Raw genomic sequence first — 57441 nt, 5'->3', positions numbered from 1 at the left:
GAGTAACCGGCATATCGAAGGTTTAAAAGCGATTCACGCGCAGTTTGGCGAGCAGGTGCGTATCGAGGTCCCTTTGGGCTATCCGCCAGGTAATGAGGCTTATATCAGCCAGATTCAGGCCGCTGCCGATGCGCTGTTCCCGAACGGTCAGGTGAATCTGATGCGTGAAAACCTGGCGTTTGATGATTACTTAGCCCTGCTGGCGCGCTGCCATGTCGGCTATTTTATGTTTGAACGTCAGCAAGGGGTGGGAACACTCTGCCTGCTGATTCAGGCCAACGTGCCGTTTGTCCTGACCCGCAAAAATCCATTCTGGCGTGATGTGGCAGAGCAGCAGCTTCCGGTATTGTTCAGCGAAGATACGCTGTCGCCTGCGGTGATCGCCGAGGCACGTCGTCAGCTGATGAGCTGTGATAAACAGGCTATCGCCTTTTTTTCGCCGGGTTATCTGGCGGGCTGGCGAGCCGCGTTACAGCTCAGCGAAGGGGAGTTGTCATGAGTCTTATGCAGTTTGGCGGCCTGCTGGTGGTCTATCTGCTGTCGCTGGTTTTTATTCTGACCCTGACCTGGCGGGAGTTTAAGCGCGTCCGTTTTAACTTTCATCTGTTCTTCACGCTGCTGTTCTTACTGACCTTTTACTTCGGCTTCCCGCTGACCTCCGTGCTGGTGTTTCGCTTTAATGTTGAAGTGGTGCCGGTTGAGAACCTGCTGGAGGCGCTGCTGTCGGCCACGGCGTTTTACGCCATTTATTACGTCAGCTATAAAGTGCGGCTGAAACCCGCCAGCGCGTCTCCTGCGAAGCCCTGGCTGCAGATGAATCGCGTCGAAACCCATCTGACCTGCGTGATCCTGGCGCTGGTGGCGCTGGGTACCGTGACGGTGTTCTTCATTCATAACGGTTTTCTGCTGTTCCGCCTGACCGCCTATAACCAGATTTTCTCCAGTGAAGTGTCGGGTGTAGCGCTTAAGCGCTTCTTCTATTTCTTTATTCCGGCGATGCTGATCCCCTACTTTTTGAGCCCGACACGCCGCAACTGGCTGCTGTTCCTGGTGGTGACCGTTGCCTTTGGTTTACTGACCTACGCGCTGGTGGGCGGTACCCGAGCCAATATCATTATTGCGTTTGCCCTGTTCCTGTTTATCGGGATTACCCGTGGCTGGATCACTTTGTGGATGCTGGCGACGGCAGGCGTGCTGGCGATTGCAGGAATGTTCTGGCTGGCACTGCGCCGCTATAACCTCGACGTTATGGGCGATGAAGCGTTCTATACCTTTCTGTATCTGACGCGTGATACCTTCTCGCCGTGGGAGAATCTCGCCTTGCTGCTGGATAACTACGCCAGAATTGAGTTTCAGGGGCTGGCACCGCTGTGGCGTGATTTCTACGTTTTCATTCCGACCTGGCTCTGGCCGGATCGGCCGCTGGCAGTGTTAAACAGTGCTAACTACTTCACCTGGGAAGTGCTGAACAATCATTCTGGCCTGGCGATTTCACCCACGCTGATAGGGTCGCTGGTGGTGATGGGCGGCGTCTGGGCGATTCCGATCGGTGCGGTCGCGGTAGGGATGATTATAAAAGCCTTTGATGCAATCTATCAGCGTGGCTGTCTTGAGACCAACCGTTACACCGGCGCCATCCTGCAAAGCTTCTGTTTTGGCGCGGTCTTTAACATGATCGTGCTGGCACGCGAAGGCCTTGATGCGTTCGGTTCACGCGTGGTGTTTTTCTGCATCATTTTTGCTGCCTGTCTGGGCATGGCTAAATTACTTTTCTGGTTACTGGATCGCGCAGGTTTGATTCGCGACCGCAGCAGGCGGGTGTTGCACAGCCCGCTCTGAGTAGCCTCTGGGATTGACGGAAGATATGACAAAGTTAACTGAGACGCCGCAGTACCGGATCCGCGGCGTTGAGTTGTATGGCTTCGAAAACATGCCGTCGGCGGTGAATTTTCTGATGCCGCCGCAGAGCGTACGCAGCGGTATTTTAGTGGCGATTAATGCGGAGAAGATCCTGACCGCTGAGCGGGATGAGGGATTACGTACGCTGTTAGCGCAGGCGGAATATGCATACGCCGATGGCATCAGCATTGTGCGCTCGATTCGTAAAAAGTATCCACACGCGTCGGTGCAGCGCATTGCGGGTGCTGATTTATGGGAAGCGCTGATGGAACGCGCCGGGCGGGAAGGGACGCCTGTGTTTCTTATCGGCGGTCGTCAGCAGGTGCTGGATGAAACCTGCGATAAGCTACGTCGTCAGTGGAATGTGAATATTGTCGGGGCGCAGGACGGCTATTTTGCGCCAGCCGATCAGGATGCGCTTTTTGCCCGGATTGCGGCCAGCGGCGCGAAGCTGGTGACTGTAGCGCTGGGGTCGCCCCGTCAGGAGCTGTTGATGCTGGCGTGCCGTGCGCACTGGCCTGATGCGCTCTATATGGGCGTGGGTGGAACGTACGATGTTTTCACCGGCCATGTGAAGCGAGCGCCTGAGATCTGGCAGCGGTTGGGGCTGGAGTGGCTCTATCGTCTGATTCGGCAGCCTGGCCGCCTGCGCCGGCAATTAAAACTGCTTAAATATTTGCGCTATCACTGGCGTGGCGATCTCTGATATTGCTGATAAATGCCGTATTTTTACGCGTTGTGAGAGAGGAAATGCACTATTTGTCGACAAAATGCACAAAGCGTAATCAAACGCGTCTTTTTATTTAAAAAGCACTAGACACGATGGGCGCTTATCTCTAGTATGCACATCCGCAACGGCGCTACGCGCCCGTAGCTCAGCTGGATAGAGCGCTGCCCTCCGGAGGCAGAGGTCTCAGGTTCGAATCCTGTCGGGCGCGCCATATCGTTTGTGCGCATGAGCTTCGGTGGTTGATTTACCGCGGTTGGCAGTAGAGATTTAAATGCTGCAGGTTTTTAACTTGTGACATTAAGTATTGTGGTGGCTATAGCTCAGTTGGTAGAGCCCTGGATTGTGATTCCAGTTGTCGTGGGTTCGAGTCCCATTAGCCACCCCAGATTTTGCTGGGAAACGCGAAGGTGGCGGAATTGGTAGACGCGCTAGCTTCAGGTGTTAGTGTCTTAACGGACGTGAGGGTTCAAGTCCCTCTCTTCGCACCAGGCAAAACAGTTAAAAAAATCGGCGAGTAGCGCAGCTTGGTAGCGCAACTGGTTTGGGACCAGTGGGTCGGAGGTTCGAATCCTCTCTCGCCGACCATTTTAGAAACCTGTCTGAAAAGACAGGTTTTTTTTCGTCTGCAGAAAAGAGGATGAGGACCTCCGAAGGAGGTTTGAGCCGAGCGTAGCGAGACAACGTTGCTTCAGCAACGGCCCGAAGGGCGCTGCTCGCAGAGCAGAGTAATCCTCTCTCGCCGACCATTTTAGAAACCTGTCTGAAAAGACAGGTTTTTTTTCGTCTGCAGAAAAGAGGATGAGGACCTCCGAAGGAGGTTTAGGTGGGTACAGCTAAATAAGTTTGCTGTAAATCCGAGCCTGCGAAGGGAACATGGTCAGATCGGAAAGTCGCTTAAGCCATCCATGGCCGCTCGGCCCACACGATTACGCACCTCATCCCTGAGGTGCGCCCGTAAACGGGCCAACGCTTTGCGTTGTTCAAAAACGCTCCCGGCGTTTTTGTCCCTGGCGTGGGACGCTTTCCTCTTCTGACCATGCTCCCTGCGCGTTGAGCTTATGCGCTGTCGTCAGATGCATCCGGGTTTAGATCTGTCATTTGTCTGAAGCGTCCTTGTAAGTATCAGATGCGTCTGCCATACGTGAAGCGAAGGGAGCATACGCCTGTAGCAAAGCATCGCGCCGCCCGGATAAAAACGCCAGGAGCGTTTTTGAACAACGCAAAGCGTTGGCCCGGCTACGGGCGCACCTCAGGGATGAGGTGCGTAATCGCCCGCGCTGAGCCCGCCAGGGATGGCGTCTTTTGCGTCTTTGCGAAAGGCGTATGCTCCCTGAAGCCCGCACAGCAGTGAGAGCGGGCTGCTTGTTAGCTAATCCTTTGATGCCAGCTCACCCTTGATTTCGTCAGTTGTCAGATAAAGTTGCTTAAACAGTAGCAACAGCGTCGTGAATTGCCGACAAATAAGTCATTGTTATTGTTGAGTTCACAGAGAGATTTGCCTTGCTGTCTCCATTCAGAGACAGAGAAAATGCCAGCTGTCGCTGGATACCGACATTTCCCGACAGGCCTGTTGAATGAAGCTTTGAGCTAATTCTTTAACCTGCTGATTTATTGTGATTTTAAAAATAATCATAAACCTGGCATGGCTTGTGCAATACTTCTGCTGTAGATGCTCATTCCACCTCTTATGTCTGCTGATGCTACATAAACCTGGGAATGATGCAGAGCCAATTTTAGGTACCTGTTGTCTGCCTGCCTGTATCGCGAAAGCCTTACAGGGTTAACAGACACCACGTTGAGTCAGGTACCTCCCGGTTGTCTTACCGACCTGATCTTACACCTGCCACTGGCAGGTGTTTTTTTTGCCTGCGAAAGCGTGCTGGCAGATTGCGGGCACAAAAAAGCCGGGCAAGCCCGGCTTTATCAGGTATGAAAAGAGGATCAGGCGTTGGGATTGTTCTTCAAGGTGAGCAACAACCCTTCACGACGCATCTTCGCCGCTTCTTCCGGGCGACGCAGACGATCATAAACATCCGCCAGCCATGCATAATCAAACGCGTCAGGACGCTGTGCCAGCGCCTGCTGCAGTGCCTCAGCAGCCTGCTGCCATTCACCATGACGCATCAGCAACTGCCCCAGCGTACTGTGCAGCAGCGGTGTTGCGCCGTGTTGTTTGATTTGCTGGCGCAATACTTTCTCCAGCGCTTCCGGATTACCGCTTTTGATACAAGGCATCAACAGTACCAGACGATCGTCATAATGACGCTTGAGGCCCTCCAGCACGATCGATTGCGCGGTGTCGTGATCGTTGCATTCAATCAGATGATCCGCCATGGCCACCTGCAGCGTCGTTTCCTGACGGGTTTTGCGGCTCAGATCGTTCCACCAGCGCTTCAGCCCATCGCTGCCCTGGTCAGCCATCGCCTGATTCATCAGACCCAGCCAGGCTTGCTGCTGTAACGCATCACGATGCAGCTCATCGCCGACCTGCGCCTTCTGCATGGCGGGCAGAATATCCAGCAATGCACTCCAGGCACCAGTACGGACATACGCCTGTTCGGCCAGGCGCAGCACTTCAGGATGACGCGGTGCCACTTCCAGCAGACGGTCAATGCTATGACGCGCAGCATGATCTTCGTTACGTGCCAGCTGAATACGTGCGCGGGCAATTTCTACCGGAATGGTGTTGCTCTCCGACAGCTCTGCAGCACGTTCAAGATGCTGATTGGCACGGATTTCATCACCACGCTGTTGCGCAGCTTCTGCTGCCAGCAGGTAGTTCGCCACCGGCACATCAGCGTGATCGGCATCTTTAGAAAGCAGTTTTTCCACCTGACGATGATCGCCTTCTGCCAGCTTCATCAGCGCCGACTGAGTATGACGCTGGGCGCGACGGCGTTTACGTCCGGTAAACCAGCCACGGGTACGCGCGCCGGTGTGCAGCACGCGGCGCAGCAGCCATTCCACGGCCAGAATCACCAGCAGGCTGAGGATGAGGATAATGACCAGGCCGGTGACGCTGGTTTCGATATTCCAGTTATCGGTCTGAATCAGCACGTAACCCTGATGACCGGCAATCATCGGTCCCAGCACTACGCCAGCAATCAGCAGGATAAAGAGGATAAATACCTTAAGCATGCTTAGCCTCCCTGCTGATTAGCAGCGGCAGAAGGTTGCGCTAACAGGTTCCGGACGCGGGTCTGCATCAGCTGTTCCAGCAACGGCTGACTTTCCAGGTTATCCGGCAGGTCCATATTGATGTTCTGCTGGCTCAGCTCATCCAGCTGGGCAAGGAAGGCTTTGGTAGCGGCATCATTGGTGTCGTACCAGGCGCGAACCCATGCGGACACGGTGTCGATAGATTGTTTATAAATCTCATCCTGATGACGCGGTACCGCCTGAGCAGCAATCAGCAGACGCGAGCGGATATTCTCACGCAGGTAAACATCCTGATTAGGTGCCAGCAGCGGCTGGGCGGTGTTATCGCGGCGGCGGATGGTAATAAAATCATCCATAAAGTTATGCCAGCTTTTCACCAGATTCTGACGCCATTCGCGCACGGAACCTGACAGTTCACCGCCATCGCTGTCCATCGGCGCATCATCGCTGTCATTATCGGCCAGACGCAGATTATCAACGTTGTTCGACAACTGGTTCAGTTTGAGGATCACGCCGTCATAATCGACCTGCGTAACCGAAGAGAGGTTACTGATATCCTGGGTCAGCGCACGACGCACATTCATGACGCTGGGATCGTTCATGTCGGCCAGGCTGGCATCGGCGCTTTTCAGCAGAGCAGCGGCGGTGGTGACATCCTGGTCGCTCCAGAGTTTGCGGCCAGCCAGTTTCACCAGATAGTCCGCCTGTGCCAGCAACCAGCTGCGCACGTCGTTGCCAGAAATCACGGCCACTTTTTCACGCAGGGTTTCCAGCTCTTTTGCTGACGCGTTCTGCTGTGTCTGGGCTGTCTGCAACGCGGTTTCAGCGCCGCTCAGTTGCTGAGTCAGCTGCTGTTTGTCGCTGCTGGCCTGCTGTTGCAACGCGCTTAATTGTTCGCTCAGCTTCTGATTGGTTTGTGCCTGTAAATCAGCCTGATGTTTCCCGTTAAGGTATAAACCCGCACCAATCGCCAGCGCAATCACAATCGCAACTGCACCCAGCACCATGCCACCATTTTTCGCATTACGCGGTGGTGTGCTGTTGCTGGAAGGAGAGCGGTCGACCGCTGGGGTGGTTTCTTCAACCATGGCGGAGGAGTCTTTTTGTTCCGTCATATGTGGCACATCCCATTGTTAAAGTTCAGCGTAACGCGCGCAGCAGCGCATCGTTATCGGCACCATCGGCTACCTGAATATCCTGCCAACCCAATCCTGCGGCCAGGGTAGCCAAACGTTCACTGACGACAACCAGTCGGCAGTTGAGCAGCCATTCCTCGCGATCAACTGCGGGGAACAGCGAAAAAAGCTGTTGTAACATTTCACCGCTGGTCACCACCAGCACGGAGACACCGCGATCGCGCCAGCGGCGTCCTTCAACGGGTCCATCATAATACTTCTGGCAGCGCTGATAACAGGCTGCAAACGACACCTCAGCACCTCGCCGGGTTAGCGTCTGAGCCAGCAACTCGCGTCCGGGATCGCCACGCAGGATCAGCGCACGTTTACCCGCAACCTGCTGAAGGGTATTCAGCCGGATCAATTCTTCACTGGTTTCATGCGCATGAGGCCAGGTCACCTGCTGTCCGCTGGCGGTATGAAACGCCAGTGCGGTGCTGCGACCAATTGCATAATAGTCCAGCTCAGCGGGCCATGCTGTGACGGTGTGTTGTGCGTAATGTATAACCTGCTGAGAAAGGATAAAAACCAGGTCGCCAGGGCGAAGTGCGGCGAGCTTTTGTGGCAGAGAGGTGAGATCAGCGCCCGGCGCAAATTCGATCAGCGGCAGGCTCCACGCCTGTTTGCCAAGGGCATGCAGGCGTGACACCAGCTCTGCCGCTGCGGGTTCCGGGCGCGTCACCAGAATGGTCATGCCGGCGGCTGCCCCTGGTAAACTTCTTTCAGGATTTCACGCGCGCCGCCATTCAGCAGTTCATCGGCCAGTGAAATACCCATCTGTTCAGCCTGAGCGCGGGGACCACGGCGTTCGCCGCTGACCATGACCCGGCCATCCGGTGCGCCGACCATGCCGCGCAGCCAGAGGTCATCGCCTTCCAGCACCGCGAAACTGCCGATTGGCACCTGGCAGCCACCCTCTAAACGGGTATTCATGGCGCGCTCCGCTCTGACACAGACTTCGGTATCATCGTGATTCAGCGCCTGCAACAGGCCAATTAAGGTGGTGTCGTCCAGACGGCATTCAATGCCGACCGCACCCTGACCCACGGCGGGCAGGGAAACTTCGGCAGGCATCGCCTGACGAATGCGATCTTCCAGTCCCAGGCGTTTCAGCCCGGCGACAGCAAGAATAATCGCGTCATACTCTCCGGCATCAAGCTTGCCGAGGCGGGTGCCGACATTGCCCCGCAGCGAGCGGATAACCAGGTCCGGACGGCGCGCACTAATCTGGCACTGACGGCGCAGGCTGGACGTGCCGACAATGGCACCCTGTGGCAGCGCGTCGATGGAGTCATAATGATGAGAAACGAACGCATCGCGCGGATCGTCGCGCTCGCAGATGGTTACCAGGCCCAGACCTTCCGGGAAATTGACCGGCACATCCTTCATCGAGTGCACCGCCATATCGGCACGGCCATCCTGCATCGCCAGCTCAAGCTCTTTGACAAACAGCCCTTTGCCACCCACTTTTGCCAGCGGCGTATCAAGGATGATGTCACCTTTCGTGACCATAGGCACCAGCTCAACGCGCAGTCCCGGATGGGCACTCATGAGTCGTTGCTGTACATAATGTGCCTGCCATAATGCGAGCGGGCTTTGTCTTGTAGCAATTCTGAAAATTTTGTCTAACATGCTGTTAACCATTTTTATCGTTCACTGAATATCCTATCATCTCTGGGTGAAGACTGTCAGTTTCAACGGATTGAAAACGGCCTGCGTGCGGTTTCAGGCCGGTTTATTAAGCCATAACGTGGGAACCAGAGCTGAAAAGGCGGGAAGCTGGTAAGAACGTGCTAAACTGTCAGGTAGCGCAACTTTCTTTACGGTCAATCTGCAGGGTGTTAGATTGATCACGTTTCCAGCAATTATCTGCCCACTTTTTTACTTTATAAGCGACAGAGTGTGGAAACAGGGTGCTTAAACACTGGGACAATCAGGCGAAACGTCTTGTACCTCTACATTGAGACACTGAAACAGAGACTGGATGCAATCAACCAGCTGCGCGTTGATCGTGCGCTGGCTGCTATGGGACCCGCTTTTCAGCGCGTCTACAGTCTGCTGCCAACCTTATTACATTATCAACATCCGCAGATGCCGGGTTACCTTGAAGGTAGCGTTCCACATGGCATCAGCTTCTTCACGCCTGATGAAAATCAGCGTCAGCTGCTGGCCGATCTCACCGGCGACAGCGATCTGCGTCATGCCGATGCGCCGAAAGGCGAAATGCCGATTACGGCGATCTATTCTATGGGCAGCACCTCATCTGTCGGCCAGAACAGCGTCTCGGATCTCGATATCTGGGTCTGCCATCAATCCTGGCTTGATAATGAAGAGCGTCTGAATCTGCAGCGCAAATGTACGCTGCTGCAGAAGTGGTGCGTTTCAATGGGCGTAGAGGTGAGTTTCTTTCTGATTGATGAAAACCGCTTCCGCCACAACGAAAGCGGCAGTCTGGGCGGTGAAGATTGCGGTTCAACACAACACATTTTACTGCTGGATGAGTTCTACCGTACGGCAGTTCGTATGGCGGGCAAACGCATCCTGTGGAATATGGTGCCGGGCGAAGAAGAGCACAATTACGACGACTATGTAATGTCGCTCTACGCCAAAGGCGTGCTGACCCCTAATGAGTGGCTCGATCTTGGCGGCCTCGGCACGCTGTCGGCGGAAGAGTATTTCGGCGCCAGCCTGTGGCAGCTCTATAAAAGCATCGACTCCCCGTATAAAGCCGTACTGAAAACGCTGCTGCTGGAAGCCTACAGCTGGGAATACCCCAATACGCAGCTACTGGCGATGGATATCAAACAGCGCCTGCATGACGGTGAAATCATCTGCTTCGGGCTTGATCCTTACTGCATGATGCTGGAGCGCGTTACGCACTATCTGACCAGCGTTGACGATCAGCCGCGTCTTGACCTGGTGCGTCGCTGTTTCTACCTCAAAGTGTGTGAAAAGCTCAGCACCGAAGATCATCAGCACCGCACCGGCTGGCGTCGCGAAATTTTATCGCAGCTGGTCAAAGAGTGGGGCTGGAACGAAGAGAAGATTGCCATTCTGGACAACCGTGCTGAGTGGAAAATCGAGCGGGTGCGCGAAGCCCACAATGAATTGCTGGATGCGATGATGCAGAGTTATCGCAACCTGATCCGCTTTGCCCGCCGCAATAACTTAAGCGTCAGCGCCAGCCCGCAGGATATCGGTGTGTTGACCCGTAAACTGTATGCCGCGTTTGAAGCGCTGCCGGGCAAAGTGACGCTGGTGAATCCGCAGATTTCGCCCGATCTCTCCGAACCCAATCTGACCTTTATTCATGTGCCGCCTGGCCGCGCCAACCGTTCCGGCTGGTATCTCTATAACCAGGCGCCGGACATGGATTCAATTATCAGCCATCAGCCGCTGGAATATAACCGCTACCTGAACAAGCTGGTGGCGTGGGCGTGGTTCAACGGACTGCTGACCCGTAAAACCCGGCTGCATATTAAAGGCAATGAGGTTTGCGATCTGGCGCGTCTGCAGGAGCTGGTTAACGATGTTTCCAGCCACTTCCCGCTGCGTCTGCCCTCGCCAACGCCAAAAGCGCTCTACAGTCCGTGCGAAATCCGGCACCTTGCGATTATTGTTAACCTTGAACACGATCCGACGGCGGCCTTCCGCAATCAGGTGGTGCACTTCGACTTCCGTAAGCTGGATGTCTTTAGTTTTGGTCAGCAGCAGCAGTGCCTGATTGGCAGCATCGATCTGCTTTATCGCAACTCCTGGAATGAGGTGCGTACGCTGCACTTCAGCGGCGAACAGGCGATGATCGAAGGGCTGAAAACCATTCTCGGCAAGATGCATCAGGATGCTGCACCGCCCGATACGGTGGAAGTGTTCTGCTACAGCCAGCATCTGCGCGGTCTGATTCGGACGCGGGTACAGCAACTGGTCTCAGAATGCATTGAGTTGCGCCTCTCCAGCACACGTCAGGAGCCGGGTCGCTTTAAAGCGCTGCGTATGGCGGGCGAGACCTGGGGCCTGTTCTTTGAACGCATGAGCGTTTCGGTGCAGAAGCTGGAAAACGCGGTTGAGTTTTATGGCGCGATCTCCAACAACAAGCTGCACGGACTGTCGATCAAAGTCGAAACGAATCAGACGCCGCTGCCACCCGTGGTCAACGGTTATGCCAGCGAAGGCATTATTCAGTTCTTCTTTGAAAACACCACTGATGAGCGCGGCTTCAATATCTACATCCTCGATGAGACTAATCGGGTTGAGGTCTATCATCACTGTGAAGGCAGTAAAGAGGAGCTGGTGCGCGATGTCAGCCGGTTCTACTCCTCATCGCACGATCGCTTTACCTATGGTTCAAGCTTTATCAACTTCAACCTGCCGCAGTTCTACCAGATTGTGAACACCGGTGAGCGATTCCAGGTGATTCCGTTCCGTAGCCAGACGCTGACGCAGCTGTGTACCTCGCAGCCTGACAACGACAACAGCGACTATCAGCCACGCTATCAGGTGCACTGATGCTGACGGGCTGCCTGCGCTCTGCAGGTGGCCGCTATCTTCCCGGCTTGTCACCCGCTTCACGCTATTTGCGGGCATTTCCTGTTGCTTTTCCACCTTCAACTGCGATGATAAGCATCCAGGTAAAGGACATGAAGAGCATAAAGAATGAAGAAAGTAATAAGCCTGTTGGCCATGACACTGGCAGTAATCAGCCTTGCAGGTTGTGGTCTGAAAGGACCGCTCTACTTCCCGCCGAAGGATCAGCCGAAGAAACAACAAGCCCCAACCGACCGCCAGAAAGCGGATGCCTCTAAAGCCGATGTCGGCGGGCTGGTTACCGGCAATTCAGGCGTAAAAGCGAACTAATCTGATGGCTTATCCGGCGGAGCAAAAAATGCAGTTCTCCAAAATGCACGGTCTCGGCAACGATTTTATGGTTGTGGATGCGGTGACACAAAACGTCTTCTTTTCGCCGGAATTGATCCGCCGGCTGGCCGATCGTCATCTGGGGATCGGTTTTGATCAACTGCTGATTGTTGAACCGCCTTACGATCCCGATCTCGATTTCCACTATCGCATTTTCAACGCCGATGGCAGTGAAGTTGCACAGTGTGGCAACGGTGCGCGCTGCTTTGCCCGCTTTGTTCAGCTGAAAGGGCTGACCAACAAAAGTGACATCCGGGTCAGTACGCAGAATGGCCGCATGGTGTTGACCGTCACGCCTGACGACCAGGTGCGCGTGAACATGGGCGAGCCAAACTTTGAGCCTCAGCAGGTGCCGTTCCGCGCCAACAAAGCTGAAAATCTCTATCTGCTGCGCGTGGCCGAACAGACGGTGATGCTGGGTGCGGTGTCGATGGGCAACCCGCACTGCGTTATCCAGGTTGAAAGTGTCAAAACCGCGCAGGTTGAACTGCTGGGTCCGATTCTGGAGAGTCATGAACGCTTCCCGGATCGCGTCAATGTCGGTTTTATGGAGATCATCAATCCCGAGCATATCCGCCTGCGCGTCTACGAACGCGGAGCGGGTGAAACGCAGGCGTGCGGTAGCGGCGCCTGTGCTGCCGTTGCATGTGGCATTCAGCAGGGCATTCTGGCACCCAAAGTGCGTGTCGACCTGCCTGGCGGAACGCTGCACATCACCTGGAAAGGCGCCGGTCAGCCGCTCTATATGACCGGGCCTGCGACACACGTCTACGATGGGTTTATTCATCTATGAAAAATATCGAAGAGCAGGCTGACAGTTCGGTTCTGCTGGACGATCAGGCCGTCAGTGATTATCTGCGGCAGAATCCCGATTTCTTTATCCGCAATGCCCGTGCAGTTGAACAGATGGCCGTGCCGCATCCGGTGCGTGGCAGCGTCTCTCTGGTCGAATGGCATATGGCGCGGCAACGCAACCATATTCAGCGGCTGGAAGAAGAGATCACGCTGCTGATGGAGCAGGCCAGCGCTAACCACGAACTGTTTGACCGTCTGCTGTCGCTGGAGAGCCATCTGGCCGCGGCTGACTCGCTGCAGGATATGCTCAACCGTCTGCATCGCTGGGCGCGTGAGCTGGGCCTGGCGGGTGCCAATGTGCGGCTGTTCAGTGATAAATGGCTGCTGGGCGCGCCCTCCGATTTCTTTCAGCTGAGCCTCTCGCGTCAGGCGTTTGAACCGCTGCGTATTCAGCGCTTCGGTAACCAGCATCACTATCTTGGCAACATTAATGGGCCGGAACTGCTGCTGCTGTTGCCGCAGGCCAAAGCGATCGGGTCGGTTGCCATGTCGCTAATGGGTGAGGAGGGCGATCTCGGCGTGCTGGTGTTCAGCAGTCGTGACAGCCAGCACTATCAATCGGGCATGGGGACACTGCTGTTGCAGCATCTGTCGCAGATGATGCCTGATCTGCTCTCCCGCTGGGTTGAGCGCGCATGAGCAGCGCGCTGCAGGAGGCCGTCGACGGATTTCTGCGCTACCTGAAAGTGGAGCGCCAGCTCAGTCCGTTAACCCAGAGCAGCTATGCGCGACAGCTTGCCGCGCTGGTGGCGATTGCTGATGAGATGAAGCTCAGCAGCTGGGCAGAGCTGGAACCGGCGCAGGTGCGCAGCATGGCGGCGCGCAGCCGTCGCGCCGGACTGGCCGCCAGCAGCCTCGCGCTGCGGCTCTCCGCCCTGCGCAGTTTTCTCGACTGGCAGGTGAGCCAGGGTTTGCTTTCTGCCAACCCGGCCAAAGGGGTGATGACGCCGCGTAAAGCGCGCCATCTGCCTAAAAACATTGATGTTGATGAAGTAAATCAGCTGCTGGAGATCGACCTTAACGATCCGCTGGCGGTGCGCGACCGGGCGATGCTTGAAGTGATGTATGGCGGCGGTTTGCGTCTCTCTGAACTGGTGAATATGGATTGTCGCCACGTCGATCTCGATTCAGGCGAAGTGTGGGTAGTCGGTAAGGGCAGCAAAGAGCGCCGGATACCGATTGGTCGCACGGCGGTCGCCTGGATCCAGCACTGGCTGCCGCTGCGTGAAACCTTTGGCGGCCGGGATGATGCGCTGTTTCTTTCCACGCGCGGCAACCGCATCTCGCCACGCAACGTGCAGAAACGCTTTGCCGAATGGGGCATCAGACAGGGCGTGGCCAGCCATATCCATCCGCATAAGCTACGACACTCATTTGCCACGCATCTGCTGGAATCCAGCGGTGACCTGCGCGCCGTGCAGGAGTTGCTGGGTCACGCAAACCTGTCGACGACCCAGATCTATACCCATCTCGACTTCCAGCATCTGGCTTCGGTGTATGACGCTGCGCATCCCCGCGCCAAACGAGGAAAGAACGAATGAAGTTTTATCGTCCGCTGTCGGCCATAAAAGCCATGACCTTCGACCTTGATGACACACTCTACGATAACTACCCGGTCATCCGTCGTACCACGCTGGAGTCCCATGCCGCGTTGCAGGCTTTTCATCCGGCGCTGCGTGACTTCACGCCGCAGGATTATCAGCAGTTGCGCGATGAGCTGCTGCAGCGCGAACCTGATATCTATCATGATGTTTCGGAGTGGCGACGCCGTTCGGTTGAGCTGGCGATGCTGAATATCGGCCTCACTGCTGCTGAAGCCACCGCGGGCGCGGCAGAAGTGATGGCGGTCTTTCATCAGTGGCGGAGTCAGGTCGAGATGCCGGATGAGACGCACCAGACGCTGAAAGCCCTGGCGGAGAAAATCCCGCTGGTGGCGGTCACCAACGGCAACGCCTGCCCGGAGAAAATGGGCATTGCAGAATACTTCCGCTTCACGCTGCGGGCCGGGCCAGACGGGCGCGCCAAGCCGTGGCAGGATATGTATCAGCTTGCCGCGCAACGCCTTGATATCGCGCCACACCATATTCTGCACGTGGGTGATGACCTGACCACCGACGTGGCGGGCTCGCTGCGCTGCGGGCTGCAGGCCTGCTGGATTAACCTGCGGCAGGGTAACCTGATGCATATCCCGGATGCGCGCCTGTTGCCGCATGTCGAAATTTCGCGGTTGGCATCACTCACCTCACTGCTATAATGGCTGTAAATTTATCCAGTCGTCTCCTCTTTTCTGTTTTGCCGCCGTCCCTTATCCGGCGTCTGTGGCGCCGCCTGACTGGCAGCGATAATGCCTTACGGCAGGCGGAATAATCAGTGTGACGACGGCGTTTTTTTCTTTGGTAATCGGTGCTTATGGACGTTTCTGAACTGCTCGATGGTTTGAATGACAATCAGCGCGCTGCCGTTGCGGCACCGCGCAGTAACCTGCTGGTGCTGGCAGGCGCGGGCAGTGGTAAAACGCGGGTGCTGGTGCATCGCATTGCCTGGCTGATGTCGGTGGAGAACTGCTCGCCCTATTCGATTATGGCGGTGACCTTTACCAACAAAGCGGCAGCGGAGATGCGTCACCGTATCGAGCATCTGATCGGCACCAGTCAGGGCGGAATGTGGATCGGAACCTTCCACGGTCTGGCGCACCGCTTACTGCGCGCCCACCATCTTGACGCCGGTCTGCCACAGGATTTTCAGATCCTCGACAGCGAAGATCAGTTACGTCTGCTCAAGCGCCTGATCAAATCAATGAACCTTGATGACAAACAGTGGCCTGCGCGTCAGGGCATGTGGTACATCAATGGCAAAAAAGATGAAGGCCTGCGGCCAAAGCATATTGAAAGCTACGGTAATCCGATTGAGCAGACCTGGCTGCGCATCTATCAGGCCTATCAGGAAGCCTGTGATCGCGCCGGTTTAGTCGACTTTGCCGAGCTGTTGCTGCGCGCCCATGAATTATGGCTCAACAAGCCACACATTCTTAATCACTACCGCGAACGCTTTACCAACGTGCTGGTGGATGAGTTCCAGGATACCAACAACATTCAGTATGCCTGGATTCGGATGCTGGCGGGCGACAGCGGCCGGGTGATCATCGTGGGCGATGATGACCAGTCGATCTACGGCTGGCGCGGCGCACAGGTCGAGAATATTCAGCGCTTTCTGCAGGATTTCCCCGGCGCGGAAACGATCCGTCTGGAGCAGAACTATCGCTCAACCAATAACATCCTGAAAGCCGCCAACGCCCTGATCGCTAACAACAATGGTCGCCTGGGGAAAGAGCTCTGGACCGAAGGCAGCGATGGCGAACCGATCTCGATCTACTGCGCCTTTAATGAGCTGGATGAAGCACGCTTCGTGGTCAACCGCATCAAAGTCTGGATGGAGAACGGCGGCGCGCTTAACGACTGCGCCATTCTCTATCGCAGCAACGCCCAGTCGCGTGTGCTGGAAGAGGCATTGCTGCAGAGCAGCATGCCGTACCGTATTTATGGCGGCATGCGCTTCTTCGAACGTCAGGAGATCAAAGATGCGCTCTCCTATCTGCGTCTGATGGCGAACCGCAATGACGACGCGGCATTTGAACGCGTGGTGAATACCCCGACGCGCGGCGTGGGCGATCGCACGCTCGACGTGGTGCGTCAGACGGCCCGTGAACGTCAGATGACGCTGTGGCAGGCAACGCGTGAACTGCTGCAAAGCCGTGCGCTGGCTGGCCGGGCCGCGTCTGCGCTGCAACGCTTCTGTGAACTGGTTGATTCACTGGCAACCGAAACCGCCGAGTTACCGCTGCATGTTCAGACTGACCGGGTCATCAAAGACTCTGGCCTGTGGCTGATGTATGAGCAGGAAAAAGGTGAGAAGGGTCAGGCGCGTATCGAAAACCTTGAGGAGCTGGTGACCGCTACGCGGCAGTTCAGCTATCAGGATGAAGATGAAGATCTGATGCCACTGCAGGCCTTTTTATCCCACGCCGCGCTGGAAGCGGGCGAAGGCCAGGCAGACAAATGGCAGGATGCGGTTCAGCTGATGACGCTCCACTCGGCAAAAGGGCTGGAGTTCAGCCAGGTGTTTATCGTCGGCATGGAAGAGGGCATGTTCCCGAGCCAGATGTCACTGGATGAAGGTGGCCGGCTGGAGGAGGAACGTCGTCTGGCTTATGTCGGCGTGACCCGTGCGATGCTCAAGCTGACGCTGACCTACGCCGAAACCCGCCGACTCTATGGTAAGGAAGTGTATCACCGGCCGTCCCGTTTTATCGGCGAACTGCCCGAAGCGTGCATAGAAGAAGTGCGTCTGCGCGCCAGCGTCAGCCGTCCGGTAAACCATCAGCGGATGGGTGCCCCGGTGACCAAAAATGACAGTGGATTCGCGCTGGGTCAGCGTGTTCATCACGCAAAATTTGGCGAAGGCACCATCATTAATCTGGAAGGCAGCGGCGAGCATAGCCGTCTTCAGGTGGCGTTTCAGGGGCAGGGAATCAAGTGGCTGGTGGCGGCTTACGCGAAGCTTGAAACGCTTTAGCGTGCGGTTGACGGCTTTTTCGTCTCAGCGTAACATGCGCCCACTATTATCATGAGAGGACAATGCCTTGGACACGCCCAGTCGATGCTGGCTCAATGACCTGGATTCCAGGAATAACATCTAAGGCTACCTCTTTACGCGGGTAGCCTTAGCGGTTATCAGCGACCTCCCTTTTTGATTCCGTCGCGAGTCAGCACTGATTTATCTCTGAAACTCTGTTTCCGTGTTCAGGCTGCCCGTTCCATGTTGAGGAACGGCGGACTGCCTTGTCCCATTTAGTCTGCAATGGGGAGTATTGCTATGCTGAGCGCATTTAAACTGGATCACAGCCGCCTGACGCGACTGGAGCTGGAAGACGAAAACGACAAACTGACGACCTCTGTCTGGGTCGATCTGATCGAGCCGGAAGAGGGCGAACGTGATCGCGTGCAATCTGAGCTGGGCCAGAGTCTGGCAACACGGCCTGAGCTGGAAGATATCGAGGCCTCGGCGCGCTTCTTCGAAGATGAAGATGGTCTGCATATCCACTCCTTCTTCTTCTATGAAGATGCTGACGATCACGCCGGTAACTCCACCGTGGCGTTCACCATCCGTGAAGGCCGTCTCTACACGCTGCGCGAACGTGAGCTGCCTGCGTTCCGTCTCTATCGCATGCGCGCCCGTAATCAGACCCTGATCGACGGCAATGCCTTTGAGCTGCTGCTCGACCTGTTTGAAACCAAAATCGAGCAGCTGGCGGACGAAATCGAGAACATCTACAGCGCACTGGAGAAACTCAGCCGGGTGATCATGGAAGGTCAGCAGGGCGAAGAGTACGATCAGGCGCTGTCGCGACTAGCGGAACTGGAAGATATCGGCTGGAAGGTGCGCCTCTGTCTGATGGATACCCAGCGCGCCCTGAACTTCCTGGTACGCAAAGCACGTTTGCCGGGCAATCAGCTGGAGCAGGCGCGTGAAATTCTGCGCGATATCGAATCGCTGCTGCCGCATAACGAATCACTGTTTCAGAAGGTCAACTTCCTGATGCAGGCGGCGATGGGTTTCATCAACATCGAGCAGAACCGCATCATCAAGATCTTCTCGGTGGTCTCCGTGGTGTTTCTGCCGCCGACGCTGGTCGCCTCCAGCTACGGGATGAACTTTGAGTTTATGCCGGAACTGAAGTGGAGCTTTGGTTATCCGGCCGCGATCGGCCTGATGATTCTGGCCGGACTGGCGCCTTATCTCTATTTCAAGCGTAAAAACTGGCTTTAAAATAAGAACGGGCCATCTGAGATGGCCCGTTCTGCTGGCTCCTGTCCCCATTTCTGCGTAATCTTACCCTCCTGTTTTTACAAATTATTAACTTCTTATGGACGCTTTTTCGTTGCGCGCGCAGTGGACGCTGCTGCTGCTGATCTCGGTATTGCTGGGCGCGGTGCTGCACTATTTTCATGTGCCCGCTGCGCTGTTACTGGGGCCGATGATTGTGGGTGTAGTGATGGGGCTGTCGGGTGCCACGCTGCGAATTGATAAACGGCTGTTCCTGCTCGCTCAGGCCGTACTGGGCTGCATGATTGCGCAGAGTCTGTCGCCTTCGATTCTGGCCCCGCTGATTCAGGACTGGCCGATCGTGCTGGCGGTGCTGCTGCTGACGCTGGCGGCCAGCGGCCTGTCAGGTTTTCTGCTGGTGCGCTTCAGTCATCTGCCTGGCCCGACCGGCGCATGGGGATCGTCGCCGGGCGGTGCAACGGCCATGGTGGCGATGGCGGGTGACTTTGGCGCTGACGTGCGGCTGGTCGCATTCATGCAGTATCTGCGGGTGCTGTTTGTCGCCTCGGCGGCCGCGCTGGTGGCGCGCATCGGACTGGGCGATGAGGCGCACAGCGTCTCGCTGCTCTGGTTTCCACCGCTGAATCATGGCTTTGTTATCACCCTGGTGGTGATGCTGACGGGCGCGTGGCTGGGCACCCGACTGCGCATTCCTTCTGGCGCGCTGCTGCTGCCTGCGCTGGCGGGTGCGGCACTGCACAGTAGCGACATCGCGGTGTTACAGGTGCCGGAATGGCTGCTGGCTGTGGCCTATGCACTGATTGGCTGGAGCGTGGGATTACGTTTCACCCGCCCGATTTTTCTGCTGGCCCTGCGCACGCTGCCGCAGATGCTGGCCTCGATCTTCGGGCTGATGCTGTTGTGTGGCGGGCTGGCGTGGATGCTGACGCGAATGCTGGATATCGATCTGATGACGGCCTATCTCGCCACCAGTCCAGGCGGGCTGGACACGGTGGCGATCATTGCGGCAGGAACCCAGGTCAACATGGCGTTTGTGATGGCGTTGCAGACGTTGCGTCTGTTTACCATCCTGCTGACCGGCCCGGCTTTAGCGCGCTTTATTTCACGCTATGCGCGAACGGGAACGGAATGAAAACGCCACCGCATCGCAGACAAATACCAGCAGCGCCAGCCAGATGAAGCCAAAGGTCACCATCTTGTCTGGCGTGATGGTCTCACCGTAAAACGCGACCGCCAGCACAAACATCAGCGTCGGGCCGAGATACTGAAAGAAGCCTACGGTGGAAAGTCGCAGACGACTGCAGGCTGCCGCAAACAGCATCAGCGGAATGGTGGTCACAATGCCCGCCGCTATCAGCTTCAGGTTGAGACTCAGTGGGTTGGCGGATAAGTGGCTGGTGGCGCTGTCGGCAAAGCCAAACAGGTAAATCGCCGCCAGCGGAAACAGCCACAGAGTTTCAATCAGCATGCCGCTCTGCGCATCGACCTGAATCTTTTTACGCACCAGGCCATACAGGGCGAAGCTCAGCGCCAGGCCCAGCGCGATAATCGGTAACGACCCAAACTGCCACAGCTGCACCAGCACACCGACGGTGGCCAGCAGCACGGCGAGCCACTGCAGACGGCGAAACCGTTCGCGCAAAAACAGCATGCCGAACACCACGTTGATCAGCGGGTTAATAAAGTAGCCCAGGCTGGCTTCCAGCATATGCTGATTGTTGACTGCCCAGATAAACAGCAGCCAGTTGCCGCCGATAGTCACGGCCGTCAGCGCCAGCAGCAGCACTTTTTTAGGCTGGCGCAACACGCTGCGAACGCCGGGCCAGCTGCGGCTCAGGGTAATCAGTAACAGCATAAACAGTGCAGACCAGATCACCCGGTGCGTCATGATTTCCGTGGCGGGAACCTGCTTTACCAGTTTGAAATAAGCGGGCGCAATGCCCCAGATAAAGTAAGCGCCCAGTGCAAAGCCAACGCCCTGGCGGGTTTGTTGCGTATCCATATGCGATCCATTCAATGGCGTGGTTAGCCGATAAGATAGGTGGCGGTAGCCGTGGCGATATAATCGCCCTGTTGATTGTGCAGTTCCACGCGCGCCACAGCGACTTTGTTACCGGCGCGCAGCAGGCTGCTGGTGGCGGTGAAGCGTTCGCCGCGTCCGGGACGCAGATAGTCGACGCGCATATCAATGGTGCCCATGCGTGACAGACGCTGGCGCAGATCCGCTTCGCTGATGCTTTCCTGACGGGTTAACGCATTACTGACGCAGACCATGCCCGCCGCCACATCCAGTACCGACGCGATAACGCCGCCGTGCAGAATCTGCTGCGCCTGGTTGCCCACCAGCATGGTTTTGTTATTGAAACTGATCTCTGCGTAGTCTGCGTCAAGGCGCATCAGTTCCAGGCCCAGTGCCTGATTAAACGGCATGTGATAAACGAAAATTTCGCCGACCAGCTGGCGAGCGTCCTGCTGTGTCAGCACGGGTGATGACATGATGATGTGTCCTGAAAAAATCGGGCCAGAGGGGCGCGGAACATGAATGAGTTGTGTATTCTATGCCGCCTGCGAGGGTGTTTCCAGTTTAAGAAATCAGCACTCATGCTCACTGCCATTTGCGTGTAGAATGGCCTGCTTTTTACGACACCCTTTCAGTTACTTTGATACGCAGCTGCTCACCGGAGAATTTTATGCGTAAGCATCGCGCCTTGCTGGCGGCAATGTTGATATTTCCTGCGCTGGCGCAGGCGGATGAAGCCCATATTAAAGAGGTTCATGACGCACCACAGGTTCAGGGCAGCATTATTGCTAACCTGCTGGAGAAGCATGACAACCCGTTTGTTCTCTATCCTTACGAGAACAACTATCTGCTTTATACCTATACCAGCGACCTCAATAAAGAGGCGATCTCCTCCTATAACTGGGGAGAGAATGCCCGCAAAGATGAAGTGAAATTCCAGCTCAGCCTGGCGTTTCCGCTGTGGCGCGGTATTCTGGGCGACAACTCGGTGCTGGCAGCCTCTTACACCCAGCGTTCCTGGTGGCAGCTGTCGAATAGCGCTGAGTCATCGCCATTCCGTGAGACCAACTATGAGCCGCAGATTTTCCTGGGCTGGGCGACCGACTATTCGCTGGCGGGCTGGACACTGCGTGATGTCGAAGTGGGTCTGAATCACCAATCCAATGGACGAAGCGATCCCACCTCGCGCAGCTGGAACCGCGTCTATGCGCGTCTGATGGCAGAGAATGGTAACTTCCTGGCGGAAATCAAACCCTGGTATCGTATCCCTGAAGGGGCGAACAGCGATGATAATCCTGATATCACCAAATATATGGGTTACTACCGCACCCGTCTGGGCTATAAGCTCGGCGACAATATCTTCAGCGTAGAGGGCAACTATAACTGGAACAGCGGTTATGGCGGCGCGACCCTGGGCTGGAGCTACCCTATCACTGAGCACGTTCGCTTCTATACTCAGGTGTTTAGCGGTTACGGTGAATCACTGATCGATTACAACCATCGCCAGACGCGTCTGGGTGTGGGTGTAACACTTAACGACTTGTTCTAATCCATAACGAAAGACAGGAATCGCGTGGCAACCTCGGCAGTTCTTAATCAGGAAGCGCTGGCGCAGCAGGTATTGCAGGATACCTTCGGCTACCAGCATTTTCGTCCCGGTCAGCAGACGATCATCAATGAGGCGCTGAGCGGGCGCGATTGTCTGGTGGTGATGCCCACCGGCGGTGGTAAATCGCTCTGTTATCAGATCCCTGCGCTGGTGCGCGAGGGGCTGACGCTGGTGGTGTCGCCGCTGATCTCGCTGATGAAAGATCAGGTCGATCAGCTGCTGGCGAACGGCGTGGCGGCGGCGTATCTCAACTCCACCATGACGCGCGATCAGCAGCAGACGGTGATGGCCGACTGCCGAACCGGTCGGGTTAAGCTGCTCTACATCGCCCCGGAACGCCTGATGATGGATAACTTCCTGGACAGTCTGGCGCACTGGCAACCGGCGATGCTGGCGGTGGATGAAGCGCACTGTATTTCCCAGTGGGGCCACGATTTCCGCCCGGAATATGGCGCACTCGGCAAGATGCGTCAGCGCTTCCCGGAATTACCGGTAATGGCGCTGACCGCGACCGCGGATGAAACCACCCGCAACGACATCGTTAACCTGCTGCATATGCAGGATCCGCTGATCCAGATCAGCAGTTTTGACCGCCCCAATATTCGCTACACGCTGGTGGAGAAATTTAAACCCACCGATCAGCTGCTGCGTTACGTTCAGGATCAGCGCGGCAAGTGCGGCATTATCTACTGCAACAGCCGGGCGAAGGTGGAAGACACCGCCGCGCGACTGCAAAGCCGGGGGTTCAGCGTCGGGGCATACCACGCCGGTATCGACAGCGAGCAGCGTGGCCGGGTGCAGGAAGCGTTTCAGCGTGACGATCTGCAAATCGTGGTGGCGACGGTGGCCTTTGGCATGGGCATCAACAAGCCCAACGTCCGTTTTGTGGTCCACTTCGATATCCCGCGCAACATCGAGTCCTATTATCAGGAAACCGGGCGGGCCGGACGTGATGGTCTGCCTGCCGAAGCGATGATGCTTTATGACCCGGCCGATATGGCCTGGCTGCGTAAATGTCTGGAAGAGAAAGTGCCCGGACCGCTGCAGGATATTGAGCGTCACAAACTCAACGCCATGGGCGCGTTTGCTGAAGCGCAGACCTGCCGCCGTCTGGTGCTGCTGAACTATTTTGGCGAGGGCCGCCAGCAGCCGTGCGATAACTGCGATATCTGTCTCGACCCACCTAAACGTTATGACGGCCTGATTGAAGCGCAAAAAGCGCTCTCCGGCATCTACCGCGTGGGTCAGCGTTTTGGTATGGGCTATATCGTTGAGGTGCTGCGCGGGTCCAACAATCAGCGTATCCGTGAGCAGGGTCATGACAAACTGCCGGTCTATGGACTGGGCAAAGATCAGAGCCACGAACATTGGGTGAGCGTGTTACGTCAGCTAATCCATCTGGGGCTGGTGACGCAGAACATCGCTATGCATTCGGCTCTGCAACTCACCGAAGCGGCGCGCCCGGTGCTGCGCGGTGAAGTGCCACTGATGCTGGCGGTGCCGCGTTTAATCACCGCAAAAACAAAAAGCAGCAGTCCGGCGAAGTTTCACGGTGGCAACTACGATCGCAAACTGTTCGCCAAGCTGCGTAAGCTGCGAAAAGCGATCGCCGATGAAGAGAATATTCCGCCTTACGTGGTGTTCAATGACGCCACACTGATAGAGATGGCAGAACAGATGCCGGTCAGCGCGTCCGAGATGCTCAGCGTCAACGGCGTGGGTCACCGCAAACTGGAGCGCTTTGGCAAACCTTTCCTGGTGATGATCAAAGAGCATCTTGATGATGAAGAGTAAAGGACACTGATTATGCTGATGTTATTCGCCACTGTGGCGCTGGTGCATCTGGTGGCGCTGATGAGCCCCGGCCCCGATTTCTTTTTCGTGTCACAGACTGCCGCCAGCCGCTCGCGCAAAGAGGCGATGATGGGTGTACTGGGCATTACGCTGGGCATTGTGGTCTGGGCGGGTGTGGCGCTGATGGGGCTGCATCTGATTCTGGAAAAAATGGCCTGGCTGCATCAGATCATCATGGTCGGCGGTGGACTTTATCTGTTGTGGATGGGCTGGCAGCTGATGTGCTCGGCACGTCAGCGTCACAAACAGCCGCAGCAGGATGAGCCGGTGGTTGCGTTGCCGAAACGCGGCATGAGCTTTCTCAAAGGCCTGCTGACGAATCTGTCGAATCCTAAAGCCATTATCTACTTCGGTAGCGTCTTCTCGCTGTTTGTTGGCGACGATGTCGGTTCGGCGGAGCGCTGGGGTCTGTTCCTGCTGATTGTCGGTGAAACTTTTGCCTGGTTTACCCTGGTGGCGGCGATTTTTGCGCTGCCGTGGATCCGCGCTAAGTATCAGCGACTGGCGAAATGGGTCGATGGCATGGCCGGCGTACTGTTTGCCGGTTTTGGTATCCACCTGATTCTTTCGCGTTAAACACCGTTTCAGCCCTTATGCCGGCGTGCGCGTTGCGCCTCCGGCAGAAACCTCCCTTGCTGTCGCTTCCTCCAGAGAGTTCGCTTGTATGACGGATGCCACATTCCAGGGCTCAGGGAGTTTTGCTGTTGCAACCGCAGATAAATCGTCACTCTTTATTAATCATTCATATCCATATCTCCATTAAAGTCGGGAAGCAGGCGCAACGTTTATGGAGAGGATGATGAGAGTGAAGTTCATATTACTGGTGTTGATGACGGCCTGTATCAGCGCCTGCGCCTCGCCTGATGTCGCCCGCAACCCTGCGCCAGAGCCGGGCCAGACCGATGAGGTCACCTCGATCCTGATGCAGACGCTGCCCGATGTCGATAAGACGCAGGGCGAAAGGATTAGCCGGATCTCTGCGACGTTTCTCGGGACACCCTATGAAGCGGATACGCTGATCGGTTCTCCCACGCGTCCGGAAGCGCTGGTGATCAATTTCAACGGTGTGGATTGTTACACGCTGCTTGATTACGTGCAGGCGCTGAGCCGCAGCCACGATCGCGCCAGCTTTGAGGCTAACCTGATTCGGACCCGCTACGCTGGCGGTGAGGTCAGCTACCGGAATCGTCGCCACTTTTTCTCCGACTGGTTTGCCGATAGCCCGCGCAATGCTGATGACGTAACCCGCACTCTTAGCCCGGATACGGTGACGGTGGTGAAGCACCTGAATCGTCAGGCCAGCGGAGCAGAACAGGTGCCCGGTCTGGGTGTGATTGCACGTCCTGTCACTTACATTCCGGCCCGGGCGATCACACCGCAGGTGCTGAACCAGATTCAGACCGGCGATTACGTGGGGGTTTACGCCACCAGTCAGAGCCTGGATGTTACGCATGTGGGGATTGCTGTCCGGCATGATGGCCGCTTGTGGTTCAGGAACGCCTCTTCGCTGGCCGTTAATCGAAAAGTTGTCGATGCGCCGTTCAGGGAATATATGCGCTCGAAACCGGGCATCATTGTGTTGCGTGCGGTTCCACTGACAGCGCCGTAGCGGGGCCAGGGAAGAAGGGATAATCTTTCGCGCCGAATTCGGCGCGTCAGACGTTAAGCGATTTTTCTGGCGCTGGCGAGCAGCGCGCCTACCGCCATAAACAGCCCGCCAAAAATGCGGTTCATTAACTTCATCTGTTTTGGTCCCTTAATCCAGCCCGCAATCCGCGTTGCCAGCGTGGCGTAGCCAATCATCACGATGATATCGACCACAACGGTGGTGACGCCCAGCACCAGATACTGCATAAATAGCGGCTGATGCGGCTGAATAAATTGCGGGAACAGGGCGGCGAGAAAGACGATACTTTTCGGGTTGGTCAGGTTAACCAGCACGGCGCGTTTGAACAGGCGACGACGCGGCATCGCTCTGGCGACCGCATCCAGATCAATGCCACCCGCTGAGCGCCACTGCTGAATACCCAGCCAGACCAGATAGGCCGCACCGGCCCATTTCAGAATCTCAAACGCCAGCAGCGACTGAGAAAACAGCGCGCCCAGACCGATGCCGACCAGCACGATATGCAGCGCCAGGCCGACCTGCAAACCGGAGATAGAGGCCACCGTGCCGCGATAGCCGTGGCTGATACCGGTACTCATGGTGTTGATTGCGCCGGAACCGGGCGACAGGCTGAGAATTGTAGTGGTAAGCAGATAGGTCAGCCACCATTCGATGGTCATGGGTCAGGCTCTCTTTAGTAGCGGAATTGTGACACAATACGCCAGAAATAAGCGCGGCGCTACGGCCTGCGCATGGCATTCAGGACTCTTTATCCGGTCATCAGGAGGGCGAATGAATCAACACAAAGCCAGCTGGCTGCGACGAGAAAAAGCCTTTGCTGCCTTCGCTACCGGGCCACTGCTCGATTTCTGGCACAGCCGCGAAGAGCTTGAGTTTACCGGCGTGGGTAATCTGACGCTGCGCTACGTCCGCTTCACATCACCGCAACACAAGCGTGTGATCCTGATTGTGCCGGGACGCATCGAGAGTTACATAAAATATCCTGAGCTGGCGTACGATCTGTTTCACTGCGGATTTGATGTGGTGATCCTTGACCATCGCGGCCAGGGGCGTTCCGATCGCCTGCTGGAAGATTCACACCGCGGTCACGTGGCGGAATTTACCCATTATGTCGACGACCTTGAAACGCTCTATCTGAAAGAGATTATCAGCGGTCACTACCAGCAGCGCTATGCGCTGGCTCACTCCATGGGCGGCGCAATCTTAACGCTGTTTCTGGCGCGTCAGCCGCAGGCGTTTCATGCGGTCGCGCTGGTGGCGCCGATGTTTGGCATTGCTTTACCGTTGCCCTCTTTTCTGGCCCATCGGATCCTGGACTGGGCGGAGAAGCGTCCGGCCATGCGCGATGGCTATGCGCTCGGCACCGGCCGCTGGCGTGCGCATCCGTTTGGCATTAACCGGCTGACGCACAGCACCGAGCGTTACCGGCGAAATCTGCGCTTTTATGCGGACGATCCGGCGATTCGCGTTGGCGGGCCAACCTACCATTGGGTACGTGAAGGCATCCATGCAGGTCGCAACATCATCAGTCAGGTCGATAAGATCACCACGCCACTGTTACTGTTACAGGCCAGCGATGATCGGGTGGTCGACAATCGTTCGCAGGACCTTTTTTGTGCCGCGATGGCGGCGGCGGGTCATCCGTGTGAGGGCAATAAGCCACGGGTGATCGACGGTGCGCGTCATGAGATCCTGTTTGAAAAGGATGAGATGCGCGCCGAAGCACTCAATGCAGTGGTCGACTTCTTTTCCTCGCACCACTGACGTTATTTATCCGACCGGTTAAGGCCGGCAGAACCAGATACCCGAGGTTTTCATGTATCACATCGTTGCATCCGATCTGGATGGCACGCTGCTTTCTCCCGAACATCGTCTGACCCCTTTTGCGCGTGAAACGCTGCAGCAGCTGGTCGCGAAAGATATTCACTTTATATTCGCCACCGGCCGTCATCATATCGATGTCGGACAGATGCGCGACAGCCTGGCGATTCCGGCCTATATGATCACCTCAAACGGCGCGCGCGTGCACAACGCAGAGGGCGAACTGGTGTTCAGTCATAATCTGGATGAGGATATCGCCAGCGATCTGTTTGGCCTGCAATATCATCACAGCGATATCCTGACCCACGTTTACCGCGACGATGAGTGGTTTGTCAGCCGCTCAAGCCCGGCTGAGCAGGACTATTTCCGCGAGTCGGTGTTCAACTATCAGGTCTATGAGCCGGGTCTGCTGCCAACCGATAATATCAGCAAGGTCTTTTTCACCTGCGAAAATCCCGAGCATCTGATCCCGATGGAACAGGCGATTGAAGCGCGCTGGGGCGATCGGGTTAACGTCAGTTTCTCACTGCCTACCTGTCTGGAAGTGATGGCGGGCGGCGTGTCGAAAGGGCATGCGCTGGAAGCGGTCGCGAAAACGCTGGGCCATTCACTGGAAAGCTGTATCGCCTTTGGCGACGGCATGAACGATGTGGAGATGCTGAGCATGGCGGGTAAGGGATTTATCATGCAGAACGCCCATCAGCGGTTGAAAGATACGCTGCCGGAGCTGGATGTGATCGGTTCAAATGCCGATGATGCCGTGCCGCAGACGCTGCGCACGCTCTATCTTGCTTAAGCCGTCAGCGCAAAAAAAGGGCCGGATATCCGGCCCTTTTTTTATTGCCGTCAGGCAGGGGTCTTTTTGTGTTTGTGTTCGCTGACCATGGTCAGTAACAGCAGGATAACCGCCAGCACACAGCCAGCAATCATCACCATGAAGCCGCCGTCCCAGCCGAAGTAATCGACGGTGTAACCGACAATGGCGCTGGCCGCCACCGATCCACCCAGATAGCCGAACAGGCCGGTGAAGCCCGCCGCCGTCCCCGCCGCTTTTTTCGGGGCCAGCTCCAGCGCGTGCAGACCAATCAGCATCACCGGACCGTAGATCAGGAAGCCAATCACAATCATACAGGCCATATCGACGCCAGGATTGCCCGCCGGGTTAAGCCAGTAGATCACGGTCGCGATGGTTACCAGCGTCATAAAGAACACCCCGGTCGCACCGCGATTACCGCGGAACACTTTGTCCGACATCCAGCCGCACAGCAGCGTTCCGGGGATCCCCGCATACTCATACAGGAAGTAAGCCCACGACGATTTATCCAGCGTGAAGTGTTTTACTTCTCTGAGATAGGTCGGCGACCAGTCGAGAATGCCGTAGCGCAGCAGATAAACAAACACGTTGGCCAGCGCGATGTACCACAGCAGCTTGTTCGGCAGCACATATTTCATGAAGATCTGTCTGGCCGTCAGCTCCTCCTCATGGCTGGCATCGTAGTCGGGCGGATAGTCGTTTTTGTACTCTTCAATCGGTGGCAGACCACAGGATTGCGGCGTATCGCGCATCAGCGCAAAGGCCAGAATCGCAATGGCGATGGCGCCAAATGCCGGCATATAGAGTGCCGCTTTCCAGTCGTTGAACCACGCCATACCGAGCAGGAACAGCAGAGGCGGAATACCGCCGCCGACATTATGGGCGCAGTTCCAGACCGAAACGATCCTGCCGCGCTCTTTCTGCGACCACCAATGAACCATGGTACGTCCACAAGGTGGCCAGCCCATGCCCTGGAACCAGCCGCAGATAAACAGCAGCACGAACATCACCATAATGCTGGAGGTGGCCCAGGGAACGAATCCCATGATCAGCATCACTGTCGCAGCCAGAATCAGGCCTGCCGGTAAGAAGACGCGCGGGTTTGAGCGGTCAGAGACCGATCCCATGATGAATTTTGAAAAGCCGTAGGCGATGGAGATGCCGGATAAGGCAAAACCGAGATCGCCACGTGAAAAACCCTGCTCTACCAGATACGGCATGGCGAGTGCGAAGTTTTTTCTGACCAGATAGTAGGCAGCGTAACCAAAGAAGATCCCGATGAAAATTTGCCAGCGCAGACGACGGTAGAGCGGATCAACGTGATCCTCCGCCACCTGCGGCTGACGTGGTGCAGGTTTAAAAATGCTCAGCATCAGTGAGGCCCTCCAGGGCACATTATGGTTTTTAATTCCCAGCAGGTTGGGGCAGGAAAAGAGCAGAAGAAAATGGACGCAGAATGTTCCATTTCGCGCAAAGAATAGTGTTAGTTGCGCAACGTTACTGTGATGAATGACACATTTGTTACAGTTTTATTACATTCTGGAGCGGAAGTGATCATGCGATGGATCATTTCGCGCATTTTATCTGGCTGAAAGATCTTTATGCAGACAGTTATGTCAGGAGGCGAGAGCTCTTTTCCGATAGACATTCTGATCGCCTGGTTTGTAATCAGATGTCAACCAGATTTCACAGCCTGATGGCAGCACATTGTTTACACTGACGGCCTGTTAATTTCGGGGTCGTCACCGTGTTTTTATTGATTATTACCACCATTCTGTGGGCCTTTTCGTTCAGTCTGATTGGCGAATACCTTGCCGGGCAGGTGGACAGCTGGTTCTCTGTACTGATGCGACTGGCGCTGGCTGCGCTGGTATTTTTACCTTTCCTGCGCTGGCGTGGTCATCGCCCTTCAACGCTGTTGCTTTACATGCTGGTCGGGATGCTGCAGCTGGGCGTGATGTATCTGCTGAGTTTCGAAGCCTATCTCTACCTTAGCGTGTCGGAATTCCTGCTGTTCACGGTGATGACGCCGCTTTATGTGACGCTGATTTACGATCTGATCAGCCGTCGTCCACTGCGCATGGGTTATATCTTCAGTGCACTGCTGGCTGTGGCAGGTGCGGCCATTATTCGCTATGACAAAGTCAGCGATCATTTCTGGTTTGGTCTGCTGTTAGTGCAACTGGCAAATATCTGCTTTGCGGCGGGAATGGTGGGCTATAAGCGTCTGCAGGAGACCCGCCCGATGCCGCAGCACACGGCCTTCTCCTGGTTCTATCTGGGTGCAGTGTTGATTGCGGTGATCGCCTGGTGTGCCTGGGGCAATCCGCAGAAGTTGCCGACCACCTCATTGCAGTGGGGCATTCTGGTCTGGCTGGGCATTGCGGCTTCCGGTCTCGGCTATTTTATGTGGAATTATGGTGCGACCCAGGTCGATGCCGGCACGCTGGGCATTATGAATAACATGCACGTTCCTGCCGGGCTGCTGGTGAATCTGGCTATCTGGCAGGAGAAACCGCACTGGCCAAGCTTTATTGCGGGCGCACTGGTGATCCTCGCCTCGCTGTGGGTGCATAAGCGCTGGGTGGTAGGGCGCGGTGACCGATCATAAACAGGGCTGTTGCATGGGTGCGGCCTCCCGGGCTGGCGCGTCCGATCGCGAAGGAATCTCACATCCCTGTGGATCGGCCGGGCCATCCCTGGCCCGGACGCTTCGCTCTTCAGACGCGCCAGCCCTGGAGACTTAACAGCATCATCGCAGTTGAACCAGGGGCTCAGAGCGAATATGAAGGAGGGGATGGAGCGCTGAAACGTAGAGCATTCGCGATGGAGCTGGCGTGTGCGATCGCGAAGGAATCTTCCAGGATGGTTCAGAAATGCTCCCGGCGCTTTTTTCCCCTGCGACGAAGGCTCTACCGATGACCCGCTTTCACTCCCCAGGGCTGGCCTGGTGTTGCTAATTAAAAAGCCATGAAGAAGCTTAAGGGAAGAGGTGGCGCAACTGAGGAGCAAAGCGTCCGAGCCAGGGATGGCGAGGCCGTGCTGCATGGATGCAGGCTTTCTTTGCGATCAGATGCGCCACTTCTGACCACGCAGGTACCCGAAGCGATCAGCCACAGACGTTAAGCAGGCTTTTCACTCTTAGGACGCTGAATCATCGCCAGCCCTTTCAGGAAGTTACGCAGAATCTGATCGCCGCATTCGCGATAGTTCTTATGATCAGGTTTGCGGAAAATCGCACCAATCTCAGCCTGTGAAACGGTAAAATTCACGCGTTTCAGTACATCAGGAATGTCGGTGGTTTTCAGATCAAAAGCGATACGCAGCTTTCTCATGAAGATGTTATTGGTCATCTTGCGCTCAATCGACGGCGCGGGCGCATCTTCACTTTTGCCGCGACGGTAGAAGATCAGGCCATTCAGGAAATAACCCATCAGCACATCGGGGCAGGGACGGAACGCAGCATCGTCATCTTTTTTCAGCCACGCCTGAATATCCGCCAGCGGCACGTCACATTGCGCCAGCGCAAAAATCTCCACCATTTTGGCATCGCTCAGGTTGAGCATATAGCGCACGCTGCGCAGAATATCATTGTTAGTCATGGTGAAATCTTCTCGTGGTCAGTCGACAGGCTGCGCATTATAGGGGATTTTGCCCGCCTTCGCGCAGGTTTGTGCCCGCCAGATTATCGCTGCAACACCGCACCGGGCAGCGCGGCGTCGCGCACAAAAGGCAGATGCTCACAGGCGTGCTGACGGGCAAAGCGGATAAACGCTTCCAGCACTGGCTGACGTTGCTCCCCTTCGCGCACGGCCGCATAAAGACGGCTCCACAGGCCATCGCCCAGCGTGCGGGTGACCACCAGACCCTGCTTCTCAAAACTCTCCACCACCCAGTGCGGCAGCGCGGCAATCCCCATACGTGCCGAGACCATCTGAATCATCAGCAGGGTATTATCCACACTTTTCAGTGCCGGACTGACGCCTGCGGGCTGCAGGAAGTGACGCCAGATATCCAGACGCTGACGCTGCACCGGATAGATCATCAACACCTCATCGGCTAGATCTTCCGGTGAAATCTGCTCAACCTGCGCCAGCGGGTGATCCGTTGCCAGCACCAGCCGCACTTCATAATCAAACATCGGGGAGTAGAACAGACCCGAGCGCGCCAGGATATCGGAGGTCAGCACCACATCCAGCTCACCCTGTTGCAGGGCGGGTTGAGGATCAAAGGTCACGCCCGATTTGAAATCCATCACCACCTGCGGCCAGCTCTGGCGGAATTTATCCAGCGCGGGGGTCAGCCACTGGATGCAGCTATGACACTCTATCGCCACTCGTAAGGTGGTCTGATGCGGCTCATGGCAGGCCTGCAATGCCTGCTGAATCTGCGGCAGCACCTGCTCTGCCAGCTGCAGCAGAATATCGCCCTGCGGCGTAAAGCGCAGCGGCTGACTTTTACGCACGAACAGGCGGAATCCCAGCCGCTGCTCCAGATCGCTGAACTGATGAGACAACGCCGATTGCGTCTGATGAAGCTGGGCCGCCGCCGCCGCCAGCGAGCCCGTATTGCGCAGAGCCTGAAGCGTCCGCAGGTGCTTGAGTTCGATCATGAGAGTCCTTCACATCGAAAATGAACATATTGCGCTTGAGCAATATACAGTACCCGCAGAGTATAGCAGTGTAAACATCTGGACGGCTAAACATCTTTGGCTGCCCATTTAAGCCAAAGTGAAAGATTATCTGGAGAACAGCACATGACTATCCTGAACCATACCCTCGGCTTTCCCCGTATTGGCCTGCGCCGTGAACTGAAAAAAGCGCTGGAGAGCTACTGGGCTGGCGACAGCACGCAGCAGGCATTACTGGCGACGGGCCGTGAGCTGCGTGCGCGACACTGGCAACATCAGAAAGAGGCGGGCGTCGATCTGCTGCCGGTCGGCGATTTCGCCTGGTATGACCATGTGCTGACCACCAGCCTGATGCTGGGCAACGTGCCCGCGCGTCATCAGAACAAAGCAGGCACTGTGGACCTCGACACCCTGTTCCGCCTGGGACGCGGTCGTGCGCCGACCGGCGAGCCTGCGGCGGCGGCAGAAATGACCAAATGGTTTAACACCAACTATCACTACATGGTGCCGGAATTTACCCAGGGTCAGACGTTTAAACTGACCTGGACCCAGCTGCTGGACGAGGTGGATGAGGCACTGGCGCTGGGACACCACATCAAGCCAGTGCTGCTGGGGCCGGTGACGTATCTGTGGCTGGGTAAAGTGAAGGGTGAGCCGTTTGAACGTCTGTCGCTGCTGGAGGGGATTCTGCCGGTCTATCAGCAGGTGCTGGCGGAACTGGCAAAGCGCGGCATCGAATGGGTACAGATTGATGAACCCGCTCTGGCACTGGAGCTGCCGCAGACGTGGCGCGAAGCCTTCCAGCCGGCGTATGACGCACTGCAGGGTCACAGCAAACTGCTGCTGACCACCTATTTTGACAGCATCGGCCAGAACATTGATGTGATTCGTGCGCTGCCGGTGCAGGGGCTGCATGTCGATCTGGTCCATGGTCGTGATGATATTCAGCAACTGAATCAGCAACTGCCCGCCAGCTGGCTGCTGTCGCTCGGCGTGATCAACGGACGCAACGTCTGGCGCGCCGATCTGAGCCGCTGGTTCAGCCGCTTGCAACCGCTGACCAGAGCGCGTGAACAGGTGTGGATCGGCTCCTCCTGCTCGCTGCTGCATAGCCCTATCGACCTGAGCGTCGAGACCCGTCTGGATGATGAAGTCAAAAGCTGGTTCGCCTTTGCGCTGCAGAAATGTGCCGAGCTCTCGCTGCTGAGTCAGGCACTCAACAACAACGATGCGACGGCGCTGGAAGCCTGGAGCGCACCGGTACACGCCCGTGCTCACTCCCGCCGCGTGCATAATGCGGCGGTGGGCCAGCGTATTAAGGCCATTACCCCACAGCACAGTGAACGCCAGAGCGCTTATCCGGTGCGGGCTGTCCTGCAGCGTCAGCGTTTTAATCTGCCAGCCTGGCCTACCACCACCATCGGCTCTTTTCCGCAGACCACTGAAATTCGCGGCCTGCGCCTCGACTTTAAACAGGGCCGGCTCGACAGTAACCATTACCGCACCGGCATCGCGGAGCACATTAAGCAGGCGATTCTCGAACAGGAGCGGCTGGGGCTGGATGTGCTGGTGCACGGTGAAGCGGAACGTAACGACATGGTTGAGTACTTCGGCGAACATCTGGAGGGGTTTGTCTTCACACAGAATGGCTGGGTTCAGAGCTACGGTTCACGCTGTGTGAAACCGCCTGTCATTATTGGCGATGTCAGTCGTCCGGAGGCGATCACCGTTGAGTGGGCCAGATATGCCCAGTCGCTGACCAACAAGCCGGTAAAAGGGATGCTGACCGGTCCGGTAACCATCCTCTGCTGGTCATTCCCGCGTGAAGATGTGTCACGCGAAACCATCGCGAAACAGATCGCGCTGGCGCTGCGTGATGAAGTCGAAGACCTGGAGAAGGCGGGCATCGGGATTATCCAGATTGATGAGCCTGCGCTGCGTGAAGGTCTGCCACTGCACCAGTCTGAATGGGCTGCCTACCTGAACTGGGCGGTGGAGGCCTTCCGACTGAATGCGGCGGTGGCGCGGGATGAAACCCAGATTCATACCCATATGTGTTACTGCGAATTTAACGACATTATGGATGCTATCGCGGCGCTGGATGCCGATGTGATCACCATCGAAACCTCGCGATCTGACATGGACCTGCTGGAGGCGTTTGAGAACTTCGACTACCCGAATGAAATCGGTCCCGGCGTCTACGACATCCATTCGCCTAACGTCCCCAGCGTGGAGTGGATAGAAGCACTGTTGCTGAAGGCGGCGAAACGTATTCCGGAAGCGCGTCTGTGGGTGAACCCGGACTGCGGTTTGAAAACACGGGGCTGGACGGAAACGCGTCAGGCGCTGGCGAACATGGTGACGGCGGCGAAGAAATTGCGTGGAGAAACGGCGTAGGGAATCGGGTCTGGTGGACGAAAAAATCAGGGGCGCAGACGCGCCCCTTTTTCATTTACTGCGATGCAACACCATACTGCCTGAACCAGGCCAGCATCCGCTGCCAGCCATCATTGGCAGATTCAGCATGGTAGCTTGCACGATAGTCAGCATTAAAGGCATGGCCCGCTTCGGGATAGACGATGATCTCTGCGGTTGCATTGGCGGCATGCAGTGCCTGACGCATCTGCTCGACGCTCTCCAGCGGGATACCCTCATCCTGGCCACCATACAAACCTAATACCGGCGCATTCAGGTCGACCGCAATATCAATAGGATGTTTCTGCTGCTTCAGCGTACGCTCACCGGTCAGTCGTCCATACCACGCCACGGCGGCGCGCAGTTGCGGGTTATGCGCGGCGTAGAGCCAGCTGATGCGACCACCCCAGCAAAAACCGGTGATGCCCATGCGACGAATATCGCCGCCGTTGCGTGCGGCCCAGTTGGCGGCATGATCGAGATCGGCCAGCACCTGGCTGTCAGGCACTTTGCTGACCAGCTCGCTGAACAGCGTCGGGATATCGTTATACTCAGCGGGATCGCCCTCGCGGAAATAGAGCTCAGGCGCAATCGCCAGATAGCCTTCCAGCGCCAGGCGGCGGCAGATATCCCGGATGTGTTCATGCACACCAAAGATCTCCTGCACTACCAGTACGACTGGCCATGGGCCTTCCGCGGACTGGGGTTTTGCAAAGAATGCCGGCATGTTTTCGCCCTGACTGGGCACTGAGGTTTCTCCCGCGTGAATCGCCGGGCTGTCGGTAATGATGGTGGTGGAGGCGGTGGGCTGCACGGCAGGGGCAAAGCCGCCCGTCGCCGGTTTTTGTGCCATATTATCACTGGGTTTCATTATTCTCTCCGTGCAAGCATTTGCGCAATCACGTAACTATAGCCTGGCCGGAAAGCGTATGCGCCAGGTGTCGGGTCACAGAATCAACAGCGAATAAAATCATCCTTCTCTTTAACATTGCGCTGACCCTGGCACAGCCCCACTGAGAGCTATCCGCACCAGGAAGATGCTATTGTGTGATTGTTGTCACAATTTATCTTTCGGGAAATGTAACTTTCATTTTCTTAAGTGAATGTTGTCACATATTTATTGGGCGTGCTGGCGTAGAGTGGCGCGCTACCTTCCCTTAACAGGAGTCTGAAAATGACACAGTCTGACGTTTTCCATCTTGGCCTGACCAAAGCCGATCTGCAGGGCGCCACCCTGGCGATTGTGCCGGGCGATCCGGAGCGCGTGAAGAAAATTGCCGGACTGATGGAAGATGCCACGCATCTCGCCTCACACCGTGAATTTACCTCCTGGCTGGCAAAAATTGATGGTAAGCCGGTCGTGGTCTGCTCAACCGGCATTGGCGGTCCGTCTACCTCGATTGCGGTCGAAGAGCTGGCACAGCTTGGCGTACGTACCTTCCTGCGTGTCGGTACCACGGGCGCTATCCAGCCGCATATCAATGTCGGCGATGTGCTGGTGACCACTGCGTCTGTTCGCCTGGACGGGGCCAGCCTGCATTTTGCGCCGATGGAGTTCCCGGCAGTGGCTGATTTCGCCTGCACCACCGCGCTGGTTGCCGCCGCAGAAGCTTGTGGCGCGAAAACGCATATCGGCATCACCGCCTCTTCTGACACCTTCTATCCGGGTCAGGAGCGCTACGACACCGTCTCGGGCCGCGTAGTCAGTCGCTTCAGGGGATCGATGAAAGAGTGGCAGGAGATGGGCGTTCTCAACTATGAGATGGAATCCGCTACACTGTTAACCATGTGCGCCAGCCAGGGTCTGCGAGCCGGCATGGTGGCGGGCGTGATTGTGAACCGCACTCAGAAAGAGATCCCGGATGCGGTCACCATGAAACAGACAGAAAGTGACGCAGTGAAGATTGTGGTCGAAGCGGCGCGTCGCTTACTATAACGACCGCGTCTGGCAGCAGGTTTTTTGTCCAGACTCAAAACCTGCTGCCGGTAGTTAACGGCGCGTAACATCAGTGAAACCTGAGAGTTTTTATGCGCAATACTATTCCCGTCCGACGTCCTGCCCCTGGTGCTAATCCGGCCGCACTCAAAGCCATGCTGGAACGCAGTGCCGAACGTTTTCGCGCCGCCATGCAACAGGGCGACTATGCGCTGGCCGCTCAATGCTGTGAAGAGGTATTGCGCACGATGCCCAATCAGATGCAGGTGCTGAGCGACTACGCGCTCTGCCTGCTGCGTCTGGGTCAGTACAATAAATCGTACAAAATCTACCAGAAGATTTATCAGTCACCGCCCGCTGTACAGGCTACCGCCTCTGAAACCTGGCTGGATGGCCTGACCGAAGTGTGTGGCTGGCTGGATAAAAAGGACGAGGTGGCGCGTCATGGGCTGGCCTCGCTGATGCGCTCTGATGCGCGTTTCAGTCAGGGGCAGCGCGCCGCGTTTCCCGCTCCGCAACCGGAGCCTGTCGATCTCACTCATCCGCACCAGAATGTCATCGCTTTCTGCCTCTATGGCGATCAGCCGCGCTACTGTGAAACCTTAATCAAAAACGTTGAAGTGGCGCCTGAGCTCTATCCCGGCTGGGTCTGCCGCATCTATCTCGATGACAGCGTGCCGCAGCATGTCTGGCAGCGCCTTGACCAGCCGCACGTCCAGCTGATCGATATGTCTCACGAGAAAACGCTGTTTCCGACCCTGTGGCGTTTCCTGGTAATGGACGATCCGGGCGTGAAGCGTTTTATCGTGCGTGATGCCGACTCGCTGCTCTCGGAGCGCGAAGCGGCAGCGGTTAACGCCTGGCTGGCGTCGCCTTACTGGTTCCACCATATGCGTGACTACTTCTCCCATACTGAGCTGCTGCTGGCAGGGATGTGGGGCGGCTGTCACGGCGTCTTCCGGGATGTGGAACAGGCGATGCGCGATTTCATTGCGCAGTATCAGGGCAGCCAGCGCTTCACCGATCAATATTTCCTCAAGGTAGCGTTGTGGCCGACGGTGCGTGAAAGCCTCCTGAGCCACGATGAACTGTTTCATTTTCATCACGCCCAGCCGTGGCCTGACCATGCCCCCGTGCGCTGGCAGACGCCGCATTTCCATGTGGGCAGCAATGCCGGTTTTGCCAGTATGACCGGCAAATCCAGCGCCGCTGAGGGAAGCAGACAGCGCGTCGCGATCACCTCGGGCGGGACAACCTGGCACTATCTGGCGCAGGTTAAAAAGGGTGAATGGCTATTGCCCATGCCGTTTTTCCTGATTGATGAGTGGCAGGCTGGCAAGCTTACGGTGACGGCGCTGTAAGGCGCTGAATCCTGTTAAAATTATCTGGACATTCATACAGTGCGACTCTACCTTTCCCTCAGCAGCCTGAGTCGCGGGGGAAATCATGGATCAGCACATCATTATCAGCGCCTGTCTGGCGCTTGCCGGGTTAGGGATTGGCTGGATGCTGGCACAGTTACGTGCCGGCCATCAGGTCGCCAGTTTCCAGACCGAGCGCCGTCTGCAGGAAGAGGCGCAACAGCGTCAGCAGCAGCAAATCGAACAGCTTCAGCAGCAGACGCAGCAGCGTGAGCAGGAGCTTCGTCAGCTGCACGGCGCGCTGAGCGGTGCCAATGAGCGGCTGCAACAGCTTGATTACTGGCGTAATGAAAGTGAGCAGCTTAATCGTGAACTGCGCAATCAGCTGGAGGTCAACAGCGCACAGGAAGCGGAGCTGCGTGAGGTGACCATTCGCCTTGAAGAGACCCGTTTCGCCGCAGAAGAGAAACAGCGCCTGCTGACCAACAGCGAACAACGCCTTAGCGCCCAGTTTGAAAACCTCGCCAACCGTATTTTCGAAAACAGCGGCCGTCGCGTCGATGAACAGAACCGGCAAAGTCTGGACGGGCTGATTGGTCCGTTGCGTGAACAGCTTGATGGCTTCCGTCGTCAGGTTCATGAAAGCTTTGGCGCAGAAGCGCGTGAGCGACATACCCTGACCCATGAAATCCGGCAGTTACAGCAGCTGAATGCGCAGATGGCGCAGGAGGCGCTTAACCTGACCAAAGCGCTGAAGGGCGATAATAAAATCCAGGGTAACTGGGGTGAAGTGGTGCTGAGCCGGGTACTGGAAGCTTCCGGACTGCGTGAAGGCTACGAATATGAAACCCAGGTGAGCATTCAGTCAGAACAGCAGGGCAGGATGCAGCCGGATGTGATTGTGCGCCTGCCGCAGGGCAAAGATGTGGTGGTGGACGCCAAAATGACGCTGGTGGCCTATGAGCGCTACTTCAATGCGGATGATGAGATCGAACGAGAGCAGGCTATTCAGGAACATGTCGCTGCCATGCGGGCGCACATCCGCCTGCTGGGACGAAAAGATTATCAACAATTGCCCGGCTTACGATCGCTGGATTATGTGCTGATGTTTATCCCGGTGGAGCCCGCCTTTTTGCTGGCCATTGACCGCCAGCCTGAGCTGATTGGTGAGGCGCTGCAGCAGAACATCATGCTGGTCAGCCCCACCACGCTGCTGGTGGCGTTGCGTACCATTAATAATCTGTGGCGCTATGAGCATCAGAGCCGCAATGCACAGCGTATTGCCGATCGGGCAACGCGGCTCTATGACAAGATGCGGCTGTTTGTCGATGACATGAGCGGCATTGGTCACAGCCTGGATAAGGCGCAAAACAGCTATCGCGAGGCGATGAAAAAGCTGTCAGAAGGGCGCGGCAATCTGATTGCGCAGACTGAAGGATTTCGAGCGCTGGGCGTGGAGATCAAACGACCAATCAATCCTCAGCTGGCCGAACGTGCCATGCCGGAAAACCGGGCGGCTGATGACGCAGATGATGACAGTGATGCGGATGAGAGTGAGATGCATGTGAGGCGCCTCCACGAATAGTATGGGCGCAGCGTGCCTGACTTCCGTGACTCTGATACACTTCGGGAAGTATTGTTTGTGGAGCAGGTAAAACCGATGGCAGATGAATCACAGCAGGAAACTACCCATTTTGGCTTTCAGACGGTCGCCAAAAGCGAAAAAGCTGACAAAGTCGCGGACGTGTTTCACTCCGTAGCGGCAAAATATGACCTGATGAACGATTTGATGTCGTTTGGCGTCCATCGTATCTGGAAGCGTTTTACCATTGACAGCAGCGGCGTACGTCGCGGTCAGCGCGTGTTGGATCTGGCGGGGGGTACCGGCGATCTGACGGCTAAATTTTCTCGCCTGGTGGGCGAAACGGGTCAGGTTGTACTGGCCGATATCAACAGTTCCATGCTGAAGATGGGCCGCGAAAAGCTGCGCAATCAGGGCGTGGTCGGCAATGTGAGTTACGTACAGGCCAATGCCGAAGCCCTGCCTTTCCCTGATAACTATTTCGACTGCATTACCATCTCTTTTGGCCTGCGTAACGTTACGGAAAAAGAGAAGGCGCTGGCCTCTATGTTCCGGGTACTCAAGCCGGGCGGACGCCTGCTGGTGCTGGAGTTCTCTAAACCCGTCCTGGATCCGCTGAGCAAAGCGTATGACGCCTACTCGTTCCATATTCTGCCGCGTATCGGACAGCTGGTGGCGCAGGATGCAGAGAGCTATCGCTATCTGGCCGAATCGATCCGCATGCATCCCGATCAGGAGACCCTGAAAGCGATGATGAACGATGTCGGTTTTGAAAATACCACTTACTCCAATATGACCGGCGGCATTGTGGCGCTGCATCGTGGATTTAAGTTCTGAGTGAGATGGTAATGAACCTGACGCCCTTGATTACCGCGGGCCTGGAAACGGCGCTGAACCGTATTCTCTATCGCGATCGTGGCCTGAAACCGGCGCGGCAACGCCTGAATGGCAAAGTGCTGACGCTGCGCCTGAATGAGTTCTCTCATCCGCTGGTGCTGGTCTTCAGTGAACAGCAGGTCGATGTGTTGGCTGACTGGCAGGATCGCAGTGACTGCACGGTGATCACCTCGCTGAAAACCCTGCCGAAGCTGCGCGATCGCCAGCAGCTGACGCCGCTGATCCGCAGCGGTGAACTGCAGGTTGAAGGTGACCTGCAGGTGGTGCAGCAGTTCTCTGCGCTGATGGATCTGGCTGAGCTGGATCCGGCAGAATATCTGGCTCCCTGGGTCGGCGATATCGCCGCACAGGGGATCAGCCAGCGCTCACAACAGGCATTACGCTTTTTCAAAGGTGAAGTGCAGCGTCGCCAGGATTATCTCGGACAGGCCATAACCGAAGAGTGGCGTGTTGCGCCTGGCTCGCTGGAATTAGCCTGGTTTTCTGAGGAGGTCGATGCGATGGAACGTTCGCTTGAGGCGCTTGATGCGCGTCTGGCGCAGCTGGAGGCAAAATGAGTTTTGGAGAGATCCGCCGCTTATATCTGATCATGAAGGTGTTTCTGACCTATGGCCTTGATGAACTGATTCCTCAGACACGCCTCACTTTCCTGTTCCGCCTGTGGCGTCGCTCTGTTTTCTGGATCCCTAATCTGCATCAGCATGAACCGATCGGCGCACGTATGCGCATGGCGATGGAGCAGCTGGGTCCGGTCTGGATCAAGTTTGGCCAGATGCTGTCGACCCGTCGTGATCTCTTCCCGCCGCTGATTGCCGATCAACTGGCGATCCTGCAGGACCGTGTTGCGCCGTTCGATGGCGTCAAAGCCAAAGCGCAGATTGAAGCTTCAATGGGCGCGCCGATTGAAACCTGGTTTGATGATTTTGATATCAAGCCACTGGCTTCGGCATCCATTGCGCAGGTGCACACCGCTACGCTGAAATCAACTGGCAAGAAAGTGGTGATCAAAGTGATTCGCCCCGATATTTTGCCGGTGATTCGGGCGGACATGAAGCTGATCTATCGCCTGGCCCGCTGGGTCCCGCGCCTGTTGCCGGATGGCCGTCGTCTGCGTCCGGTTGAAGTGGTGCGCGATTATGAGAAAACCCTGCTTGATGAGCTGAATCTGTTACGTGAAGCGGCCAACGCCATTCAGCTGCGCCGGAATTTTGAAGATAGCCGCATGCTCTATGTGCCGGAAGTCTATTCCGACTACTGCAGCGAAACCATGATGGTGATGGAGCGCATCTACGGCATTCCGATTTCAGATGTTGCCACGCTGGAGCGTCATGGCGTTAATATGAAGCTGCTGGCAGAACGTGGCGTGCAGGTCTTCTTCACCCAGGTCTTCCGCGACAGCTTCTTCCATGCGGATATGCATCCTGGCAATATTTTTGTCAGCTATGAACATCCGGAAGATCCACAATATATCGGCATCGATTGCGGTATCGTGGGTTCACTGAACAAAGAAGATAAGCGCTATCTGGCTGAAAACTTTATCGCCTTCTTCAACCGTGACTACCGTAAGGTCGCGGAGTTGCACGTTGACTCAGGCTGGGTGCCGCCCGATACCAACGTAGAAGATTTCGAGTTTGCGATTCGTACGGTCTGCGAGCCGATTTTTGAAAAACCGCTGGCTGAAATCTCCTTCGGGCATGTGCTGCTGAACCTGTTCAACACCGCACGCCGCTTTAATATGGAAGTGCAGCCGCAGCTGGTCCTGCTGCAAAAAACGCTGCTCTATGTTGAAGGCATCGGCCGTCAGCTCTATCCGCAGCTCGACCTGTGGAAGACAGCCAAGCCCTTCCTGGAAGAGTGGATCAAAGATCAGGTGGGATTACCGGCTATTATCCGTGCGGTAAAAGAGAAAGCGCCATTCTGGGCTGAGAAGCTCCCTGAGCTGCCGGAGCTGTTTTACGACAGCATGCGCCAGCACAAACTTTTGCGGCACAGCGTCGATAAATTAGTGGGCGATATGAATGCGCAGCGCGTCCGGCACCATCAGGCGCGTTACCTGTTCGGCGTCGGTGCAACGTTGCTGTTAAGCGGAACGGCTGTGCTGCTCACCCGACCGGATTGGGACTTTTTCCCGGCGGTGTTGATGGCAGCAGGAATTGTCTCCTGGTTAATCGGCTGGCGTAAGACAAACTGATTGTCACGCCCGTCTAAAAAAAGGTAATGTCGCTGGCTCAGGCCCGGTTGAAAAGGGCACTCTGTGGTGCATTACCTCATCGTTTTCACAGAATATTAGAGGCTATCTCATGGGCGGTATCAGTATCTGGCAATTGTTAATCATTGCCGTGATTGTTGTACTTCTGTTCGGTACCAACAAATTACGTAATCTGGGTTCAGATTTGGGTTCTTCGATTCGTGGCTTCAAAAAAGCCATGGGTGACGAGGACGACAAAAAGGATCAACCGAAAGAGCAGGACGCTGACTTCGCTGCCAAAACGCTGGCGGACAAACAGCAAACTTCGGCTAACAAAGAAGAAGCCAAGAACGACAAGCAGGTGTAAACCGTGTTTGATATTGGTTTTAGTGAACTGGTATTGGTGTTCGTGATCGGGCTGATTGTACTCGGCCCGCAACGTTTACCGGTTGCGGTGAAAACCGTGGTCGGCTGGATCAGGGCGATTCGTTCGCTGGCAGCCAATGTACAACATGAACTGGCGCAGGAGCTCAAGCTGCAGGAGTTGCAGGAGAGCCTGAAAAAGGTGGAAGAAGCGGGCCGTGGCACGCTCTCACCAGAGCTGAAAGAGTCGATGGAAGAGCTGCGTAAAACTGCGGATTCAATGAAACGCTCGGTCAGTCAGAGCATCGACATTGAAAAAGAGGAAGACGAGGCAAACACCATCCATTCGGCTCAGCACAGGCCCGCGCCTGCTCCGGCTGAGCCTTCGGCGACACCGGCTACAGCAGAACACCAGGCCAGTGCCCCGGCACAGACACCGTCTGAGGTTTCAGACTCAGGTCCGGCGGTGCAATCCTCTGCCGCACCTTCAGCCGTCGCCACTGCTCCGGCACCGGCTTCTTCAGCGGTTTCATCAGGTCCGGCGGCGCAATCCTCTGCCGCACCAACCGCTGTGGCCAGCGCACCGGCACAGGCACCCACTGGCGACGTCGCCAGGCCGGCCGATCCTGCGCGTCAGTCCGCTACCCCCTCTTCTGCAAGTGATGAACGATAATGGCCGTTGAAGATACCCAACCGCTCATCAGTCATCTGATTGAGCTGCGTAAGCGACTACTGAACTGCATCATCGCCGTATTAGCGATTTTCCTGGTGCTGGTTTATTTCGCCAACGACATCTACCAGCTGGTTGCGGCACCGCTAATCAGCCAGATGCCGGTGGGCTCCAGCATGATCGCGACCGATGTGGCCTCACCGTTTTTCACCCCGATTAAGCTGACCATTATAGTGTCGGTGTTTCTTGCGGTGCCGGTGATCCTTTATCAGGTCTGGGCATTTGTCGCCCCGGCGCTTTACCGTCATGAGCGCAGGCTGGTTATGCCGCTGCTGTTTTCCAGCACCTTCCTGTTCTACTTCGGCGTGGCCTTTGCCTATTTCGTGGTCTTCCCGCTGGCATTTGGTTTTTTCACCAAGACAGCGCCGATCGGCGTGACTGTAGCAACGGATATCTCCAAATACCTCGATTTTGTCATGACGCTGTTTATGGCATTTGGCGTGGCGTTTGAAGTGCCGGTGGCGATTGTGTTGCTGTGCTGGACCGGTATCACCAGCCCGGAAGAGTTGAAGAAGAAACGTCCCTATATTCTGGTGGGCGCCTTCGTGGTCGGGATGTTGCTCACACCGCCGGATGTTTTTTCCCAAACTTTGCTCGCTATTCCGATGTACTGCCTGTTTGAAGTCGGCGTATTCTTTTCCCGTTACTATGTGGGTAAAGGCCGCCGGTTACAGGATGAAGAAGAGAATACCGACTCCTGATGCGGACAGCTTTACCCGCACTGGCGGGAAGCGATTAATCCAAACCGCCCTGATGGGCGGTTTTTGTTTATAAACTGTGGGAAAAATTATGTTTGATATCGGTGTAAACCTGACCAGCACGCAATTCGCCTCCGACCGGCAAAAGGTGGTTAAACGCGCGCGTGATGCGGGCGTCACCGGCATGCTTATTACCGGCACTAACGCGCTGGAGAGCCAGCAGGCTCAGCGACTGGCTGAAGATCAAGCGGGCTTCTGTTGGTCTACCGCGGGCGTTCATCCTCATCATGCCAGCGAATGGTCAACGGAAATTGCCAGCACCCTGCGTCGCCTGGCTGAAAAACCGGAAGTTGTTGCCATCGGTGAATGCGGACTCGATTTCAATCGCAATCTGTCGGCTCATGAGCAGCAGGAGTATGCGTTTGATGCGCAGCTGGCTCTGGCGGCAGAACTCAATATGCCGGTCTTTCTGCACTGCCGCGAAGCCCATGCGCGTTTCGCCGCAGTGCTGGCGCCCTGGCTGCCAAAACTGCCTGGCGCGGTAATCCACTGCTTTACCGGCACGCGTGACGAACTGGAAGCCTGTCTGGGCATGGGATTATCGGTAGGGATTACGGGCTGGGTATGCGATGAGCGCCGTGGTCTGGAGTTGCGCGAGCTGCTGCCACTGATTCCGGCCGATCGCCTGCTGCTGGAAACGGATGCCCCATATCTGCTGCCGCGCGACATGCGTCCACGCCCGACTTCGCGCCGTAATGAACCCTGCTTTTTACCGCATATTGTGCACCAGGTGGCGACATGGCGTGGTGAGAGTGCTGAGGAACTGGCGACCCGCATCGACCATAATGCGCGGACGTTATTCAGACTGGCTTAAATCTTGCGAAACTGCTTGTTGTCGACGCTGCGCATTACCTGCTTGTTCAGCAAATTAAGCAACAGAATTGAGCGCGTTTCACCATCCGGCTCGGCAAAGATGGCGCGCAGCCCTTCAAACGTCCCGTCGGTGATGACCACTTCATCACCGCTTTGCGGCGTTTCAGGGTCAAGCAGGATTTGCGGGACGTCTGTTTCCAGCGCTTCAATCACGGCTGAAGGCACGGTCGCGGGCGTCGTGCCAAAGCGCACGAAGTGGCTGACGCCACGGGTGCTGCTGATCGTCGTGGTGTGAATGGCTTCCGGATCAAACTCGATAAACAGATAATTCGGGAACAGGGGCTCACTCACGGTGGTGCGTTTACCGCGCACGATCTTTTCCAGAGCGATCATCGGGCTGAGGCAATGCACTTCCTGCCGCTCCAGATGCTCCTTCGCGCGCAGTAGCTGTCCACGTTTGCAATAGAGTAAGTACCAGGATTCCATAACTGCTCCCATTGAATGGACGCTAAGAATAGCAAACCTGTTGCCAGAGTTATAGCGCAGGGGCAGGGTAAAGCGTCCCGCAAAGAAAATAAACTGAGACTTTTCTTAAGATGCCCGATGGCAGCAGAAAAGGTGACTGAAAATTGACGTCTGCTATTGCTCTGTATCAGACTCAATGTCCATCACATCTGCAAAAGGATCCTCTGATGGAACTCTTTCTGTTGAGCAACGGCAAGCTGGCGGATGATGCGCCGCTGCTGGGCTATGCGCAGCCGCAGCTGCACGCCATGATCGCCCGACGCGCTATCCGCTCGGCGGTACTGATCCCCTACGCGATTATTCGTGGCGATCAGCAGCAACGCGCCGCCGAACTCAGTGCCTCTCTGGGCATTCAGGTTGAGCGGGTTCAGGCATTCGCCTCACCGGCTGAAGCGATTGCGCAGGCAGAGCTGATTTTAGTCAGCGGCGGCAACACCTGGTTCCTGAATCAGATGCTGCATGAGCAGGGTCTGATCGGGGCGATTCAGCGCGCGGTGCGGGAGCGGCAGGTACCTTATGTCGGCTGGAGCGCAGGCTGCAACGTGGCGACGCCCTCAATCCGTACCACGAACGATATGCCGGTGCGCAGCAGCGTGGTGCTGCCTGCGCTGGGACTCTTTCCGGTGCAGATTAATCCCCATTATCTGGATGCCAGCGTCAGCGGTCATATGGGCGAAACCCGTGACGAACGGCTGGCAGAGTTCTGTGCAGTTAATCCGACTGAGTCGGTGATTGCACTGCGTGAAGGCAGTTTTCTGCACGTTCACGACAATCAGCTGCGCTATCACAGCGTGCGAAACGAAGATTTTAAACTGTTTCGCCACGGCGAGCCGATTCAGGGGTATCACGATGCCCGCGCGTTACAACCGCTGGTTCCCTTTCAGTGCGTATGACGCTCCCATATAAACCTCAGCATAACCGCTTAATCAGACCTATAATGGCCGATTCACTCTGGCCGGAAAGCTAAAGCCGCATGAAATATCACGATTTAAGAGACTTTCTCGCGCTGCTCGAACAGCGCGGTGAGCTAAAGCGCATTACCCAGTCAATCGATCCTGAACTGGAAATGACCGAAATCGCCGACCGCACTCTGCGTGCCGGTGGCCCGGCTCTGCTGTTTGAAAACCCGAAAGGGTACGACATGCCGGTGCTGTGCAATCTGTTCGGCACACCAAAGCGTGTGGCAATGGGCATGGGCCAGGAAGAGGTCAGCGCACTGCGTGAAGTGGGTAAACTGCTGGCCTTCCTGAAAGAGCCGGAGCCGCCAAAAGGCTTCCGCGATCTGTTCGATAAGATGCCGCAGTTTAAGCAGGTCCTGAACATGCCGACCAAACGCCTGCGCAACGCACCCTGTCAGGAAGAGGTGTTCAGCGGCGATGAAGTCGATCTGACGCGGATTCCGGTGATGAAGTGCTGGCCGGGCGATGCGGCACCGCTGATTACCTGGGGGCTGACCGTAACGCGCGGCCCGCACAAAGAGCGGCAGAATCTTGGGATCTACCGGCAGCAGGTGATCGGCAAAAATCGTCTGATCATGCGCTGGCTGTCGCACCGTGGCGGCGCGCTCGACTATCTGGAGTGGACGAAAGCGCATCCGGGTGAGCGTTTTCCGGTCTCGGTGGCGCTGGGTGCCGATCCTGCCACTATCCTCGGTGCGGTGACACCGGTGCCTGATACGCTGTCAGAATATGCGTTTGCCGGTTTACTGCGCGGCAATAAAACCGAAGTAGTGAAATGCCTCTCGAACGATCTCGAAGTTCCTGCCAGCGCGGAAATCGTGCTGGAAGGGTATATCGAAGCGGGCGATATGGCGCCGGAAGGACCTTACGGCGACCACACCGGCTACTACAATGAAGTAGATAGCTTCCCGGTGTTTACCGTTACGCATATTACGCAGCGCCATAAGCCTATCTATCACTCCACCTATACCGGCCGTCCGCCAGATGAACCTGCGGTGCTGGGGGTGGCGCTGAATGAAGTGCTGGTGCCGATTCTGGTGAAGCAGTTCCCGGAGATCGTGGACTTCTATCTGCCGCCAGAAGGGTGTTCATACCGGCTGGCGGTCGTGACGATTAAAAAGCAGTACGCGGGGCATGCCAAACGTGTCATGTTTGGCGTCTGGTCGTTTCTGCGGCAGTTCATGTACACCAAATTTGTTATTGTGTGTGACGATGACGTTAATGCGCGTGACTGGAACGACGTGATCTGGGCGATCACCACGCGTATGGATCCGGCCCGCGATACGGTATTAGTGGAAAATACCCCAATCGATTATCTCGATTTCGCTTCGCCCGTTTCCGGGCTGGGATCGAAGATGGGGATGGATGCGACCAATAAGTGGCCAGGTGAAACGCAGCGCGAATGGGGTACACCTATCGTTAAAGATCCTGCGGTCACCGCGCGCATTGATGCTATCTGGGATGAGCTAGGTATTTTTGATCAGCCGCCACAGCGTTGATGGCGAGCACAACCATAAAGACGACCCGACAGAGGGAACGCATGACAACGTTAAGCTGTAAAGTAACTTCGGTTGAGGCGATTACCGACACGGTCTATCGCGTTCGCCTGATCCCTGAAGCGGAATTCAGTTTTCGCGCGGGACAGTATCTGATGGTAGTGATGGACGAGCGTGACAAGCGTCCGTTCTCACTGGCCTCAACGCCGATGGAAAAAGATATCATTGAGTTGCATATCGGCGCGTCCGATCTGAACCTCTATGCCATGGCCGTCATGGATCGCATCCGTAACGATCGCCAGATTACGGTTGATATGCCGCACGGCGATGCCTGGCTGCGTGAAGAGAGCAGCAAGCCGCTGATCCTGATTGCAGGCGGCACCGGTTTCTCCTATGCCCGTTCGATTCTGCTCACTGCCCTAGCGGAACAGCCAGAGCGCGATATCGCCATTTACTGGGGCGGACGTGAGCTCAAGCATTTGTACGATCTGGAAGAGCTGGATGCGCTGGCGGTGAAGCACCCGAACCTGAAGGTGATTCCGGTTGTCGAGCAACCTGAAGCGGGCTGGCAGGGCCGTTCAGGCACGGTACTGACGGCAGTAATGCAGGACTTCAGTACGCTGAGCGAGCATGAGATCTACATCGCCGGACGTTTTGAGATGGCGAAGATTGCCCGCGATCGTTTCTGTGCCGAGCGTGGCGCGGTGGAGTCACAGATGTATGGCGATGCGTTTGCCTTTATCTGATTCCCTGTAGCAGCCTGTAGCAGACAGAAAAAACCCGCCGGTTTACGGCGGGTAAATCTGACAAAGTAAGACTCAACGTATTACAGACGCTCGAATACGGTCGCAATGCCCTGACCCAGTCCGATGCACATGGTGGCGAGGCCAAAACGGGCATCGCGTCGCTCCATAATATTCAGCAACGTTGTGCTGATGCGTGCGCCGGAGCAGCCCAGCGGATGGCCTAACGCAATCGCGCCGCCATTCAGATTGACCTTATCATCCATCCGTTCCAGCAAACCTAAGTCCTTGATACACGGCAGCGTCTGCGCGGCAAAGGCTTCATTCAGCTCAAACACATCGATATCACTGACGCTCAGTCCCGCCCGTTTCAATGCCAGTTTGCTGGCCGGTACCGGTCCATAACCCATTATCGAAGGATCACAGCCCACCACCGCCATGCTGCGGATGCGCGCACGCGGTGTCAGCCCCAGCTCACGGGCGCGTGATTCACTCATGACCAGCATGGCGGCCGCGCCATCTGACAACGCCGACGATGTACCCGCCGTGACGGTGCCGTTAACCGGATCGAAGGCGGGTTTGAGTGCCGCCAGTCCTTCGGCGCTGGTCTCCTCGCGAATCACCTCATCGAAGTCATAGCGTTTAAGAATGCCGTCGCTGTCGTGACCATAGGTGGCGACAATCTCTGTTGCAAAGTCCCCACGCTGGGTGGCCTGCCAGGCCCGCTGGTGTGAACGCAGGGCAAATGCATCCTGCTGCTCACGGCTGATATGATGCATCCGCGCCAGCATTTCAGCCGTTAAGCCCATCATGCCTGCTGCTTTTGCCACAGTACGGCCCAGACCGGGATGAAAGTCGACGCCGTGATTCATCGGCACATGTCCCATATGCTCCACGCCACCGATCAGACAGCACTGCGCATCGCCGACCATAATGGCGCGGGCCGCATCATGCAGCGCCTGCATTGAAGAGCCACACAGTCGGTTGACGGTGGTGGCCGGCACTGAATGCGGGATTTCGGCCAGTAGCGCGGCGTTACGCGCGATATTAAATCCCTGCTCCAGCGTCTGCTGTACGCAGCCCCAGACGATATCGTCCAGTGATGTCGGGTTCACCGCCGGGTTGCGGCTCAGGAGTTCGCGCATCAGGTGCGCAGAGAGATCTTCAGCGCGCACGTGACGAAAGGCGCCGCCTTTTGAACGTCCCATTGGCGTGCGCACCGCATCAATAATCACCACATTTTCCATCTTTTTGCCCTCAGGCGCTTTTCAGCGCGGCTTCATCAATCGGTTTGGCGGCGGGATACCAGCTTTCATGCTGATGGGCTTTCTGCACCAGCAGCGCAGGCAGGGCATATAAGCCACCGAGCGCGCTATAACGCCGGGCCTGATCCACCACATTGCTGTTGCCCAGGGTATCGAGATAGCGGAAAGCGCCGCCACGGAAAGGCGGGAAGCCGAGACCATAGACCAGCGCCATATCCGCTTCCGCTGGCGAGGCAATAATCTTCTCTTCCAGGCAGCGCACTACTTCATTCAGCATTGGCAGCATCATGCGATTCAGGATCTCTTCGTCGCTGAAGACCCGCTTAGGCTGGCAGACCTGCTCCAGCAGCGTATCCACTTCGGTATCAGCCACTTTTGTCAGCTTGCCCTTTTTATCTTCTTCCCAGCGCCAGAAGCCTTTGCCATTTTTCTGGCCAAAACGACCGGCATCAAACAGCAGATCGATCGCATCACGATAGTCATGCTTCATACGATCCGGGAAACCGTCAGCCATGACGCTTTGCGCGTGGTGCGCGGTATCGATGCCGACCACATCCAGCAGCCATGAGGGGCCCATCGGCCAGCCAAACTGTTTTTCCATCACTTTATCAATCTGACGGAAATCGGCGCCGTCGCGCAGCAGCAGGCTGAAAGCGGCGAAGTAGGGGAACAGCACCCGGTTAACAAAGAAGCCCGGACAGTCATTCACTACGATCGGGGTTTTGCCCATTTTGCTGGCCCAGGCCACCACTTTGCTCAGGGTCGCTTCACTGGTTTTCTCGCCACGAACCACCTCTACCAGCGGCATACGCGGTACCGGATTGAAGAAGTGCATGCCGCAGAAGTTTTCAGGACGCTGCAGCGCCTGCGCCAGCTGGCTGATGGGAATGGTCGAGGTATTGGAGGCCAGAATCGCATCCTCACGCAGATGCTGTTCGGTTTCCGCCAGCACTTTTGCCTTGATCAGCGGATTCTCTACCACCGCTTCAACCACCACATCAGCCTGTTCAAAACCGGCGTAATCCAGCGTGGGCTGGATAGTGGCGATCACACTGGCGAGTTTGTTGCCGTCGATTTTGCCGCGTTCCAGCAGCTTATTGAGCAGCTTGCTGGCTTCGTTCATCCCCAGCGTTAACGCCTGTGGATTAATATCTTTCATTCTGACCGGCACGCCTTTCCACGCAGACTGGTAGCTGATGCCGCCACCCATGATGCCTGCGCCCAGTACCGCTGCCTGAGCGGGTGCGCCGCTTTCGCTGCCGCGCTTTTTCGCCAGACCTTTCACATACTGGTCGTTGAGGAAGATGCCGACCAGCGCGCGTGCTTCATCAGACTGGGCCAGCGGCACAAACGCTGCGGTTTCAAGTTTCAGCGCGTCATCGCGGCCAAGGCTGGCTGCGGCTTCAATGGTTTTTACCGCCATCAGCGGAGCGGGATAATGCTTGCCTGCGGTTTGCAGCACCATGGCTTTCGCGATAGTGAAGCTCATGGCCGCTTCAATCGGGCTGAGTTTCAGCGGAGCCAGCTTAGGGGCCCGGCGTGCGCGCCAGCTGCCATCAGTGGCAGCGGCCTTAAGCATGATGATCCCCGCCTCACGCAGTTTCTCGCGAGACACCACCGCATCGACCAGACCGAGTTTAAGAGCGGCATTGCCATCGACATCTTTTCCCGCCGCAATAATTTCCAGCGCACTGTCGGCACCCAGCAGGCGCGGCAATCGCACGCTGCCGCCAAATCCCGGCATGATGCCGAGTTTGGTTTCCGGCAGGCCAATACGGGCGTCCGCAGTAGCGATACGCAGATCGGTTGCCAGTACGCATTCACATCCGCCGCCCAGTGCATAGCCGTCAATGGCGGCCAGAGTCGGTACCGGCAAATCTTCCAGACGATTGAAAATGCTGTTGGCGTAACTCAGCCACTGGCTCAGCTTTTCGGTGGGTGCATCAAACAGTGAAAGGAACTCGGTGATATCTGCCCCTACAATAAATGCAGGTTTAGCGGAGCTCAGCAGCAGGCCGCGCAGTTCTGGCTGCTGCTCCAGCACAGCTATTGCCTCGCCCAGGCTGGCGACAGTTTGCGTATCGAGCTTGTTGACCGAGCCCGTAGCGTCAAAAACCAGCTCGGCGATGCCATCGTCCAGCCAGTGAAGAGTAAGGTTAGCGCCTTGGTAGAGCATGTGCGTCTCCTGAAACCGCGAAAGGTGATCTGGTCATACCAGATGATCGTGAGTGTGGGAGCGATGTTAATTTTTTGCAAACTGGTCTTTGCTTATTTGCTAACAAGATCACAGCTGCGCCGACTTCGGCATCTGCGCAAGGGGTATGCTAAACTGCGGCCATTTCGCGACACTGGAGAGACGTCAATGGATTCACTGAAGACCTTGTATCACGCGCACATCGCCACGTTGCAACAACGGGCGCAGCAGGTGCTGGCACGCAATAAACTGGATGCGATGTTGATCCATTCCGGTGAGTTGTTGACGGTGTTTCTGGATGATCACACTTATCCGTTTAAGGTGAATCCGCAGTTCAAGGCCTGGGTGCCGGTGACGCAGGTGCCCAACTGCTGGCTCTGGATTGATGGGGTGAACAAACCGAAACTGTGGTTCTACTCTCCGGTGGATTACTGGCATAACGTTGAACCGTTGCCGGATAGCTTCTGGACCGGGGATATCGACGTTATCGGCCTGAAAAATGCGGATGAGATAGCGCAGTTGCTGCCTGCACAGCGTGATAACGTCGCCTATATCGGCCCGGTTAACGCGCGTGCATCTCAGCTCGGTATTGCCTCTGGCAATATTAATCCCAAAGCGGTCATCGACTTCCTGCACTTCCATCGCAGCATCAAAACTGATTATGAACTCGCCTGTCTGCGCCAGGCGCAGAAGCTGGCGGTTGCCGGTCATCGCGCGGCGAAAGAGGCGTTCTCGGCGGGCTTAAGCGAGTTCGATATCAATCAGGCGTATCTGACCGCTACCGGTCATCGCGACACCGATGTACCTTACGGCAATATCATTGCGCTGAATGAGCACGCTGCGGTGCTGCACTACACCCGACTGGATCATCAGCCACCGGCGAAACGCCATAGCTTTTTGATTGATGCGGGTGCCGAGTATCTTGGCTATGCCGCTGATTTGACCCGCAGCTATGCGGCGCAGAGCAGTTCGCTCTATGCCAGAATGGTTGAGGCGATGAACACTGAAGAGCTGGCCCTGATAGCCACGCTGAAACCGGGCGTACGCTACACCGATTACCACCTTCAGATGCATCAGCGTATTGCGAAGATGTTGCTGAAGTTTGAGCTGGTTCAGGGAATCAGCGAAGAAGCGCTGGTGGCTGAAGATCTGACCGGTCCGTTTATGCCACATGGCCTGGGGCATCCGCTGGGTCTGCAGGTCCATGACGTTGCCGGTTTTATGCAGGATGAGCAGGGCACCCATCTCGCCGCGCCAGCGCAATATCCTTATCTTCGCTGCACCCGCGTGCTGCAACCGGGCATGGTATTAACCATTGAGCCGGGCTTCTATATTATTGATTCGTTACTGAAGCCGCTGCGTGAAGGTCGTTTCAGTCAGCACTTTAACTGGCAGGTCATTGATGCGCTTCGGCCTTATGGCGGGATTCGTATCGAGGATAACGTGGTGATCCATGCGCATCGCGTTGAGAACATGACCCGCGATCTGCATCTGGCCTGATGGAGGCCTTTGATATTCCCGCTGTGCCAGTAAGCAGCAGTGAGGAGACAATCAAAAAGAGTCGCTTCATTACGCTACTGGCGCACACCGAGGGTGCAGAGGCAGCGCGCGCGTTTGTCCAGCAGGTTAAAAGCGAGCATCCCACTGCCCGGCATCACTGCTGGGCCTGGGTAGCGGGCGCGCCGAATGATTCTCAGCAACTCGGTTTCTCTGATGATGGTGAACCTTCGGGTACGGCAGGGAAACCGATGCTGGCGCAACTGATGGGCGCGGATATTGGCGAGATTACCGCTGTGGTGGTGCGTTACTACGGTGGCATCATGCTGGGAACCGGCGGCTTAGTGAAAGCATATGGTGGTGGCGTCCAGCAGGGGCTTAAGCAGCTGCCACGGCAGCGCAAAGTGCCGATGAAGCTGTTCACTTTGCAATGTGACTATGCACAGCTCAGTGATATTGAACGGCTGGTACAGCGTTTTGAAGGTAAGGTGACCGACAGCCAGTTTCAGGATCGTATTGCGTTGACGCTGGCTGTACCTTACGGACAGATCGACGGGTTCAAAAAAAATCTGTCAGACTTTAGTCGGGGCGCGTTATCGCTGATCCCGCTCACACCATGATGTTCATCTCTTTTATTTAAAGGAACGGCTGAATGCACTTTCGCGCCATTACCCGCATAGTCGGTCTGCTGGTGATCCTCTTTTCAGTGACGATGATTTTGCCCGGCCTGGTCGCCTTAATTTATCGCGATGGCGCAGGGCGGGCGTTTAGCCAGACCTTTATGATGGCGCTGGTGATCGGCTCGCTGCTTTGGTGGCCGAATCGCAAAAAGAAAACCGAACTCAAACCGCGGGAAGGGTTTCTGATTGTGGTCCTGTTCTGGACGGTGCTGGGCAGCGTAGGGGCGATGCCCTTTATCTTTGCCGAACAGCCGCATCTTTCGGTGACGGATGCGTTCTTTGAATCTTTCTCTGGCCTGACAACCACCGGTGCCACCACGCTGGTGGGGCTGGACTCGTTGCCTAAGGCGATTCTCTTCTATCGGCAGATGCTGCAGTGGCTGGGCGGTATGGGGATCATCGTATTAGCCGTGGCGATACTGCCGATTCTGGGCGTCGGGGGCATGCAGCTCTATCGCGCTGAAATGCCGGGGCCGCTGAAAGATAATAAAATGCGACCGCGTATCGCCGAGACGGCTAAAACACTCTGGCTGATCTACGTCCTGCTGACGATAGCCTGTGCGCTGGCATTGTGGCTGGCGGGAATGCCAGCGTTTGATGCCATTGGCCACAGTTTCTCGACTATCGCCATTGGCGGCTTCTCAACCCATGATGCCAGTATCGGCTATTTTAACAGTGGCACCATCAATACCATCGTGGCGGTGTTTCTGCTGATCTCAGGCTGTAACTACGGCCTGCACTTTGCCATGTTAAGCGGACGCAATCTGCGTGTGTACTGGCGCGACCCTGAGTTCCGCATGTTTATTGGCGTTCAGCTGACGCTGGTGTTGATCTGTACCCTGGTGCTCTGGTTCCATAATGTCTATGAAAGTGGCTGGCAGACGCTGAACCAGGCCTTTTTCCAGGTGGTCTCCATGGCGACGACGGCGGGATTCACGACCGACAGCATCGCACGCTGGCCATTGTTCCTGCCGGTACTGCTGTTGTGCTCCGCCTTTATCGGCGGCTGTGCCGGTTCAACCGGCGGTGGTCTGAAGGTGATTCGCATACTGCTATTATGCAAGCAGGGTAACCGTGAGCTTAAGCGTCTGGTTCACCCCAATGCGGTCTACACCATTAAACTGGGCAACCGGGCGCTGCCGGAACGTATCCTTGAAGCTGTATGGGGATTCTTCTCGGCTTATGCGCTGGTGTTCCTGATCAGCATGCTGGCGATCATCGCTACCGGTGTTGATGACTTCTCGGCTTTTGCTGCCGTTGCCGCGACGCTCAATAACCTCGGCCCTGGCTTAGGGGTCGTAGCTGATAACTTCACTTCAATGAATGACGTGGCGAAATGGATTCTTATTTCCACCATGTTGTTCGGGCGTCTCGAGGTATTCACCTTGCTGGTGCTGTTCACGCCTACTTTCTGGCGTGAATAATTAATAAGGATGCTGACATGAAAGCGCTGATTCTCTATTCCACTCGCGACGGACAAACCAAGAAGATTGCCTCTTCTATTGCTGATGTGATCCGTCAGCAGCAGCAGTGTGATGTACTGAACATTCAGGATGCCACTCTGCCTGACTGGGCACAGTATGATCGCGTGTTAATTGGCGCATCTATCCGCTATGGCCATTTTCAGCCGGTCGTCGATAAGTTCGTTAAACAACACCTTCATGAGTTGCAGCAGCGAACCAGCGGTTTCTTTTCGGTGAACCTGACGGCGCGCAAACCTGAGAAGCGCTCTCCTGAAACCAATGCCTATACGCAGAAGTTCCTGGCACACTCGCCGTGGCAGCCTGATTGCTGTGCCGTGTTCGCAGGCGCGCTCTATTATCCGCGCTATCGCTGGTTCGATCGCGTCATGATCCAGTTGATTATGCGCATGACCGGTGGTGAGACAGATTCGACGAAAGAAGTGGAGTATACGGACTGGCAGCAGGTAAGCACTTTTGCCAATGATTTTGCACAGTTACCAGGCAAATCGTAGCGAAATAGCGCGATTTGATGAAAATTACTGCGAACGATAATCTTTTCGTAATAAACACTTGTCAGCCCGCGCGAACTCCCTATAATGCGCCTCCATCGACACGGAACACCGGC

52 protein-coding genes, 4 tRNA genes and 1 other RNA gene (1 of these 57 only partly in view) are annotated in these 57441 nt (G+C 56.2%); 43 read left to right on the top strand and 14 right to left on the bottom strand.

What is annotated here, in order from left to right; all coding sequences use genetic code 11:
• The 8 genes from OK412_RS17160 to OK412_RS17125 form a co-directional block, all read left to right on the top strand.
• Positions 1-499, top strand: the end of a protein-coding gene (locus OK412_RS17160) for a TDP-N-acetylfucosamine:lipid II N-acetylfucosaminyltransferase (protein ID WP_264353384.1). 569 nt of this gene lie to the left of the window's left edge; 499 of the gene's 1068 nt are visible here — the last part of the coding sequence; its start codon lies off the left edge, out of view; it ends in the stop codon at positions 497-499.
• On the top strand, positions 496-1839 hold the full coding sequence (gene wzyE, locus OK412_RS17155) for an ECA oligosaccharide polymerase (RefSeq protein WP_033767575.1): 1344 nt from the start codon (positions 496-498) through the stop codon (positions 1837-1839). Before OK412_RS17160 ends, wzyE begins: the two co-directional genes overlap by 4 nt.
• A gap of 25 nt (positions 1840-1864) precedes the next feature.
• Entirely contained in the window at positions 1865-2605 is a 741-nt protein-coding gene (wecG, locus tag OK412_RS17150) for a lipopolysaccharide N-acetylmannosaminouronosyltransferase (protein ID WP_031292610.1), read from the top strand.
• Between the two features lie 158 nt (positions 2606-2763).
• Positions 2764-2840 (top strand) — tRNA-Arg (locus tag OK412_RS17145).
• A 98-nt stretch (positions 2841-2938) separates the two neighbouring features.
• Positions 2939-3014: transfer RNA gene (locus tag OK412_RS17140), tRNA-His, on the top strand.
• A 16-nt stretch (positions 3015-3030) separates the two neighbouring features.
• Positions 3031-3117, top strand: a tRNA-Leu gene (locus OK412_RS17135).
• Positions 3118-3137: 20 nt separating this feature from the next.
• A tRNA-Pro gene (locus OK412_RS17130) sits at positions 3138-3214 on the top strand.
• Between the two features lie 31 nt (positions 3215-3245).
• A non-coding RNA gene (locus OK412_RS17125) (RtT sRNA) lies at positions 3246-3375 on the top strand.
• A 1195-nt stretch (positions 3376-4570) separates the two neighbouring features.
• On the opposite strand, the gene hemY is transcribed toward OK412_RS17125, so the two are convergent.
• The 4 genes from hemY to hemC are packed head-to-tail and all read right to left on the bottom strand — an operon-like array spanning position 4571 to position 8595.
• Positions 4571-5767 carry a protoheme IX biogenesis protein HemY gene (gene hemY / locus OK412_RS17120; protein WP_264353383.1) on the bottom strand — a complete coding sequence of 399 codons (1197 nt, stop codon included), beginning with the start codon at positions 5765-5767 and terminating at the stop codon, positions 4571-4573.
• A gap of 2 nt (positions 5768-5769) precedes the next feature.
• Positions 5770-6903, bottom strand: coding sequence for a uroporphyrinogen-III C-methyltransferase (gene hemX, locus OK412_RS17115; protein ID WP_010257336.1), 1134 nt, complete (start codon positions 6901-6903; stop codon positions 5770-5772).
• Between the two features lie 25 nt (positions 6904-6928).
• The gene (gene hemD / locus OK412_RS17110) at positions 6929-7657 is read right to left on the bottom strand and encodes a uroporphyrinogen-III synthase (RefSeq protein WP_033767572.1); all 729 of its coding nucleotides are present in this window, start codon (positions 7655-7657) and stop codon (positions 6929-6931) included.
• A complete protein-coding gene (gene hemC / locus OK412_RS17105; RefSeq protein WP_033780891.1) occupies positions 7654-8595 on the bottom strand; it encodes a hydroxymethylbilane synthase in 942 nt (313 codons plus the stop codon). Before hemC ends, hemD begins: the two co-directional genes overlap by 4 nt.
• Positions 8596-8910: 315 nt before the next feature.
• On the opposite strand from hemC, the gene OK412_RS17100 reads away from it, so the two are divergent.
• The 10 genes from OK412_RS17100 (at position 8911) to OK412_RS17060 (ending at position 19708) form a co-directional block, all read left to right on the top strand.
• The gene (locus tag OK412_RS17100; RefSeq protein WP_010257330.1) at positions 8911-11469 is read left to right on the top strand and encodes a class I adenylate cyclase; all 2559 of its coding nucleotides are present in this window, start codon (positions 8911-8913) and stop codon (positions 11467-11469) included.
• Positions 11470-11616: 147 nt separating this feature from the next.
• A complete protein-coding gene (lptM, locus tag OK412_RS17095) occupies positions 11617-11817 on the top strand; it encodes an LPS translocon maturation chaperone LptM (RefSeq protein WP_010257328.1) in 201 nt (66 codons plus the stop codon).
• A gap of 28 nt (positions 11818-11845) precedes the next feature.
• A complete protein-coding gene (dapF, locus tag OK412_RS17090) occupies positions 11846-12670 on the top strand; it encodes a diaminopimelate epimerase (RefSeq protein ID WP_010257326.1) in 825 nt (274 codons plus the stop codon).
• On the top strand, positions 12667-13371 hold the full coding sequence (locus OK412_RS17085; protein ID WP_010257324.1) for a DUF484 domain-containing protein: 705 nt from the start codon (positions 12667-12669) through the stop codon (positions 13369-13371). Before dapF ends, OK412_RS17085 begins: the two co-directional genes overlap by 4 nt.
• Entirely contained in the window at positions 13368-14273 is a 906-nt protein-coding gene (xerC, locus tag OK412_RS17080) for a tyrosine recombinase XerC (protein WP_264353382.1), read from the top strand. The genes OK412_RS17085 and xerC overlap by 4 nt, the downstream gene beginning before the upstream one ends.
• Positions 14270-14986, top strand: a complete 717-nt coding sequence (gene yigB / locus OK412_RS17075) for a 5-amino-6-(5-phospho-D-ribitylamino)uracil phosphatase YigB (protein WP_154210634.1) — start codon at positions 14270-14272, stop codon at positions 14984-14986. The genes xerC and yigB overlap by 4 nt, the downstream gene beginning before the upstream one ends.
• 155 nt (positions 14987-15141) lie before the next feature.
• Complete coding sequence (uvrD, locus tag OK412_RS17070) at positions 15142-17304, top strand: DNA helicase II (RefSeq protein ID WP_010257313.1); 2163 nt, start codon at positions 15142-15144, stop codon at positions 17302-17304.
• Between the two features lie 67 nt (positions 17305-17371).
• Positions 17372-17428 carry a YsgD/CorL family protein gene (gene ysgD / locus OK412_RS23555; RefSeq protein ID WP_353748370.1) on the top strand — a complete coding sequence of 19 codons (57 nt, stop codon included), beginning with the start codon at positions 17372-17374 and terminating at the stop codon, positions 17426-17428.
• Positions 17429-17604: 176 nt separating this feature from the next.
• Positions 17605-18558 carry a magnesium/cobalt transporter CorA gene (gene corA / locus OK412_RS17065; protein ID WP_003854370.1) on the top strand — a complete coding sequence of 318 codons (954 nt, stop codon included), beginning with the start codon at positions 17605-17607 and terminating at the stop codon, positions 18556-18558.
• A 97-nt stretch (positions 18559-18655) separates the two neighbouring features.
• Positions 18656-19708: an AbrB family transcriptional regulator gene (locus OK412_RS17060; RefSeq protein WP_033767570.1), complete on the top strand. Its 1053-nt coding sequence runs from the start codon at positions 18656-18658 to the stop codon at positions 19706-19708.
• Here OK412_RS17060 and rarD read toward each other — a convergent pair.
• Complete coding sequence (rarD, locus tag OK412_RS17055; RefSeq protein ID WP_010257306.1) at positions 19679-20578, bottom strand: EamA family transporter RarD; 900 nt, start codon at positions 20576-20578, stop codon at positions 19679-19681. The two genes, OK412_RS17060 and rarD, sit on opposite strands and share 30 nt — an antisense overlap.
• Positions 20579-20601: 23 nt before the next feature.
• The gene (locus OK412_RS17050) at positions 20602-21072 is read right to left on the bottom strand and encodes a thioesterase family protein (RefSeq protein ID WP_010257304.1); all 471 of its coding nucleotides are present in this window, start codon (positions 21070-21072) and stop codon (positions 20602-20604) included.
• Positions 21073-21266: 194 nt separating this feature from the next.
• Here OK412_RS17050 and pldA point away from each other — a divergent pair, with 194 nt between their 5' ends.
• The 4 genes from pldA (at position 21267) to OK412_RS17030 (ending at position 25668) form a co-directional block, all read left to right on the top strand.
• The gene (pldA, locus tag OK412_RS17045) at positions 21267-22145 is read left to right on the top strand and encodes a phospholipase A (protein ID WP_010257301.1); all 879 of its coding nucleotides are present in this window, start codon (positions 21267-21269) and stop codon (positions 22143-22145) included.
• A gap of 24 nt (positions 22146-22169) precedes the next feature.
• A complete protein-coding gene (gene recQ, locus OK412_RS17040; RefSeq protein ID WP_060681461.1) occupies positions 22170-23999 on the top strand; it encodes an ATP-dependent DNA helicase RecQ in 1830 nt (609 codons plus the stop codon).
• A gap of 12 nt (positions 24000-24011) precedes the next feature.
• A complete protein-coding gene (gene rhtC / locus OK412_RS17035) occupies positions 24012-24635 on the top strand; it encodes a threonine export protein RhtC (RefSeq protein ID WP_010257296.1) in 624 nt (207 codons plus the stop codon).
• A 223-nt stretch (positions 24636-24858) separates the two neighbouring features.
• Positions 24859-25668, top strand: a complete 810-nt coding sequence (locus OK412_RS17030; protein ID WP_264353381.1) for a DUF1460 domain-containing protein — start codon at positions 24859-24861, stop codon at positions 25666-25668.
• A 53-nt stretch (positions 25669-25721) separates the two neighbouring features.
• On the opposite strand, the gene rhtB is transcribed toward OK412_RS17030, so the two are convergent.
• Positions 25722-26345 carry a homoserine/homoserine lactone efflux protein gene (gene rhtB / locus OK412_RS17025; RefSeq protein WP_010257290.1) on the bottom strand — a complete coding sequence of 208 codons (624 nt, stop codon included), beginning with the start codon at positions 26343-26345 and terminating at the stop codon, positions 25722-25724.
• Positions 26346-26457: 112 nt separating this feature from the next.
• On the opposite strand from rhtB, the gene pldB reads away from it, so the two are divergent.
• A complete protein-coding gene (gene pldB / locus OK412_RS17020; protein WP_010257288.1) occupies positions 26458-27450 on the top strand; it encodes a lysophospholipase L2 in 993 nt (330 codons plus the stop codon).
• A 52-nt stretch (positions 27451-27502) separates the two neighbouring features.
• A complete protein-coding gene (gene yigL, locus OK412_RS17015; protein WP_010257286.1) occupies positions 27503-28303 on the top strand; it encodes a sugar/pyridoxal phosphate phosphatase YigL in 801 nt (266 codons plus the stop codon).
• Between the two features lie 50 nt (positions 28304-28353).
• Here yigL and glpT read toward each other — a convergent pair whose 3' ends face one another.
• Positions 28354-29694, bottom strand: coding sequence for a glycerol-3-phosphate transporter (glpT, locus tag OK412_RS17010; protein ID WP_033773270.1), 1341 nt, complete (start codon positions 29692-29694; stop codon positions 28354-28356).
• Positions 29695-30068: 374 nt separating this feature from the next.
• Between glpT and OK412_RS17005 the strand changes: the two genes are divergently transcribed.
• Positions 30069-30932, top strand: coding sequence for a carboxylate/amino acid/amine transporter (locus tag OK412_RS17005; RefSeq protein ID WP_031292613.1), 864 nt, complete (start codon positions 30069-30071; stop codon positions 30930-30932).
• A gap of 511 nt (positions 30933-31443) precedes the next feature.
• Here OK412_RS17005 and OK412_RS17000 read toward each other — a convergent pair.
• Positions 31444-31923, bottom strand: a complete 480-nt coding sequence (locus OK412_RS17000) for a DUF1456 family protein (RefSeq protein ID WP_010257278.1) — start codon at positions 31921-31923, stop codon at positions 31444-31446.
• Positions 31924-32006: 83 nt separating this feature from the next.
• The gene (gene metR, locus OK412_RS16995) at positions 32007-32933 is read right to left on the bottom strand and encodes an HTH-type transcriptional regulator MetR (RefSeq protein WP_003854400.1); all 927 of its coding nucleotides are present in this window, start codon (positions 32931-32933) and stop codon (positions 32007-32009) included.
• 144 nt (positions 32934-33077) lie between these two features.
• Between metR and metE the strand changes: the two genes are divergently transcribed.
• Positions 33078-35348: a 5-methyltetrahydropteroyltriglutamate--homocysteine S-methyltransferase gene (metE, locus tag OK412_RS16990; protein ID WP_264353380.1), complete on the top strand. Its 2271-nt coding sequence runs from the start codon at positions 33078-33080 to the stop codon at positions 35346-35348.
• 55 nt (positions 35349-35403) lie between these two features.
• Here metE and OK412_RS16985 read toward each other — a convergent pair whose 3' ends face one another.
• A complete protein-coding gene (locus tag OK412_RS16985; protein WP_010671680.1) occupies positions 35404-36237 on the bottom strand; it encodes a dienelactone hydrolase family protein in 834 nt (277 codons plus the stop codon).
• 303 nt (positions 36238-36540) lie between these two features.
• Here OK412_RS16985 and udp point away from each other — a divergent pair, with 303 nt between their 5' ends.
• The 10 genes from udp to tatD all read left to right on the top strand — a co-directional run bounded on the left by udp (position 36541) and on the right by tatD (position 45995).
• A complete protein-coding gene (udp, locus tag OK412_RS16980; protein ID WP_010257266.1) occupies positions 36541-37302 on the top strand; it encodes a uridine phosphorylase in 762 nt (253 codons plus the stop codon).
• A 92-nt stretch (positions 37303-37394) separates the two neighbouring features.
• Complete coding sequence (locus OK412_RS16975; protein WP_264353379.1) at positions 37395-38663, top strand: tetratricopeptide repeat protein; 1269 nt, start codon at positions 37395-37397, stop codon at positions 38661-38663.
• 85 nt (positions 38664-38748) lie between these two features.
• Positions 38749-40248 (top strand): DNA recombination protein RmuC, encoded by a 1500-nt coding sequence (gene rmuC / locus OK412_RS16970; protein WP_010257260.1) that lies wholly within the window; start codon positions 38749-38751, stop codon positions 40246-40248.
• 75 nt (positions 40249-40323) lie between these two features.
• Positions 40324-41082, top strand: coding sequence for a bifunctional demethylmenaquinone methyltransferase/2-methoxy-6-polyprenyl-1,4-benzoquinol methylase UbiE (gene ubiE, locus OK412_RS16965; RefSeq protein ID WP_008926452.1), 759 nt, complete (start codon positions 40324-40326; stop codon positions 41080-41082).
• A gap of 11 nt (positions 41083-41093) precedes the next feature.
• Positions 41094-41699 (top strand): ubiquinone biosynthesis protein UbiJ, encoded by a 606-nt coding sequence (gene ubiJ / locus OK412_RS16960; protein WP_010257253.1) that lies wholly within the window; start codon positions 41094-41096, stop codon positions 41697-41699.
• The gene (ubiB, locus tag OK412_RS16955) at positions 41696-43333 is read left to right on the top strand and encodes a ubiquinone biosynthesis regulatory protein kinase UbiB (RefSeq protein WP_010257248.1); all 1638 of its coding nucleotides are present in this window, start codon (positions 41696-41698) and stop codon (positions 43331-43333) included. The genes ubiJ and ubiB overlap by 4 nt, the downstream gene beginning before the upstream one ends.
• 109 nt (positions 43334-43442) lie before the next feature.
• Complete coding sequence (gene tatA, locus OK412_RS16950) at positions 43443-43697, top strand: Sec-independent protein translocase subunit TatA (RefSeq protein WP_010257244.1); 255 nt, start codon at positions 43443-43445, stop codon at positions 43695-43697.
• Positions 43698-43700: 3 nt separating this feature from the next.
• On the top strand, positions 43701-44366 hold the full coding sequence (tatB, locus tag OK412_RS16945; RefSeq protein WP_158132087.1) for a Sec-independent protein translocase protein TatB: 666 nt from the start codon (positions 43701-43703) through the stop codon (positions 44364-44366).
• Positions 44366-45124 (top strand): Sec-independent protein translocase subunit TatC, encoded by a 759-nt coding sequence (gene tatC / locus OK412_RS16940; protein WP_010257238.1) that lies wholly within the window; start codon positions 44366-44368, stop codon positions 45122-45124. The genes tatB and tatC overlap by 1 nt, the downstream gene beginning before the upstream one ends.
• 88 nt (positions 45125-45212) lie before the next feature.
• The gene (gene tatD, locus OK412_RS16935) at positions 45213-45995 is read left to right on the top strand and encodes a 3'-5' ssDNA/RNA exonuclease TatD (RefSeq protein ID WP_010257234.1); all 783 of its coding nucleotides are present in this window, start codon (positions 45213-45215) and stop codon (positions 45993-45995) included.
• Here the strand turns inward: tatD and rfaH are convergent.
• Entirely contained in the window at positions 45992-46480 is a 489-nt protein-coding gene (gene rfaH, locus OK412_RS16930) for a transcription/translation regulatory transformer protein RfaH (protein WP_010257230.1), read from the bottom strand. The two genes, tatD and rfaH, sit on opposite strands and share 4 nt — an antisense overlap.
• 206 nt (positions 46481-46686) lie before the next feature.
• Between rfaH and pepE the strand changes: the two genes are divergently transcribed.
• The 3 genes from pepE (at position 46687) to fre (ending at position 49720) form a co-directional block, all read left to right on the top strand.
• Positions 46687-47412 (top strand): dipeptidase PepE, encoded by a 726-nt coding sequence (pepE, locus tag OK412_RS16925; protein ID WP_010257226.1) that lies wholly within the window; start codon positions 46687-46689, stop codon positions 47410-47412.
• A gap of 80 nt (positions 47413-47492) precedes the next feature.
• A complete protein-coding gene (gene ubiD / locus OK412_RS16920) occupies positions 47493-48977 on the top strand; it encodes a 4-hydroxy-3-polyprenylbenzoate decarboxylase (RefSeq protein WP_010257222.1) in 1485 nt (494 codons plus the stop codon).
• Between the two features lie 41 nt (positions 48978-49018).
• On the top strand, positions 49019-49720 hold the full coding sequence (fre, locus tag OK412_RS16915; protein WP_010257219.1) for an NAD(P)H-flavin reductase: 702 nt from the start codon (positions 49019-49021) through the stop codon (positions 49718-49720).
• A gap of 80 nt (positions 49721-49800) precedes the next feature.
• Here fre and fadA read toward each other — a convergent pair whose 3' ends face one another.
• Positions 49801-50964: an acetyl-CoA C-acyltransferase FadA gene (gene fadA / locus OK412_RS16910; protein ID WP_010257216.1), complete on the bottom strand. Its 1164-nt coding sequence runs from the start codon at positions 50962-50964 to the stop codon at positions 49801-49803.
• 10 nt (positions 50965-50974) lie between these two features.
• Positions 50975-53158: a fatty acid oxidation complex subunit alpha FadB gene (gene fadB / locus OK412_RS16905; protein WP_154210627.1), complete on the bottom strand. Its 2184-nt coding sequence runs from the start codon at positions 53156-53158 to the stop codon at positions 50975-50977.
• 186 nt (positions 53159-53344) lie between these two features.
• On the opposite strand from fadB, the gene pepQ reads away from it, so the two are divergent.
• Genes pepQ through hemG form a run of 4 tightly spaced genes read left to right on the top strand, consistent with a single transcriptional unit; the run spans position 53345 to position 57328 of the window.
• The gene (gene pepQ / locus OK412_RS16900; protein WP_182505125.1) at positions 53345-54676 is read left to right on the top strand and encodes a Xaa-Pro dipeptidase; all 1332 of its coding nucleotides are present in this window, start codon (positions 53345-53347) and stop codon (positions 54674-54676) included.
• Entirely contained in the window at positions 54676-55293 is a 618-nt protein-coding gene (locus OK412_RS16895) for an IMPACT family protein (protein ID WP_010257205.1), read from the top strand. Before pepQ ends, OK412_RS16895 begins: the two co-directional genes overlap by 1 nt.
• A gap of 32 nt (positions 55294-55325) precedes the next feature.
• Entirely contained in the window at positions 55326-56777 is a 1452-nt protein-coding gene (trkH, locus tag OK412_RS16890; RefSeq protein ID WP_010257200.1) for a Trk system potassium transporter TrkH, read from the top strand.
• Positions 56778-56794: 17 nt separating this feature from the next.
• Entirely contained in the window at positions 56795-57328 is a 534-nt protein-coding gene (gene hemG / locus OK412_RS16885) for a menaquinone-dependent protoporphyrinogen IX dehydrogenase (protein ID WP_033773286.1), read from the top strand.
• Positions 57329-57441: the final 113 nt, after the last annotated feature.

Origin of the sequence: Pantoea sp. JV6, assembly GCF_025910055.1 — a bacterium.
Taxonomy (GTDB): domain Bacteria; phylum Pseudomonadota; class Gammaproteobacteria; order Enterobacterales; family Enterobacteriaceae; genus Pantoea; species Pantoea agglomerans.
Note: the sequence above shows the minus strand (reverse complement) of the source record. Positions and strands in the feature narration are given on the sequence as shown.

Excerpts from the sequence above, each read along its gene's own strand:
- tatC (WP_010257238.1), top strand. The coding sequence starts at position 44,366 with ATGGCCGTTGAAGATACCCAACCGCTCATCAGTCATCTGATTGAGCTG.
- pepE (WP_010257226.1), top strand. The coding sequence starts at position 46,687 with ATGGAACTCTTTCTGTTGAGCAACGGCAAGCTGGCGGATGATGCGCCG.
- ubiD (WP_010257222.1), top strand. The coding sequence starts at position 47,493 with ATGAAATATCACGATTTAAGAGACTTTCTCGCGCTGCTCGAACAGCGC.
- OK412_RS16975 (WP_264353379.1), top strand. The coding sequence starts at position 37,395 with ATGCGCAATACTATTCCCGTCCGACGTCCTGCCCCTGGTGCTAATCCG.
- dapF (WP_010257326.1), top strand. The coding sequence starts at position 11,846 with ATGCAGTTCTCCAAAATGCACGGTCTCGGCAACGATTTTATGGTTGTG.
- rarD (WP_010257306.1), bottom strand. The coding sequence starts at position 20,578 with ATGGATACGCAACAAACCCGCCAGGGCGTTGGCTTTGCACTGGGCGCT.
- rhtB (WP_010257290.1), bottom strand. The coding sequence starts at position 26,345 with ATGACCATCGAATGGTGGCTGACCTATCTGCTTACCACTACAATTCTC.
- metR (WP_003854400.1), bottom strand. The coding sequence starts at position 32,933 with ATGATCGAACTCAAGCACCTGCGGACGCTTCAGGCTCTGCGCAATACG.
- hemD (WP_033767572.1), bottom strand. The coding sequence starts at position 7,657 with ATGACCATTCTGGTGACGCGCCCGGAACCCGCAGCGGCAGAGCTGGTG.
- hemY (WP_264353383.1), bottom strand. The coding sequence starts at position 5,767 with ATGCTTAAGGTATTTATCCTCTTTATCCTGCTGATTGCTGGCGTAGTG.
- hemG (WP_033773286.1), top strand. The coding sequence starts at position 56,795 with ATGAAAGCGCTGATTCTCTATTCCACTCGCGACGGACAAACCAAGAAG.
- OK412_RS17000 (WP_010257278.1), bottom strand. The coding sequence starts at position 31,923 with ATGACTAACAATGATATTCTGCGCAGCGTGCGCTATATGCTCAACCTG.
- ubiJ (WP_010257253.1), top strand. The coding sequence starts at position 41,094 with ATGAACCTGACGCCCTTGATTACCGCGGGCCTGGAAACGGCGCTGAAC.
- OK412_RS17085 (WP_010257324.1), top strand. The coding sequence starts at position 12,667 with ATGAAAAATATCGAAGAGCAGGCTGACAGTTCGGTTCTGCTGGACGAT.
- fadA (WP_010257216.1), bottom strand. The coding sequence starts at position 50,964 with ATGGAAAATGTGGTGATTATTGATGCGGTGCGCACGCCAATGGGACGT.
- pldA (WP_010257301.1), top strand. The coding sequence starts at position 21,267 with ATGCGTAAGCATCGCGCCTTGCTGGCGGCAATGTTGATATTTCCTGCG.
- OK412_RS17030 (WP_264353381.1), top strand. The coding sequence starts at position 24,859 with ATGAGAGTGAAGTTCATATTACTGGTGTTGATGACGGCCTGTATCAGC.
- fadB (WP_154210627.1), bottom strand. The coding sequence starts at position 53,158 with ATGCTCTACCAAGGCGCTAACCTTACTCTTCACTGGCTGGACGATGGC.
- tatA (WP_010257244.1), top strand. The coding sequence starts at position 43,443 with ATGGGCGGTATCAGTATCTGGCAATTGTTAATCATTGCCGTGATTGTT.
- trkH (WP_010257200.1), top strand. The coding sequence starts at position 55,326 with ATGCACTTTCGCGCCATTACCCGCATAGTCGGTCTGCTGGTGATCCTC.
- pepQ (WP_182505125.1), top strand. The coding sequence starts at position 53,345 with ATGGATTCACTGAAGACCTTGTATCACGCGCACATCGCCACGTTGCAA.
- wecG (WP_031292610.1), top strand. The coding sequence starts at position 1,865 with ATGACAAAGTTAACTGAGACGCCGCAGTACCGGATCCGCGGCGTTGAG.
- ubiE (WP_008926452.1), top strand. The coding sequence starts at position 40,324 with ATGGCAGATGAATCACAGCAGGAAACTACCCATTTTGGCTTTCAGACG.
- glpT (WP_033773270.1), bottom strand. The coding sequence starts at position 29,694 with ATGCTGAGCATTTTTAAACCTGCACCACGTCAGCCGCAGGTGGCGGAG.
- OK412_RS16985 (WP_010671680.1), bottom strand. The coding sequence starts at position 36,237 with ATGAAACCCAGTGATAATATGGCACAAAAACCGGCGACGGGCGGCTTT.
- uvrD (WP_010257313.1), top strand. The coding sequence starts at position 15,142 with ATGGACGTTTCTGAACTGCTCGATGGTTTGAATGACAATCAGCGCGCT.
- ubiB (WP_010257248.1), top strand. The coding sequence starts at position 41,696 with ATGAGTTTTGGAGAGATCCGCCGCTTATATCTGATCATGAAGGTGTTT.
- tatD (WP_010257234.1), top strand. The coding sequence starts at position 45,213 with ATGTTTGATATCGGTGTAAACCTGACCAGCACGCAATTCGCCTCCGAC.
- lptM (WP_010257328.1), top strand. The coding sequence starts at position 11,617 with ATGAAGAAAGTAATAAGCCTGTTGGCCATGACACTGGCAGTAATCAGC.
- wzyE (WP_033767575.1), top strand. The coding sequence starts at position 496 with ATGAGTCTTATGCAGTTTGGCGGCCTGCTGGTGGTCTATCTGCTGTCG.
- yigL (WP_010257286.1), top strand. The coding sequence starts at position 27,503 with ATGTATCACATCGTTGCATCCGATCTGGATGGCACGCTGCTTTCTCCC.
- OK412_RS16895 (WP_010257205.1), top strand. The coding sequence starts at position 54,676 with ATGGAGGCCTTTGATATTCCCGCTGTGCCAGTAAGCAGCAGTGAGGAG.
- rfaH (WP_010257230.1), bottom strand. The coding sequence starts at position 46,480 with ATGGAATCCTGGTACTTACTCTATTGCAAACGTGGACAGCTACTGCGC.
- yigB (WP_154210634.1), top strand. The coding sequence starts at position 14,270 with ATGAAGTTTTATCGTCCGCTGTCGGCCATAAAAGCCATGACCTTCGAC.
- hemC (WP_033780891.1), bottom strand. The coding sequence starts at position 8,595 with ATGTTAGACAAAATTTTCAGAATTGCTACAAGACAAAGCCCGCTCGCA.
- rmuC (WP_010257260.1), top strand. The coding sequence starts at position 38,749 with ATGGATCAGCACATCATTATCAGCGCCTGTCTGGCGCTTGCCGGGTTA.
- udp (WP_010257266.1), top strand. The coding sequence starts at position 36,541 with ATGACACAGTCTGACGTTTTCCATCTTGGCCTGACCAAAGCCGATCTG.
- metE (WP_264353380.1), top strand. The coding sequence starts at position 33,078 with ATGACTATCCTGAACCATACCCTCGGCTTTCCCCGTATTGGCCTGCGC.
- fre (WP_010257219.1), top strand. The coding sequence starts at position 49,019 with ATGACAACGTTAAGCTGTAAAGTAACTTCGGTTGAGGCGATTACCGAC.
- pldB (WP_010257288.1), top strand. The coding sequence starts at position 26,458 with ATGAATCAACACAAAGCCAGCTGGCTGCGACGAGAAAAAGCCTTTGCT.
- OK412_RS17060 (WP_033767570.1), top strand. The coding sequence starts at position 18,656 with ATGGACGCTTTTTCGTTGCGCGCGCAGTGGACGCTGCTGCTGCTGATC.
- xerC (WP_264353382.1), top strand. The coding sequence starts at position 13,368 with ATGAGCAGCGCGCTGCAGGAGGCCGTCGACGGATTTCTGCGCTACCTG.
- OK412_RS17050 (WP_010257304.1), bottom strand. The coding sequence starts at position 21,072 with ATGTCATCACCCGTGCTGACACAGCAGGACGCTCGCCAGCTGGTCGGC.
- rhtC (WP_010257296.1), top strand. The coding sequence starts at position 24,012 with ATGCTGATGTTATTCGCCACTGTGGCGCTGGTGCATCTGGTGGCGCTG.
- hemX (WP_010257336.1), bottom strand. The coding sequence starts at position 6,903 with ATGACGGAACAAAAAGACTCCTCCGCCATGGTTGAAGAAACCACCCCA.
- corA (WP_003854370.1), top strand. The coding sequence starts at position 17,605 with ATGCTGAGCGCATTTAAACTGGATCACAGCCGCCTGACGCGACTGGAG.